This is a genomic window from Odoribacter sp. N54.MGS-14, assembly GCF_000980295.1.
Taxonomy (GTDB): domain Bacteria; phylum Bacteroidota; class Bacteroidia; order Bacteroidales; family Marinifilaceae; genus Odoribacter; species Odoribacter splanchnicus.
Map to the genome: position 1 here is coordinate 1 of NZ_LARL01000015.1, position 56,819 is coordinate 56,819.

General features: G+C 44.7%; 50 protein-coding genes, 1 tRNA gene and 2 rRNA genes. 40 read left to right on the forward strand and 13 right to left on the reverse strand.

The annotated features are described in order from the left end of the window. The 3 genes from WS42_RS04995 to rrf all read left to right on the forward strand — a co-directional run. Nucleotides 1–964, forward strand: a 23S ribosomal RNA gene (locus tag WS42_RS04995); the annotation flags it as partial. Nucleotides 965–1,009: 45 nt separating this feature from the next. Beyond that, nucleotides 1,010–1,086, forward strand: a tRNA-Met gene (locus tag WS42_RS05000). 60 nt (nt 1,087–1,146) lie between these two features. Next, nucleotides 1,147–1,257, forward strand: a 5S ribosomal RNA gene (gene rrf / locus WS42_RS05005). 89 nt (nt 1,258–1,346) lie between these two features. On the opposite strand, the gene tsaA is transcribed toward rrf, so the two are convergent. Genes tsaA through WS42_RS05030 form a run of 5 tightly spaced genes read right to left on the reverse strand, consistent with a single transcriptional unit; the run spans nt 1,347 to nt 7,240 of the window. After that, a complete protein-coding gene (tsaA, locus tag WS42_RS05010) occupies nt 1,347–2,204 on the reverse strand; it encodes a tRNA (N6-threonylcarbamoyladenosine(37)-N6)-methyltransferase TrmO (RefSeq protein ID WP_046450808.1) in 858 nt (285 codons plus the stop codon). 56 nt (nt 2,205–2,260) lie between these two features. Then, entirely contained in the window at nt 2,261–3,016 is a 756-nt protein-coding gene (locus WS42_RS05015) for an ABC transporter ATP-binding protein (RefSeq protein WP_013611519.1), read from the reverse strand. A gap of 11 nt (nt 3,017–3,027) precedes the next feature. Beyond that, nucleotides 3,028–4,092 (reverse strand): FecCD family ABC transporter permease, encoded by a 1,065-nt coding sequence (locus WS42_RS05020; protein WP_046450805.1) that lies wholly within the window; start codon nt 4,090–4,092, stop codon nt 3,028–3,030. Continuing rightward, a complete protein-coding gene (locus WS42_RS05025) occupies nt 4,085–5,176 on the reverse strand; it encodes an ABC transporter substrate-binding protein (RefSeq protein ID WP_046402993.1) in 1,092 nt (363 codons plus the stop codon). Before WS42_RS05025 ends, WS42_RS05020 begins: the two co-directional genes overlap by 8 nt. A gap of 12 nt (nt 5,177–5,188) precedes the next feature. Then, nucleotides 5,189–7,240: a TonB-dependent receptor plug domain-containing protein gene (locus WS42_RS05030; protein WP_229032453.1), complete on the reverse strand. Its 2,052-nt coding sequence runs from the start codon at nt 7,238–7,240 to the stop codon at nt 5,189–5,191. Between the two features lie 736 nt (nt 7,241–7,976). On the opposite strand from WS42_RS05030, the gene WS42_RS05035 reads away from it, so the two are divergent. The 10 genes from WS42_RS05035 to crcB all read left to right on the forward strand — a co-directional run bounded on the left by WS42_RS05035 (nt 7,977) and on the right by crcB (nt 16,352). After that, complete coding sequence (locus tag WS42_RS05035; RefSeq protein WP_013611515.1) at nt 7,977–8,279, forward strand: urease subunit gamma; 303 nt, start codon at nt 7,977–7,979, stop codon at nt 8,277–8,279. 7 nt (nt 8,280–8,286) lie between these two features. Continuing rightward, entirely contained in the window at nt 8,287–8,796 is a 510-nt protein-coding gene (locus WS42_RS15795; protein ID WP_013611514.1) for an urease subunit beta, read from the forward strand. 2 nt (nt 8,797–8,798) lie between these two features. After that, nucleotides 8,799–10,517, forward strand: coding sequence for an urease subunit alpha (locus tag WS42_RS05045; RefSeq protein ID WP_013611513.1), 1,719 nt, complete (start codon nt 8,799–8,801; stop codon nt 10,515–10,517). A gap of 86 nt (nt 10,518–10,603) precedes the next feature. Further along, a complete protein-coding gene (locus tag WS42_RS05050; protein ID WP_013611512.1) occupies nt 10,604–11,233 on the forward strand; it encodes an urease accessory protein UreE in 630 nt (209 codons plus the stop codon). Nucleotides 11,234–11,278: 45 nt separating this feature from the next. After that, complete coding sequence (locus tag WS42_RS05055) at nt 11,279–11,971, forward strand: urease accessory protein UreF (protein WP_041556483.1); 693 nt, start codon at nt 11,279–11,281, stop codon at nt 11,969–11,971. 22 nt (nt 11,972–11,993) lie between these two features. Further along, nucleotides 11,994–12,644 (forward strand): urease accessory protein UreG, encoded by a 651-nt coding sequence (gene ureG / locus WS42_RS05060; RefSeq protein WP_013611510.1) that lies wholly within the window; start codon nt 11,994–11,996, stop codon nt 12,642–12,644. Further along, complete coding sequence (locus WS42_RS05065) at nt 12,641–13,558, forward strand: urease accessory protein UreD (RefSeq protein WP_022159689.1); 918 nt, start codon at nt 12,641–12,643, stop codon at nt 13,556–13,558. Before ureG ends, WS42_RS05065 begins: the two co-directional genes overlap by 4 nt. An 18-nt stretch (nt 13,559–13,576) precedes the next feature. Next, on the forward strand, nt 13,577–14,551 hold the full coding sequence (gene yut, locus WS42_RS05070; protein WP_022159690.1) for an urea transporter: 975 nt from the start codon (nt 13,577–13,579) through the stop codon (nt 14,549–14,551). Between the two features lie 15 nt (nt 14,552–14,566). Further along, nucleotides 14,567–15,949 carry an MFS transporter gene (locus WS42_RS05075; protein ID WP_022159691.1) on the forward strand — a complete coding sequence of 461 codons (1,383 nt, stop codon included), beginning with the start codon at nt 14,567–14,569 and terminating at the stop codon, nt 15,947–15,949. A gap of 25 nt (nt 15,950–15,974) precedes the next feature. Then, on the forward strand, nt 15,975–16,352 hold the full coding sequence (crcB, locus tag WS42_RS05080) for a fluoride efflux transporter CrcB (protein WP_013611506.1): 378 nt from the start codon (nt 15,975–15,977) through the stop codon (nt 16,350–16,352). Nucleotides 16,353–16,476: 124 nt separating this feature from the next. On the opposite strand, the gene WS42_RS05085 is transcribed toward crcB, so the two are convergent. After that, entirely contained in the window at nt 16,477–16,980 is a 504-nt protein-coding gene (locus WS42_RS05085; RefSeq protein ID WP_022159692.1) for a flavin reductase family protein, read from the reverse strand. 136 nt (nt 16,981–17,116) lie between these two features. On the opposite strand from WS42_RS05085, the gene WS42_RS05090 reads away from it, so the two are divergent. Continuing rightward, the gene (locus WS42_RS05090) at nt 17,117–18,631 is read left to right on the forward strand and encodes a bifunctional metallophosphatase/5'-nucleotidase (RefSeq protein WP_022159693.1); all 1,515 of its coding nucleotides are present in this window, start codon (nt 17,117–17,119) and stop codon (nt 18,629–18,631) included. Here WS42_RS05090 and WS42_RS15345 read toward each other — a convergent pair. Next, nucleotides 18,621–19,013 (reverse strand): hypothetical protein, encoded by a 393-nt coding sequence (locus tag WS42_RS15345; protein WP_013611503.1) that lies wholly within the window; start codon nt 19,011–19,013, stop codon nt 18,621–18,623. The genes WS42_RS05090 and WS42_RS15345 overlap by 11 nt on opposite strands. A gap of 135 nt (nt 19,014–19,148) precedes the next feature. Between WS42_RS15345 and WS42_RS05100 the strand changes: the two genes are divergently transcribed. Beyond that, nucleotides 19,149–19,424 carry a GNAT family N-acetyltransferase gene (locus tag WS42_RS05100; RefSeq protein WP_013611502.1) on the forward strand — a complete coding sequence of 92 codons (276 nt, stop codon included), beginning with the start codon at nt 19,149–19,151 and terminating at the stop codon, nt 19,422–19,424. On the opposite strand, the gene WS42_RS05105 is transcribed toward WS42_RS05100, so the two are convergent. Next, nucleotides 19,421–19,810 (reverse strand): VOC family protein, encoded by a 390-nt coding sequence (locus WS42_RS05105; RefSeq protein WP_013611501.1) that lies wholly within the window; start codon nt 19,808–19,810, stop codon nt 19,421–19,423. The two genes, WS42_RS05100 and WS42_RS05105, sit on opposite strands and share 4 nt — an antisense overlap. Nucleotides 19,811–19,827: 17 nt before the next feature. Further along, complete coding sequence (gene araJ / locus WS42_RS05110; protein WP_046402997.1) at nt 19,828–20,985, reverse strand: MFS transporter AraJ; 1,158 nt, start codon at nt 20,983–20,985, stop codon at nt 19,828–19,830. 526 nt (nt 20,986–21,511) lie between these two features. Here araJ and WS42_RS05115 point away from each other — a divergent pair. The 16 genes from WS42_RS05115 (at nt 21,512) to WS42_RS05190 (ending at nt 41,660) form a co-directional block, all read left to right on the forward strand. Continuing rightward, entirely contained in the window at nt 21,512–21,760 is a 249-nt protein-coding gene (locus tag WS42_RS05115; RefSeq protein WP_022159695.1) for a hypothetical protein, read from the forward strand. A 50-nt stretch (nt 21,761–21,810) separates the two neighbouring features. After that, nucleotides 21,811–22,185: a DoxX family protein gene (locus WS42_RS05120; RefSeq protein WP_013611499.1), complete on the forward strand. Its 375-nt coding sequence runs from the start codon at nt 21,811–21,813 to the stop codon at nt 22,183–22,185. A 1-nt stretch (nt 22,186) separates the two neighbouring features. After that, nucleotides 22,187–24,991: an FAD-binding and (Fe-S)-binding domain-containing protein gene (locus WS42_RS05125; protein WP_046450806.1), complete on the forward strand. Its 2,805-nt coding sequence runs from the start codon at nt 22,187–22,189 to the stop codon at nt 24,989–24,991. Between the two features lie 177 nt (nt 24,992–25,168). Next, entirely contained in the window at nt 25,169–25,831 is a 663-nt protein-coding gene (ung, locus tag WS42_RS05130; protein ID WP_022159697.1) for a uracil-DNA glycosylase, read from the forward strand. Nucleotides 25,832–25,891: 60 nt separating this feature from the next. Next, a complete protein-coding gene (locus WS42_RS05135; RefSeq protein ID WP_046403001.1) occupies nt 25,892–26,680 on the forward strand; it encodes a M48 family metallopeptidase in 789 nt (262 codons plus the stop codon). Between the two features lie 260 nt (nt 26,681–26,940). Next, nucleotides 26,941–27,789 carry a TIGR01777 family oxidoreductase gene (locus WS42_RS05140; RefSeq protein WP_022159698.1) on the forward strand — a complete coding sequence of 283 codons (849 nt, stop codon included), beginning with the start codon at nt 26,941–26,943 and terminating at the stop codon, nt 27,787–27,789. Between the two features lie 76 nt (nt 27,790–27,865). After that, nucleotides 27,866–28,474 carry a flavodoxin family protein gene (locus tag WS42_RS05145; RefSeq protein ID WP_013611494.1) on the forward strand — a complete coding sequence of 203 codons (609 nt, stop codon included), beginning with the start codon at nt 27,866–27,868 and terminating at the stop codon, nt 28,472–28,474. Nucleotides 28,475–28,634: 160 nt separating this feature from the next. Continuing rightward, nucleotides 28,635–31,757: an ATP-binding protein gene (locus tag WS42_RS05150; RefSeq protein WP_022159699.1), complete on the forward strand. Its 3,123-nt coding sequence runs from the start codon at nt 28,635–28,637 to the stop codon at nt 31,755–31,757. 122 nt (nt 31,758–31,879) lie between these two features. Further along, on the forward strand, nt 31,880–34,705 hold the full coding sequence (locus WS42_RS05155) for a TonB-dependent receptor (RefSeq protein ID WP_041557225.1): 2,826 nt from the start codon (nt 31,880–31,882) through the stop codon (nt 34,703–34,705). Nucleotides 34,706–34,730: 25 nt separating this feature from the next. Then, nucleotides 34,731–36,242: a beta-helix domain-containing protein gene (locus WS42_RS05160; protein ID WP_013611492.1), complete on the forward strand. Its 1,512-nt coding sequence runs from the start codon at nt 34,731–34,733 to the stop codon at nt 36,240–36,242. A 404-nt stretch (nt 36,243–36,646) separates the two neighbouring features. After that, nucleotides 36,647–36,811, forward strand: coding sequence for a rubredoxin (rd, locus tag WS42_RS05165; protein ID WP_013611491.1), 165 nt, complete (start codon nt 36,647–36,649; stop codon nt 36,809–36,811). Between the two features lie 347 nt (nt 36,812–37,158). After that, nucleotides 37,159–38,172 carry a PstS family phosphate ABC transporter substrate-binding protein gene (locus WS42_RS05170; RefSeq protein ID WP_013611490.1) on the forward strand — a complete coding sequence of 338 codons (1,014 nt, stop codon included), beginning with the start codon at nt 37,159–37,161 and terminating at the stop codon, nt 38,170–38,172. After that, complete coding sequence (pstC, locus tag WS42_RS05175) at nt 38,172–39,098, forward strand: phosphate ABC transporter permease subunit PstC (protein ID WP_013611489.1); 927 nt, start codon at nt 38,172–38,174, stop codon at nt 39,096–39,098. The genes WS42_RS05170 and pstC overlap by 1 nt, the downstream gene beginning before the upstream one ends. A gap of 16 nt (nt 39,099–39,114) precedes the next feature. Beyond that, nucleotides 39,115–39,963 carry a PstA family ABC transporter permease gene (locus tag WS42_RS05180; protein WP_013611488.1) on the forward strand — a complete coding sequence of 283 codons (849 nt, stop codon included), beginning with the start codon at nt 39,115–39,117 and terminating at the stop codon, nt 39,961–39,963. Between the two features lie 90 nt (nt 39,964–40,053). Then, the gene (locus WS42_RS05185; RefSeq protein WP_113028748.1) at nt 40,054–40,884 is read left to right on the forward strand and encodes a phosphate ABC transporter ATP-binding protein; all 831 of its coding nucleotides are present in this window, start codon (nt 40,054–40,056) and stop codon (nt 40,882–40,884) included. A gap of 74 nt (nt 40,885–40,958) precedes the next feature. After that, a complete protein-coding gene (locus tag WS42_RS05190; protein ID WP_013611486.1) occupies nt 40,959–41,660 on the forward strand; it encodes a phosphoadenylyl-sulfate reductase in 702 nt (233 codons plus the stop codon). A 710-nt stretch (nt 41,661–42,370) separates the two neighbouring features. Here WS42_RS05190 and WS42_RS05195 read toward each other — a convergent pair. Continuing rightward, nucleotides 42,371–43,210: an alpha/beta hydrolase gene (locus WS42_RS05195; RefSeq protein WP_046403005.1), complete on the reverse strand. Its 840-nt coding sequence runs from the start codon at nt 43,208–43,210 to the stop codon at nt 42,371–42,373. 732 nt (nt 43,211–43,942) lie between these two features. On the opposite strand from WS42_RS05195, the gene WS42_RS15350 reads away from it, so the two are divergent. From WS42_RS15350 to WS42_RS05210, 4 genes are read left to right on the forward strand one after another with little or no spacing between them, the layout of a single operon-like run. Then, entirely contained in the window at nt 43,943–44,095 is a 153-nt protein-coding gene (locus WS42_RS15350; protein ID WP_013611484.1) for an NAD+ synthetase, read from the forward strand. Between the two features lie 57 nt (nt 44,096–44,152). Next, nucleotides 44,153–46,345, forward strand: coding sequence for a glutamine synthetase III family protein (locus WS42_RS05200; protein WP_182321376.1), 2,193 nt, complete (start codon nt 44,153–44,155; stop codon nt 46,343–46,345). Nucleotides 46,346–46,365: 20 nt separating this feature from the next. Next, nucleotides 46,366–48,243 (forward strand): amidophosphoribosyltransferase, encoded by a 1,878-nt coding sequence (locus WS42_RS05205; RefSeq protein ID WP_013611482.1) that lies wholly within the window; start codon nt 46,366–46,368, stop codon nt 48,241–48,243. Nucleotides 48,244–48,254: 11 nt separating this feature from the next. Then, a complete protein-coding gene (locus WS42_RS05210) occupies nt 48,255–49,139 on the forward strand; it encodes a bile acid:sodium symporter family protein (RefSeq protein WP_022159544.1) in 885 nt (294 codons plus the stop codon). Between the two features lie 10 nt (nt 49,140–49,149). On the opposite strand, the gene WS42_RS05215 is transcribed toward WS42_RS05210, so the two are convergent. Both WS42_RS05215 and fldA read right to left on the reverse strand, forming a co-directional pair. Beyond that, on the reverse strand, nt 49,150–50,358 hold the full coding sequence (locus WS42_RS05215; RefSeq protein ID WP_286728304.1) for a zinc-dependent metalloproteinase lipoprotein: 1,209 nt from the start codon (nt 50,356–50,358) through the stop codon (nt 49,150–49,152). A 179-nt stretch (nt 50,359–50,537) separates the two neighbouring features. Further along, complete coding sequence (fldA, locus tag WS42_RS05220) at nt 50,538–51,047, reverse strand: flavodoxin FldA (RefSeq protein WP_013611469.1); 510 nt, start codon at nt 51,045–51,047, stop codon at nt 50,538–50,540. 218 nt (nt 51,048–51,265) lie between these two features. Between fldA and WS42_RS05225 the strand changes: the two genes are divergently transcribed. Together WS42_RS05225 and WS42_RS05230 are read left to right on the forward strand one after the other, a co-directional pair. Next, nucleotides 51,266–51,973, forward strand: a complete 708-nt coding sequence (locus WS42_RS05225; protein ID WP_013611468.1) for a hemerythrin domain-containing protein — start codon at nt 51,266–51,268, stop codon at nt 51,971–51,973. Beyond that, nucleotides 51,960–52,580 carry a response regulator transcription factor gene (locus WS42_RS05230; protein WP_013611467.1) on the forward strand — a complete coding sequence of 207 codons (621 nt, stop codon included), beginning with the start codon at nt 51,960–51,962 and terminating at the stop codon, nt 52,578–52,580. The genes WS42_RS05225 and WS42_RS05230 overlap by 14 nt, the downstream gene beginning before the upstream one ends. 33 nt (nt 52,581–52,613) lie before the next feature. Here WS42_RS05230 and WS42_RS05235 read toward each other — a convergent pair whose 3' ends face one another. Then, nucleotides 52,614–53,045 (reverse strand): Hsp20/alpha crystallin family protein, encoded by a 432-nt coding sequence (locus WS42_RS05235; RefSeq protein ID WP_013611466.1) that lies wholly within the window; start codon nt 53,043–53,045, stop codon nt 52,614–52,616. 362 nt (nt 53,046–53,407) lie between these two features. On the opposite strand from WS42_RS05235, the gene WS42_RS05240 reads away from it, so the two are divergent. The 3 genes from WS42_RS05240 to WS42_RS05250 form a co-directional block, all read left to right on the forward strand. After that, nucleotides 53,408–54,667 carry a glycerophosphodiester phosphodiesterase family protein gene (locus WS42_RS05240; RefSeq protein ID WP_087381667.1) on the forward strand — a complete coding sequence of 420 codons (1,260 nt, stop codon included), beginning with the start codon at nt 53,408–53,410 and terminating at the stop codon, nt 54,665–54,667. A 199-nt stretch (nt 54,668–54,866) separates the two neighbouring features. Further along, nucleotides 54,867–55,379, forward strand: coding sequence for a ferritin-like domain-containing protein (locus WS42_RS05245; protein ID WP_013611464.1), 513 nt, complete (start codon nt 54,867–54,869; stop codon nt 55,377–55,379). A 456-nt stretch (nt 55,380–55,835) separates the two neighbouring features. After that, nucleotides 55,836–56,819, forward strand: a 984-nt coding sequence (locus tag WS42_RS05250; protein ID WP_286728306.1) for a DUF3575 domain-containing protein, incomplete at its 3' end; no start/stop codon positions are given.

The window sequence follows — 56,819 nt, forward strand, 5'->3', positions numbered from 1 at the left end:
GTAACTATAACGGTCCTAAGGTAGCGAAATTCCTTGTCGGGTAAGTTCCGACCTGCACGAATGGTGTAACGATCTGGGTACTGTCTCAACCATGAGCTCGGTGAAATTGTAGTTCCGGTGAAGATGCCGGATACCCGCAACGGGACGGAAAGACCCCGTGAACCTTTACTGCAGCTTTGCATTGATTTTGGGTAACAGATGTGTAGGATAGGTCGGAGGCTTTGATGCTGCGTCGTCAGGCGTAGAGTAGCCGTCGTTGAAATACGACCCTTTTGTTATCTGAGGTCTAATCCCGTTAGGGAGACATTGCATGGTGGGTAGTTTGACTGGGGTGGTCGCCTCCAAAAGTGTAACGGAGGCTTCTCAAGGTACCCTCAAGGCGTTTGGTAATCGTCTGCAGAGTGCAATGGCATAAGGGTGCTTGACTGTGAGACCGACACGTCGATCAGGTTGGAAACAAGAGCATAGTGATCCGGTGGTTCCGCATGGAAGGGCCATCGCTCAAAGGATAAAAGGTACTCCGGGGATAACAGGCTGATCGCTCCCAAGAGCTCATATCGACGGAGCGGTTTGGCACCTCGATGTCGGCTCGTCACATCCTGGGGCTGGAGAAGGTCCCAAGGGTTCGGCTGTTCGCCGATTAAAGTGGCACGCGAGCTGGGTTCAGAACGTCGTGAGACAGTTCGGTCCCTATCTGTTGTGGGCGCAGGATATTTGAGGAGCTCTGACTCTAGTACGAGAGGACCGGGTTGGACATACCTCTGGTGAATCAGTTGTGTCGCCAGATGCACTGCTGAGTAGCTATGTATGGATTGGATAAGCGCTGAAAGCATCTAAGCGCGAAGCCAGCTTCAAGATGAGATATCCTTACAGGGTCGTTCGAGATGAGAACGTTGATAGGTTGCAGGTGTATAGTCGGTGACGGCACAGCCGAGCAATACTAATTACCCGAATGTTTACTTTAAGCGGAGTATATTTTTCTTTATCTTTCCGGTGTAAATGTCAAAACGGCGAGGTAGCTCAGCTGGTTAGAGCGCATGATTCATAATCATGAGGTCGGCGGTTCAAGCCCGCCTCTCGCTACCAAACTAAAGATTACAGAGCAAGAGTGTTCGATGGTACGTAATCATAGAATTGAAAATATTAAAAGGTGTCTATAACCGGGGGGATCCACCTCTTTCCATTCCGAACAGAGAAGTTAAGCCCCTGAGTGCCGATGGTACTGCCTTATGGTGGGAGAGTAGGTTGGCGCCGAATTGTGAAAGCGAGTTACGAAAGTGACTCGCTTTTTTTTCGGACATCCAGGGGCGGGTCTTTAGCGATCAATCGCTTCCCTCCCCCGTGAACTATAGTGTTTCGATGGTGAACAGTTGGTGAGGATCGAGTTTAAGGGTGGCGAAACCTTTCGCGGAAGTTGACAAGTCGGCGGGGAGATGACGGTTCATATATTCCCGGTTGTTGGGATCGAAACTGACTTTCCAGCCTTTTCCGGCTTTATTTTTTAAGTAAAAACACATGTTTTCCGGATCGCCTTGCTGGTAACGGTGTGTACCCGGTGTGCAACCGGTGATAAACATCGCTCCGTCGATCGGACAATTTTGCATTTCTGCCGTTAAAGTATACGCTTGGGGATCTTCCTGCTGATTGTATAATTGTTGCATTACCTGAGTTGCCCCCAAAACTCCTAAAGCTAAGCCGGGACAGATATGTCCATGGAATTGTGCAGCTTTTAATAATAACTCATCGGTTTCATTCTGCATGATATTTCGGACAATGTCGATGCGGGGCGAATCTGCCTGAATGGTTTGGTGAACATGTTTTTGGTCGAAGACAGAGGTATCGCAATATTTAATATCGATCACCGGAGAACCGTCTAAAGCATCGGCTCCTTCGACATACAATTTGCCACCTTCCCGCCGAATCAGTTTTACGGTAGTTATTCCCAGGTGGTTCGGGCGTTTGGGGGAACGGGAAGCAAATACACCTTTCATTTCACCGGAACGGATGCGGGTGACCAGTTCGGTACGCTTTTCATGATGAAAAGAAAATACAAGATCGAGGTATTCAGCTTGTTCTATATCCTGTAAACCTTCCGAATATTCGGGAAGAATCTCGATTTCTGAAATTTCTTTTTTTATAAACTCAGGTGCTTGGCTGGTGGTACATGTATTATGTACGAAACCGATAGGTTCTAGAACAATCATAGTCACAATAGGTAAAAGATTCGTGGTAAAATGTAAAAAATTCATTATTTTTTATTTTATTGAGGTATTATACAGATACAATCGTTATGACGGAGGATATCGACCTGGATGTCGTAAAGGTTTTCTATATTTTCCGGAGTATAGACGGATTGCATACCGGAGGCGAAGATCCGGCCCTGTTTCAGCATAAGTGCCTTATTGCAAAAGCGGGCAGCCATATTGATATCGTGGATGGTAATAATAACCAGGATACCTTCTTGGGTCAGTTGCCGCAATAGTTTCATCACTTTCATCTGATGATTGATATCCAGGTTGGCGATAGGTTCGTCCAATAGCAGGATGGAGGGCTGTTGGGCTAAAGCTCTGGCAATGAATACTCTTTGTTGTTGTCCGCCACTCAGGGTGTTCAGATTACGCATAGCGACTTCATCCAGTTCGAGACGGGTGAGTAGCCGGCTGACCAATTCCATATCTTCCGGAGCCGGTCTGCTGTGAATATACGGCTTACGTCCCAATAGTACCGTATCGAACACATTGATCCCGCTGATCGAGTCTGTTGATTGGGGAATATAGGCGACTATCCTGGAGAGTTTCGACGCAGAAAGGGCTGAGAGGGAAATATTCCCGATTTCGATATGGCCTGTATTGATTTTCAATATCCGGCTGATACATTTCAGGAGAGTACTTTTCCCCGAGCCGTTTTGTCCGATGATCGCCAGCATATCACCTGCTCCTGCCTCGAAGGAGATATCCTGTAATGCCCGGAAGCCACTGTAACTGAACGATAGGTCTTTGACTTTAATTTGTATCATATCTTTAGATTTTACTGAGTTATCTTTTTTTTCCGGGTCAGGAGGAATAAAAACAAAGGAACCCCTAAAAATGAGGTCAGTATACCGACCGGTAGAATGATCGGGGAGAGGATCGTGCGGGCGACCGTGTCACACAGTAACAGAAACATTCCTCCGAAGATTGCAGAACCGGGAATTAAAAATTCTTCGTTATCTCCGATGCATTTCCTGACGATGTGGGGAACGACGAGTCCGACAAAGGCGATCACTCCGAAAAAAGACACAGCTACGGCAGTGATCAGCGAGGTGACGACCATCCCGGTCATCCGGGTATGTTGCGGATAGACACCCATACTCTGTGCATAATCGTCGCCTGAACAAAGCACCTTATAGTCCCAGCGTTTCAGATAGAAGTAGATCAGGGCCGGAATCAGTGCGACGATTAAAAAGAGTAATTTCGACCAGTCACTACGTCCCAGATCGCCGAAGTTCCAGAAAACGATCGAAGCCAACTGTACGTTGTTCGCTACGTATTGCATGACCGCAATGCCGGCACCGAACAGGGAGTTAATGATCACTCCCGAAAGGATGATCGTTTCGACCGAGGCCTGTTTGCCCCTGATGATGATCAGAATGATAGCCAATCCCAACAGACTGCCTAAGAAGGCTGAAAGGGTAATGACATATGGATTGGTGATCATAAAGAGGTCTGAAGACCGGGTAATGCCGGCTCCGGCTCCCAGAAATACAATCCCGAACGAGGCTCCGAAGGCTGCTGCATTGGATATCCCCAGCGTATAGGGGGAGGCCAGGGGATTGCGTAACAAAATTTGCATGATCGCTCCTGATAGCGATAGGATAATCCCGGTAATTACGGCTGCCAGCATACGTGGTAACCGGATATTTAACAAGATCTGCCGGTTCATTTCCGTGCCTTCGTTTTGTACGATCGCCCATAGCTCCTGCCAACCGATTCGGTGTGAACCGATGATCAGGGAGACGATACCGGTAACGGCCAATAATAAAACCATCGCAGAGATAAAGCGGCGGTTTCTGGCCCGGTACCTTTTATATTGTGTTAAAACTTCGTTACTCATGATTTTCTTTTCCGTCGAAAATATTTTGGTAGGGACCCCAATGTTGGATCAAAGAATCTGCAATCGGAGCTCCGACGAACATCGTCATAATTTCGTCGGTTTTGCCGCGCATCGTTATTTCCCCGAAGTGTTCCGGGAAAAGTACTTTACCGGCATACCAGGCATTGACTAGCATGACGTCGAAATTGGAATGATGGTTGTTATAGGGCCAAAGGGTATAAATTTGTTTGTTTTCATAGGCTTTAAGCAGGCGGTTGAGTCCCTGACGGGTTTTAAAATCTTCCTGTACCAATGGCCAACCGCCGACATCGATAAAGATCACATCGGGATTCCAGTCGATCAGTTGTTCCCAGTCGATATAGGTCCCTGTTATCGGGGATACGTAGGTCGAATCGAGTTCAGAAGCCACATTGTCGGCTTCCAGATAATCCAGGGCAGCATAATAAGGATCTGTAGAAGTGATACCCTTTTGTCCTTTATAGGAAATGCCGCCGACATAGACTTTGGCAGATTTATCTGTACCGGCAGTTCGGGCTTGAAGATCTGCAATCTGCTCATCGATAAAACCGATCAGCGAATCGACCTTGTCTTCGGTATGCAGGACCTGGCCGATCAGTTGAAGTGAATTGTAAAATGTCGGACGGTTTCTACCCAGATCACCGTATTCAATGGTAAATACGGGAATTCCCGTCTGTTTCTGCAGAGCATCCGCCTCTCCGGCAGTGGTCGAAGTCATAAATATCACATCCGGTCCGGCTGCCATAATGAGTTCTGGATCTCCCCCCATACCCGGACCGATGATCGGTAGCCTGGCCAGATCGGGATGGGCGAAAATATGAGTAAATTCATTGGGACGTGTTTCCTGTTCTTCCACTCCGCAAATCAACGGGGCTCCTCCCGCATAAGTAACCAACCGGATCGCGGAAGACCGGATACAGACCAGTTGACGGATCGTATCGGGCAGCGCCACTTCCCTTTGTAATGCATCGGTTAAAAGCCGGGTAGGACGCTTGTTTTTAACGTTCTGCCCCTTACACGAAAACAGGAGAAGACTGACAATAAATAAATAGTGCAACCATTTCATATATCGTGATTTTTATCGGTTGATGTTAACAGCCACTTTGATATTCATTAAACGACCGGCGGACATATAATCTTTGGTGTTCATGTGTCTGTTGTCGAACATATTGATGATTTCCCCACCGACATAAAGCCGGTGGTCGAAAAACCATTTGGATACCTGTGCATCCCAAATCGTAAAGCCATCGATGGCTGCCGAATTATCTTCGGTGGTATATTGTTTGGATTTATATCGTCCCCGGAACATGACATCTGCAATCCCGCCGGTCCACAGCACATATCCCTTTATCTGGTTTTTAGGAGCATAGGTCAGTATTTTATTATTCAGTTCCGGTTTTTCTTTAAAGTCTTTGACTTTCGGGTTATTATACGAATAGTTGAGGTTGATTTTCAAACCATTGAACGGGATATAATTCAGGTCGGCTTCAATGCCTTTTACATCGACTTTAGAAACATTCTGCCGTTGGAATATATCTCTTTTTCCCCACATTTTTTCTCCTGTAGTTACATAATACAGAAAGTCTTTTCCTTTAGCATAGTAGAGAGAAGGGGAGAAAGACAAGTTTTTGGTGAGCCGGAACGTACCGCCGATCTCATAATTATCGATCTGTTCCGGTCCCAATTCCGGATTGGCGATCTTAGGTCCTACCCACATCCATCCTGAACGGCAAAGGTCGTCCAGAATAGATGCCCGGAAACCTTGAGAATAAGAAATATAGGCAGATATGGCTCGGGTGGGGTTATAGCGCAGAGCTACCCGGGGGGAGAGATGTTCCCAACGGTTATTTTTTAGCTTTCCGTTGTAAGTGTTGAAATCGGAGACATTTTCTCCGTTAGCCTCGAACCATCCTTTATGAAAATAAGCATTGTCGTAACGTAAAGCAACCTGTAACCAGATTTTTTTGTTGAAAAGACTGAGTTCATCCTGGGCGAATACAGAGAGGATACGGATGGAGCCTTTGTTGAGCACTTCATCGGTCGAAGTGACGTAATGGTCTCCTCCGTCGATGCTTCCATTCTTAAATTCTCCGCCGAGTGCAAAAGCATTGTGACGTCCTTCGAGTCGCAGGTGCATGATCGCTCCCCAGTCGTCCCGGTGAGATTTTACATCGAAACGCTGATAATCTCCGCCTTTTATCCGTTCGTCCAATTTGAAATAATCCTGGCGTTGAAAATAAAGTGCTGCCTGGTAAGAAAATTTTCCTTTTTCCCCGTAAAAACGACTTTGGACCCGGTTGTGATTGAAATGGCGGTACTCGCCGTCGGGAGCTTGGATTTTTTCTCCTTCGCCCCGTTTGTCTCTGTACAGGTCATAGGCTAAATCGACATTGAATAGGGCTGTCGGATTGTAGAGGACCTTAGCATATAATCCCCCTTCTTTCATAAAGCGGGCGACACTATAGTCGGGTTCTGTGCGGAGGCTATCCGGGATGTTGTTGAAGCCGTCGCTTTTGTTGTAATAACCGGATAAAAAAATGGCGAACTTGTCGTTTATCCGGCTGGATAGGCCCAGATCGGTTTTCCAGGTATTCAGGCTCCCGTAGGAACCCGAGGTGTTGAGCGAGAAGGGCGAAACCGGTCTTTTGCTGATGATATTGATGACTCCGCCCATAGCGCTATTGCCGTATAAGGAAGATCCCGGACCTTTGAATACTTCGATACGCTGCACATTGTCTATATGAATACTATTCCAGTTTACCGAGCCTTCGTCCGAAGTATTGATGGGAATGCCGTCGAAGAGGACGAGCGTGCGGCCTTGTTCATCTCCGGCCAATCCCCGGATACTGACGTTGGTGTGCATATTGCTGATCCCGTCACTACGTGTTGTGTTCACTCCTGAGAGCATCGAAAGAATGTCGTCGACACTTTGGGCCGGACTGTTACGCAGGAGCAAAGGGGTGACGACATGGATACTGCCGGGGCTCTGACTGATCGGACGTTCGGTTCCCGAGCCCGTAACGACGACTTCTTCCAGGCGTAAAGTCGTATCTACTTTTGAAGTCTGGCCATAACTTATCGCTACCGTTGAGCTACAGCATAAGAGTATAATTAATTTTAGAGTTGTCATAAGAAAATACATTGAAATTTCAGAAAAATTGAAACGTGAGTGAATAACCGACCGGTTTTAGTATAAAAACGAGTGTCGGTTCTGTAATCGGTCACTGGCGGGAAGATGACGCTGATACTTCCCGGGTTTTGTATGAGAGGGGGATTGCGTTCGGAACCCCGTAATGATAACTTCTTCCAGGGAATAAGGGCGCTGGCAGATTGAGGGCCTGTAGCTTAAAAGTGATACCTGGTAATGACAGAAGTGATCCTGGTTTATAATTTTCTGAAATTTCTTTACTGAGAGACGATATGGCTTTCCTGCTGATAGTTTCTATCACGTCTCTCTTGGCAATGTTGCCATACAGGAAAGGATCGTGTTCGGATTTTAGGATTACGGGTTCCTTTAGGGGTAACCGGACAGCCCCTGATCTTTTTGAATTCATCGTGTTTTGTTTAGATTACTTAAACTCATACGCACCCGGGAAAGGTTTGGTTTTATTCCCCCGGAAATTAAAGTAATTTAATATTTATCGGATTATGAATGGATAGATGTGAATGTATATACATGAAAATGAATGCTATATGTATTTGCGACATATGCTCTCTAAGGTTAAGGTAGTCTAAATACCGGAATAACATTTCTCTTTTTGAAACAACTTTAAAATTCCAGCGTAGTTCTCGTGTTAAGGCCGGAAGGAAAAAAGATACTCCTTCTGTATTAAAAAATATTATTTAACATTTAAAAACGGAAAACTATGCATTTAACACCGAAAGAAATTGACAAGCTGATGTTATTGTCATTAGGTGCAATTGCCGCACGGCGTAAGGAAAAAGGGTTGAAGCTGAATTATCCGGAAGCTGTAGCCTACATCAGTTCGGCAGCTTTGGAAGGAGCTCGCGAAGGAAAAACCCTGGAACAGGTGATGACCGATTCCACAAAAGTATTGACCAAAAATGATGTGATGGAGGGAGTGGCCGACATGATCTCTTTGATTCAGGTAGAGGCGGTTTTTACCGATGGTAGCCGTCTGGTAAGTATTCATCAACCGATTAAATAGTAAGATTATGGCAGATATGAATAAGGCAGGTACTCCGAAACAAGCACCCATTGTACCGGGTTTTACTCCGAAACAACATGTGGGAGTCGGAGGGGAGATTTTGAGTGCAGAGCCGATCGAATACAACGAAGGTCGGTATACAGCAAAGATTGTTGTCCACAATACGGGTGATCGTCCGATTCAGGTCGGTTCGCATTTCCATTTCTTCGAAGTGAACCGGTATCTCGAATTCGACCGGGCAAAAGCTTTCGGTTGTCACCTGAATATTCCGGCAACAACAGCTATACGTTTTGAACCGGGTGATGAAAAAGAGGTTGAAGTCGTCGCTTATTCCGGTAAACAGTATGTTATGGGATTCAATGGGTTGGTACAAGGATTTACCGGAGATGAAGATGCTCCGACTTATTATCCGAAACGGATTCAGGCCATCGGGAATGCAAAAAATTTGGGTTTTAAAATCATAGATGAAGCCAGTGCAGAAGCTGACCTCCAGAAAAAGAATCAAAAAACAAAGTAATTATGGCAACAATATCAAGACAACAATATAACGACCTTTACGGCCCTACCGTAGGTGATAAAATCCGTTTAGGAGATACCGATCTGTATGTTGAAATTACAAAAGACCTTTGTGTATATGGCGATGAGGTAGTCTATGGAGGTGGTAAAACCTTACGGGATGGTATGGGTTTGGCGAATACTACGACTTCAGAAGGGGGTACGTTGGATTTAGTCATTACTAATGTAACGATTATCGACCCGATATTGGGGGTGATCAAAGCGGATGTCGGAGTAAAAGACGGTAAAATTGCCGGAATCGGTAAAGCCGGCAATCCGAATATCATGCGGGGAGTTACCCCTGAATTGGTAACAGGAGCTGCTACCGATGCCATTTCGGGAGAACATCTGATTCTGACAGCTGCAGCTATCGACGGTCACGTACACATGATCGCACCGCAGCAAGCCTACCATTGCCTGAGTAATGGAGTCACTACGCTTGTCGGTGGTGGTGTCGGACCGACCGACGGTACCAACGGTACGACTATTACTTCCGGTACCTGGAATATGAAACGGATGTTACAATCCATCGATGGCCTGCCTGTAAACTACGGTTTTCTGGGCAAAGGTAACTGTTCTGTTCGTCGTCCGTTGGTTGAACAAATGTTAGCCGGTGCTTGTGGTTTTAAAATTCATGAAGACTGGGGAAGTACTCCTGCTGCTATTCGGGCTACGATGGCTGTAGCGGATGAATTCGACGTTCAGGTGGCTATTCACACCGATACGTTGAACGAAGGCGGATATGTGGAAGATACGATCGCTGCTATCGATGGACGTACGATTCATACTTATCATACTGAAGGTGCCGGTGGCGGACACGCTCCCGACTTGTTGAAGGTGGCTTCTCTGGCAAATGTACTTCCGTCTTCTACCAATCCTACGCTGCCGTTCGGTATCAATTCCCAGGCTGAGTTGTTCGATATGATTATGGTATGTCACAACCTGAATCCGAAAATTCCGTCCGACGTTGCTTTTGCAGAAAGCCGGGTACGTCCCGAAACTCAGGCTGCTGAAAATATACTGCACGATCTGGGGGTTATCTCGATGATTTCTTCCGATTCTCAGGCTATGGGACGTGTAGGTGAAAACTTTTTACGTGCTTTCCAGATGGCAAGTTATATGAAACAGGTGAGGGGAAAGTTGGCAGAGGATTCTGCTGATAACGATAACTTCAGGGTATTACGCTATTTGGCAAAATTGACGATTAACCCGGCTTTGACTTATGGTTTCTCGGAAGTGTTAGGGTCTGTCGAGAAAGGCAAAATGGCCGACCTCGTATTGTGGGAACCGGCATTTTTCGGTACTAAACCTAAATTAGTCATCAAAGGGGGAATGATCAACTGGGCGAATATGGGTGACCCGAATGCTTCTTTGCCGACACCACAGCCTGTATACTACCGGCCGATGTACGGCAGCTTCGGTTCGGCTATGCCGAAGAGCTGTATTTCTTTTGTATCCCGGGCTTCTCATGATGCCGGTATTAAAGAGAAATACGGGTTGCAACGGATCGTTTATCCGGTACACGGTTGCCGTCAGATCGGTAAACCACATATGGTACTCAACGGAAATATGCCTAAGATCGATGTCAATCCCGAGACTTTTGAAGTGTTTATCGATGGCCGGCAGGCTTATGTTAAACCGGCACAGAAGTTCTCTTTGGCACAACTCTATTGGTTTAGTTGATCCGAAGGTTTATCGAACAATTTATTCACCGATGAGGAAGTGCCTTTGTAACCTTTCGATTGCACTTCCTCTATAAAATTCTTTTTATGAAAATATTTTCTGAAGTCATAGGAAATATGACAACTGACCCGCAATGGGCGGAGAAATTGAAAAACACAAAAATCGAATACCTGGAGCTGGATCAATGGACGGCTCAGAAAAGTCGCTTCATTGCTAAAGGTTCGGACGGACAGGAATATGCCGTCGCTTTGAAGCGTCACAGTCAGATCGAAAATGGGGATATACTCGAATATGACCCGGAGCGGAAAGTGGCCATCGTGATACGTATCGCATTGAAACCGGTATTGGTCGTCGAATTGAAAAAGATTGCAGCGAAAACACCTGAAGAGATTATTCGTCGTTGTGTCGAACTTGGGCATGCCGTTGGTAACCAACATTGGCCGGCTATCGTGAAGGGTACAAAATTATATATCCCTTTGACTGTAGACAAGAAGGTGATGACCAGTGTAATGGATACCCATCATTTTGAAGATATTACCTATGAATTTCAGACCGGGTTGGAAGTGATCCCTTTTCTGGCACCACATGAAATCAGGCAACTGTTCGGGGGAAGTTCGCAGGAGATCACCCATCATCACGATGCCGTACACGGGTACGATCATACACACGATCACGAACATTCCCACCGGCATGAATACGGGGAGGTACATTCATGATTACTATACAAACTACCGAAATCTTAACCCTGAAAATATAACATGATGATTGATGAGATTACCCGATTGATGCGTTTACTTGAATTTTCGGATTCTGCTTTTCCGGTGGGAACGTTTTCTTTTTCTAATGGGCTGGAAACGGCTGCATTCGAAGGGATCGTATACGATGCTCAAACGCTTGAACAATATACCCGTACGGCTCTCCGTCAGACCATTTACAGTGATGCTATAGCGGCCCTGATCGCTTTTCGGGCTGCTGCCGGCGGAAACTATAAGACGATTCTGGAGGCTGACCGGCAAATCATCCTTTGTAAAATGAATGCGGAAGCCCGGCTGATGTTGATCCGTATGGGGAAAAAAATGGCCGAAATTTGTACTCAGATTACCGATAGTCCCTGGATGAGCCGTTGGTTGGAAGATATTCGGGCAGAACGAACACCGGGAACCTATCCTGTAGCACAAGCGATTTATTTTCAGCAAAATGGTTCTACAGAGAAAGATCTGTTCGTGGCTATCGAGTATGGAGCGATCAATATGATTCTCAATGCGGCTTTACGGTGTGTCAAAGTTTCCCACTATGAGACCCAGGCTATCCTTTACCGGCTTTGTACGGAGGCGGCAGAAAATTATAAAATCGTGCGTGAACTGAACTTTGAAGATATGCAGGCTTTTGCCCCCGAAATGGACGTCATCGCTTCGCTGCATGAAAAAGGGAAGATGAGGATGTTTATGAATTAAAATCTAAAAAATTGAAATTATTATGAGCAATACATGCAGAATTGGCGTCGGCGGACCGGTTGGTTCCGGGAAAACAGCTTTGATCGAAGCCATTACTCCTTATTTTTTGAAATTGGGTTTACAGGTTTTGATTATTACCAACGATATCGTGACCACCGAAGATGCCAAACATGTCCGTAAAATGTTGAAAGGTTATCTGGCAGAAGAACGGATTATCGGTGTCGAGACCGGTGCTTGTCCCCATACGGCCGTACGGGAAGACCCTTCGATGAATATTGCCGCTGTCGAGGAAATGGAAACTAAATTTCCCGATAGCGACGTCGTATTGATCGAATCGGGAGGAGATAACCTGACTTTGACTTTCAGTCCTGCGCTGGTGGACTTTTTTATTTATGTGATCGATGTGGCTGCCGGTGATAAAATCCCGCGTAAAGACGGTCCCGGAATTTCCTATTCGGATATACTGGTCATTAATAAAACCGATCTGGCTCCTTATGTACATGCCGATCTGGAAGTAATGCGCCGTGATTCTGAATTGATGCGTCCGGGAAAGCCTTTTGTGTTCACCAATTGTATGACCGGTGAAGGTATTAAAGAGTTGGTTACTCTGATCCGGGATATGGCCTTGTTCGACCGTGTTTCGGAAAAAGAGGTTGAAGAGATGAAAGTATGAACGATTATACGACATGTAGAGAATTGAAGCCTTATCTCGAACCGACGAAGGCGATGCGTTTAGGTGCACCGGGAAAATTCGGTTCGCTGGATCTGGTATTCGAGTTGGATAAAGACAAGAAGTCGATTATGCGGCATTGGGACAGGCGGGCTCCGCTCATTGTACAGCAAGAATTGTACTTTGACGAGGGGATGCCTGAAATGCCCTGTGTTTATATTCTGTCGTCAGGAGGGCCGAATGTGGATGGGGACCGCTATGAAAACCGTTTTACCGTCCGTAAGGATGCTTATGCCTGTATATCTACCGGTGCAGCAACGAAAATTGCCGAGATGGTATATAATTTTTCAGGACTGAAACAGTGCTTTGTATTGGAAGAGAATGCCTATCTTGAATATATGCCCGAAGCGACTATCCCTTGCCGTCACAGTCGTTATATTACTGATACGGATATCGAAATCGATCCGACTGCGACTTTATTCTATTCGGAGATCTATATGGGAGGAAGGAAATATTACGGAGAAGGGGAATTGTTCGAATACGACTTGCTGTCGGTTTGTACACGGGCCCACCGACCCGACGGTACGCTTCTGTTCCGTGAGAAATTGGTTGCCGAGCCTTTCCTGAATCCTGTACGGGCTATCGGAACGATGCATGATTATGATGTTTTTGCCAATGTCGTTGTATTGACTCCTCCTCAGGAAACTTCCCGGATTTATGAGCAGACAAAAGCTTATATCGACCGTCAGGAAGATATTGCAGTCGGAATAAGTCATCTGCCGAATGACTGTGGGTTGATATTCAAAGTGTTGGGGAAAGAAACCTCTCCGGTGAAGAAAGTTGTCCGGCAATTTTGTTCAACTGTACGAATGCAAGTCAAGGGTAAACCTTTACCTGAAGAGTTTGCCTGGAGATAAAAATGAAAAACAAAAATTATGGAAACACAAGCAGCAACTTTGCCAAGAGTATTTTCTTTTGGTTTTTGGAAAATCCTGTGTAAAGGAACAGGACAGGTGATGTTCCAGGATAATGCCTGGACCGGATTATTCTTTTTAGCCGGGATTTTCTACGGCTCTTATGTAACGGGTAATCCGGCAGTGGCTTGGGGGGCTTTGGCCGGTGTATTTATGTCCACGATTACCGGATATCTCCTGAGGTATCCCGCAGAGAAAGGAACTGCCGGACTTTGGGGATTCAACGGGGTTTTGGTCGGATGTGCCTTACCGACATTTTTAGGGAATGTACCCTTAATGTGGTTGGCCATTGTTATCTTTTCCTCTATGACAACCTGGGTGATGGTCGGATTGAACCATTTATTGGCTCCTTATAAAGTGAGTTCGTTTACTTTTCCTTTTGTGTTGACCACCTGGTTCGTACTGATGGCTGCGCGGATTATGCACGGACTGCCCGATTCCGGATTAGGTGCTCCCGAATTGCCCGGTAATTTTTCTTCGGCATTCGATACCGGTTTTAAAGACTTGGTGATCTATTGGCTGACTGGAATCGGGCAGGTTTTTCTGATCAAATCCTGGGTGACCGGATTGTTGTTTTTGATCGGATTGGCGATCAGCAACTATTGGGCTGCCATTTGGGCTGCTATCGGATCTGCCCTGGCATTGGCCGTTGCCATTTTGTATCAATGTAACGGTGGGGATATCGCCAACGGTTTGTTCAGCTTTAGTCCGGTGCTTACTGCTATAGCGTTGGGAATGACTTTTTATCAGGTCAATTGGCGGACCGCCATCTGGACTTTGCTGGGAATCTTCGCTACCGTATTTATTCAGGCCGGTATGGATACTTTCTTTTCTCCGTTGGGGATTCCGACATTGACCGGTCCGTTTTGTGTGGCAACCTGGTTGTTCCTGTGGCCGCATCTGAATCTGGATAAAAAGATATTACAACAAGGATAGAGAAATTTCAGATTTATGGTAGAGAGTCAAAAATTACCGGAATATAACATGGATACGATGCCTTTACGTAGAGGGCATATCCTTATTTTAATGATTGCCTCTGCCGGACAGTTTTTTGGTGGGGCATTGGCTATTTTGGTGGGTGTTATCGCTCCCTTGATCGCCATGACCCATCATCCTGGATTATCTCCCTGGTTGCAGGGGTTTATCTTTGCTTGCGGATTGATCGGTATAATGCTGGGGTCTTTGTTTTTCGGGCGGTTCAGTGATAAATACGGGTATCTTTTCTTTTTCCGGCTTTGTCCGCTGGTCATTGCCGGGGCTTCGCTGGGTGTTTATTTCAGTCATTCTCTGGTGGTATTGACGGTCTGTTTGCTACTGATCGGTTTTGCGATAGGCGGGGCGTATGCTTTAGATCCTTCGTATGTTTCAGAGATTATGCCTAAAAAATGGAAGCGGACCATGTTGGGAATTTCCAAGGCTACTTCTGGTTTAGGAAATATCGGGATGATCCTGGTGGCTTGGTATGTATTGAAAGAATCTTCCGATCCGGAGATTTGGAATCATTTGTTTTTATTTCTGACATTTTTTGCTGTCGTCACTTTTCTGGCTCGTCTCTGGTTTGTGGAGAGCCCTGAATGGCTGGCTCTTCATGGGAAAGTAGAGGAAGCTGAAAAGAATGTCAAACATTTTCTGGGGCAGGATGTGTACATCGGTGAGTTGGCCAGTAAAAAAGATAAGACAACCCGGCCCCAATCTTCCCGCCGGGATATTTTTGCCCGGGGAAATATAAAACGGATTGTTCTCAGCGGTATTCCGTGGGGATGTGAAGGCATGGGAGTATACGGTATCGGTATATTTACTCCTGTGTTGTTACTGACCTTAGGATTGATTCCCGAAAGCGGCAAAGCTTTCCCCAGGGTGGTCGAATCTTTGCGTTTTACGTTTTATATCAACTTCTTCGTTATGTTGGGGTTTATCATCGGATTGACTATCGTCCGAAAACTGAACCTGCTCCATGCCCAGACCTTCGGTTTCTTTCTTTGTGCTCTCGGATTATTCGTCACCCTTTTAGGGTATATCTATCAGGCACCGTTGGGAGTGACCTTAGGCGGATTCTTATTATTTGAACTGGCTTTAAATGCCGGGCCGCATCTTTCCACCTTCGAATTACCGAGCCGGATTTATACTTTACAGGAGCGGGCGAGTGGAGAGGGGATTGCCTCTGCATTAGGTAAATTGGGGGCTATTATCGCTACCTTTATTATCCCTCCGTTACTGCAACTCGGGGGAGGTAAACTGGTTTTAATCGTAGCGATTGCTGTGCTCGTATTGGGAGGAGTGATTACCCTGCTTGTCGGACCTTTGGTATTGAAGCATTTACCGGAGAAAGTTTAATTGTTAAATTATAAAATTTGAAACTATGTTTAAAGCGATGTTGATTGCCGGGGCAGGAGGATTTATCGGTACTTGCCTGCGTTATTTGGTAGGTAAATTAGCTCATTATGTTTTTTCTTCTCCTTTTCCATGGGGAACTTTTGCAGTGAATATTATCGGTAGTTTTGTCATCGGAATATTCTTCGGTATGGCTGAAAAAGCTCACCTGATTTCTGCCAATATGAATGTATTTCTGATCACCGGTTTCTGTGGTGGTTTCACTACGTTTTCGTCCTTTGCCGACGACATGTTTTTACTGATGCAGAATAAACATTGGGGGTATTTTTCGGCTTATCTGGTATTGAGTATTGTATTGGGAATTGTTTTAGTATGGTTAGGACGTAGTGTCGTAAAACCGGCTTGAATCAGTTTGAAGTTTATAAAATTCGTAATGTTTGTAAAGTATCGGATCTTATCGGTATGTGACGATTGGGCGAAACCGAAGCTTTATAAACTTTACGAATCCTGCTGTGGCTATATTGAACCGCTTATTTCTCCCATACTTTCAGGATTTCCACGACATACACTTTATGGAAATTTCCCTGTGCTCCATACCATTTGTCTGGCAGACTTTTATCGATAAAATGCTCGGGAGATAACAATTGGCCGTATAGTTTACGGCATTCGAGGGTCAGACGGGCTTGTTCGAAGGTCACGTTACCATCCGGGGTCGTTAGGGGAAGCAGTCCGCTCTCTTTGATTTTGTCTGTATCACGCCCGGATTTACTTCCACAAATGTTGTATATAGAACGGTTACCACTACCCAGGAAAGAAAGTGTCAGCATGTCGTTCTTTTCTATAAATTCGTAAGTGTAACGCTCGGGCCGGATAAAGATAAAAGCAACTGCTTTGTTCCAGAGAAAACCGATACCACCCCAACTGGCTGTCATCGTATTGAATTTTTCTTTTGAACCGGAAGTCACCAACATCCATTCTTTACCGATCGCTTCAAAAAAATTTTCAGTCAGATCTTTTATTGCTAGTTCTTGCATCATTTATTGTTTTTGTGTTCACGTGGGTAAAGTTATTAAATTGTGAATAGAATATCAAAGAAATATTCGATAGATTATTCTATCTTTGGCTGCCGAACAAGGTTGGTGTGACGAATGACCGATTAAAGTAAAAATAATGAGAGCGCTGAAGATATGGGGGATGACTATGGTGGTAGTCATTGCCGTTTTAGGACTGTATATTTATCAAAATAACCGGGAGTATCAAATCATACTCTTGAATACCAATGATAGTCACGGTAGCATTTTGCCTGTGGATAGTGTGGGGGGAATGGCTGAGCGGGCTACTTTTATCCGGATGGTGAGAGAGAAGAATCCTTATGTGCTCCTGGTCGATGCCGGGGATATCAATACCGGGCAAGCTATTTCGAATAGGGCGGATGCAAAGCCCGATATCTTGGCTTACAATTACATGGGATATGATGCTGTTACTGTAGGGAATCATGAATTCGATAAACCCCTGAACGTTTTGTTGAAGCAGATGCAATGGGCCGAATTTCCTTTTGTGACGTCTAATATCCAACGGAATGGAACTCCGTTGGGAGTAGAATATCTGATCAAAGAAATAGGAGGAGTGAAAATAGGAATCTTTGGATTGACTACGAAGAATACAGAAAATGTCAGTATCCATGCCGGGGAAGTGACTTTCGAAAATGAGGTGATGGCGGCGCGGAAAGTGGTTAAGTTATTGAAAAAACAACAGGTAAACCTGATTATCGGTCTGGTTCATCTCGGATTTACCGAGTCGGCACCCGGTTTTATCACTTCTTACCGATTGGCACAGGAAGTAGACGGTATCGATATTTTGGTCGACGGACATTCACATTCTTTTATCGAGCGGCCGGAGCATATCCATAAGACGACGATCGTTACGGCTAATCAGAGTGGAAGATACGTCGGTGAAGGTATTATAAGAATGAAAAAAGGACGTTTTGTAGGATTTTATTGGAAACCGGTATTGATAAAAGGATTTCAGCCGGATTCTGTTTTGAGCCTGCAATTGCGGCCTTATGTCGAAGCGGCGGAGAAGGATTTGGCAACCGTCGTAGGGGAGGCTACCGAAGAATTTTCCCTTTTTCAGGATGGAGAGAATCTGGCCCGTTATGGCGAGACGGCTTTGGGAGATCTGGTAGCCGATGCTTTAAAATGGAAGGCCGGGAAGTTGAATCTGAAGGTCGATTTTGCTTTGACTAATTCCGGTGGTATCCGGGAAAGCCTGCCTGCCGGTAAAATAACCAAAGGAGATGTTTTGGCCGTATTACCTTTTGATAACGTCCTCGAGGTGGTAGCCTTATCCGGTAGTGAAGTCCGGCGATTGTTCGATCATATCGCCTCTATCCCTTTGGGCAACGGAGCTTTTGCTCAGGTGTCCCGTGAGGTACGGGTGGTTTACGATTCCGGGCGGGTGAGAACATTGACGATAGCCGGCCGGCCTATTGAAGACGATAAAATGTATTATATGGCTACCTGTGATTATGTTGCGGCCGGGAAAGATGGCTATGAGGCTGGATTGGAAAATATTACAGGGAGGGAAAATACCTCCCGCTCTCTATCGGATGTGCTGATCGAATATATTCAGACGAAGGGAAAAATAATCCCCCGGGTGGATGGTCGGATCAAATTTACCGATTAGAAGAATCAGGTTCTTGGGCAGAACCGGGATTTTGTCCCGCTTTCAATATATGGTTCATGAAATGTCCGTATTCTTCTTCCGTGATTTCCAGTTCTAAGAGGATTTTTTTCTTTTTTACCGGATGAGGAGAAGATTTTTTTTCTTTTTCCATGCGGATAAGTTTGTTATTTTCTGCCAGGCAATCGGAAAAATATTGAAAGAAATCCGTGTTTAATGCCATGGAAATATCGTAAAGTAATGACGTATCTATGATTTTTCGTTTAAAAATGTTGTATGCGATGGTTCTGTCTTTTTGAATTTGCTGAGCGAAATAAGCTACAGACCACCCTGTCTTTTTAAACACAAGCCGTATTCTCTCCCCAATATCGATTCCTGGATTCATAGTCTCGTTTTATCCTTTTTTCTTTGTTATACGGAAAACTTTCATTTCTGTTGCCGGCGTTTCTTGACGGAATATCGTGTAACAGTAAAGGGTAGAAAACGTATCATCAGTGTGACTTATTTAAAAAGAGAAGCTATGGAATATAATGTGAAGCATGATGAGAAGCGCCATCGTTTCGAATACGACCGAAACGGCTTGATGGCTTTTGTAGAGTACGACCTGGAGGATGGAGTGATGGATATATTTCATACCCTTGTTCCGATACCGATGGAAGGTATGGGAGTTGGATCGGCTTTGATGAAGTACGCACTGGATTATGCCCGGGATCACCATTATAGTGTGATCCCGAACTGTGCTTTTGCTCAAGCCTTTTTATTGAGGCATACGAATTATCGGGATTTGATCAGTTAAGCACTGATTTCGATCCGGTTGTTGTCCGGGTCCAGAATCACACTTTCGTAAAAACCGTCTCCGGTTGTGCGGGGTTCTCCGATGACCTTGTACCCTGCCTGCCGGAGACGCTCTGTCAGTCGATCGACCTGATCTTTACTCCCCGTTGAAAAGGCAAGATGGGCAAAACCGATGAATTCCCGGTCTTCACTATTCCGTACCTGGTCTACATCTGTCCGGGACATGATTTCCAATGTACATCCTCCTTCGAAATGAAGCATGTAAGATTCAAAACCTTTTTTCGGATTTATATACTTTGCATGGGACTTCCCTTGAAAATAGGTGGTATAGAAACTCCTCAATACTTCTAATTGTTTGGTCCAGATTCCGATGTGTGTAATTTTCATGGTGTGTTGAAATTATTTTATACATGTTGCCGGGCAGTTTCATATTTTCTGGAGAAAAGGACCAGTAGTATAAAACCGACGAGGGCAAAGAAGGTTCCGAGCAATGCCGGATAGCGGTAACTTAAACCGGCTTGTAACGGTAATCCTCCGCAATATGCTCCGATAGCGTTTCCAAGATTAAAAGCGACCTGTACGCTGGCTGCCCCTAACATTTCTCCTCCGGGGGAGAAACGGATGAGTAAAACTTGCTGAGGACTCGAAAGGGCGAATAGTCCGGCAGTACAGAGGCACATTAAAATGACCGACAACCAGGAGATAGAAGCGAGGAAATAGATCAGTAACAGTAAAATGGAGAGACTGCCCTGCGTGAAAGCTGCTACCCGTCCCGGGGTGAAACGGTCGGAAAGCCGGCCGCTGACCAGGTTGCCGACGACCATTCCGAAGCCGGCCAATACCATCAATAGCGTGATACTCTCAGGACGAAAGCCGGACACGTGAGTCAGTAAGGGGTTGATGTAGCTATACCAGCAAAATACACCTCCGTTACCGAGCATGGTCGCTCCTAAGATTAACCAGGGAGCCGGTGATTTCAAAAAACGGAACTGTCCCTTGAAACCGGTATCGGGTAGTTTTTCTACCTGAGGCACCCAGCGCCAGATATAGTAGAGGATAAGCACTCCCCAAACGCCTACCAATAAAAAAGTCATCCTCCAGGAAATCGCAGCACTCAGCGAAGTACCCAGGGGTACACCGAATAAATTAGCCACCGTCATACCGGCTATCATGATCGATACGGCTTCCGATCCTTTTCCTTTGTCGGCGAGTTTTTCAGCAACGATAGAACCGACACCGAAATAAGCACCGTGGGGTAAACCTGAGATAAATCTCCCCAACATCAAAATCCAATAGTTGGGCGCAGAAGCTGCAATGATATTTCCCAGCATAATCATACTCACCAATACCAATAGAATATTTTTCAACGGATATTTGCGGGCGATGATCAGAAGCGGAGCGCCTACACATACCCCGATCGCATAAGCCGATATCAGATGCCCTGCAGTAGCGATACTGATATTTAAAGCTTTGGCAACATCGGGCAAAATGCCCATCATGACAAATTCGGCAATCCCTAATCCTAATGTGCCGAAAGCTAAAGCGATAAGACTCTTTTTCATTGTAATCAAATTTTCGGAGTGCAAAAATAATACGTTTCTTTACAGAAGAATTTGATCTATATCAAAAAATAAAGTTGCATCTAAGTGTTTGGTATACTCCGGATGGTGGATAGAAGTATGGTTTTTAGTTACAGGGAAAGCAAGGGGTTCTGAAGTTTGCCGGGGTGGTTGTGATTAGGGAAGGGGATTGGTTTAGACGCTTTTAAAACGTACCAATAACCTTGATTTGTCGGGGTAGGGGATTATAATATGATATACGCAGTCCCTGTGATTTTATACAAAACCTAAAATTAAAAAAATCGGAAGTGATAAAATAGATCCTTCTTTTCTTGATATTGCGACTTATTTTATAGTTTGGTAGGGTGGAATTGGATTATTAAATCTGGTCCTCAGGGGGGATTTAAATAAGTGAAAGACATCTTCGGTTTAGGAATATAATTTCATCACACGATAGGTGAATATGTTTTTTGTAAATGTGAATTCTAATCGGCAAAGGGATGGAAAATAATCATGTTAAACCGATTTATTGACGATCTGCGATAGTTGTGAGTGGGAGAAGATGGCTTTCTTTCCGGAAGAGGCGGCTGGAGCTGATTTGGTTATTTCTTGGTCGGCCGATTGCCGACTCACCGCTGATGGAGTTCTGGTTCACTTGAATGTGAAGGATAGTCAGGTAACTTTGAGAGGTATCTGCGTTAACGGAGGTAAAATTGTCTGTCCGAAAATTGAAATCGAAGTAGATGGATTTGGAGTATTTTTTTACGATGGGCTGTAACAAATCGGGAGGAGAATGGGTTTAATCGGTAAATAGTAAATATGATATCGATGAAACCTGTTTTAAGTTTTGGCCGGATTATGTTAGGTTTGGCCTATGTTGTTTATGGGTATTTGCATTTTGCACATACTGCTGCAGATGCGGCTATGGTACCTCAGGGCGTAGGACGTCCGGTGGTATGGGTGATTTTGATCGGAATCTGTTGGTGGGCGGTAGCACTGAGTTTTTTTACCAATATTCTGACGCGTTTGAGCGGAGTACTGGCATCGGTCTTGCTGTTTTTTGTTCTGTTTTTTGCAATTTTGCCTGATTTCCATGGGGTTAGTTCTTGGCTTTCGATGGCTTCGGTGTTGGGGCTGATCGGCGGGTCGTTACAGGTAGCTGCTTATGGGGAAATGTGGTATAGGCGTAAAAATCGGGGATGATATGAACAGACAACTTTTACATCGCTTGGGTGGAATATTCGATACCCACCAGATTCTCGCTTCCGATCTTTACCGGGAGATTTATTCCCGGGACGGTTCTTACTTCGATATCAAACCGGAAGTCATCGTTCGGCCCGATACCCCGCAGCAGGTACAACAGTTGCTGGCTATCGCTTCGGAAGCCGGGGTGAACGTCACTTTCCGTACCGGAGGGACTTCGTTGTCGGGACAGAGTGTTAATGAAGGGATTATCTGTGAATTGCGTACGGCCTGGAAGAAAAGCGAGGTACGTGATCATGGACGGAAAATCTGGTTTGAGCCGGGGTTGACCGCTCATCAGATCAATACGATATTGAAAAAATACCAGACAAGAATCGGGCCGGATCCTGCTTCGGCTATAGCGGCTATGATGGGGGGAATACTTTCGAACAACAGTAGTGGGATGCAGACCGGAACGCGTTATAATTCCTACCATACCTTAAGTGCTATCGAGTTTATGTTGGCTAACGGCCATCGCTACAATAGTAGTGTTGCTGCTGATCGGCAACGCTTTGAGCAGGAGGAAGAATGGTTATGTCAGGGGTTGTTGCGGATACGGGAACAAATCCTGAAGAACGATGAAATCCGTAACCGGATTATCGAAAAATATAAGATCAAGAATGTAACCGGGTACAGCATGAATGCTTTCGTCGATTTCGAACACCCGATGGATATTTTCGCTCATCTGCTGATCGGTGGGGAGGGTACTTTGGGATTTATCGTTTCGGCGGAGTTGAACACCTTGCCGCTGATGCCTGTGTATAGTTCGGCGATGCTTTATTTCAAGGATGCTACGCAAGCGGCGGCTTCTGCAGCTCTCCTCGGAGAAAGTGGAGCGGTATCGGTAGAGATGATGGATTATGCTGCCCTCAGCAGCCTGGGAAACCGTCCGGAATTACCCCGGGGGACGACAGCTATGCTGATCGATTATGGTGCACAGTCGCCGGAAGAAATGCAGGATATGGTAAAACGTCTACAGCCCCGGCTGAAGAAATTGGATGGTATGGTCGATATGGAAGAGTTCACCCATACGGTGAGCGAGCGGGAAAAGCTGTGGGAGGTCCGTAACGGCATTTTTCCTTGTGTTGCAGGGGCTCGTATTCCGGGTAATGCCGTGGTACTCGAAGATGTGGCTGCTCCGGTTGGAAAACTGGCTGATCTGGTTGGAGGATTACAGCAGTTATTCCGAAAACATGGTTATGAAGGTTCTATTTTCGGACATGCCCGCGATGGAAATGTACATCCCTTGGTGACTTCGGGGATGGAGACTGTAACCGAGGTCAATAACTTTTCCCGCTTTATGGAAGGAATGGTCACACTGGTACTTTCGCTCGACGGTTCGCTAAAAGGTGAACACGGTACCGGGCGTGCTGTCGCCCCTTTTGTCGAGCGGGAGTGGGGAACTGAAATTTACGCTATGATGCAGGAACTGAAAAGACTGGCAGATCCGAAGGGTATACTGAATAAAGGAGTGATCCTGAATGAAGATCCGGATGCCCATTTACATTCGATCAAGAAGATGACACTTTTTGCCGGGGAGTTGAACTATAAAAAGGCCGATACATGTATCGAATGTGGGTTTTGTGAGCATGTTTGTCCTTCTCGTTATGTTACGCTAACACCTCGCCAGCGATTGCAGGCCCGACGAATTATTGAACGGACCGGTAGCAGGGAGCTGGAAAAAGAATATGACTATATCGGCGAACAGACCTGTGCGGCGGATGGGATGTGTCAGGTGCCTTGTCCTATGGGGATCAGCACGGCTGTGGTCACCGATGCTATCCGGGCTAAAAAGGCAACTCCCGCAGAGTCGGATATCCTGTACTACGGAGCAGAACATTTCGGAGCGGTGGAAACCGACCTGCGTGCTATGTTGAAGGTGGCTGTAGGTACGGAACGGGTTATTTCACCTTATCCTCTGCTTTGGGCTACCGATTTTTTACACAGGATATCGCATCAGGTGCCTCATTGGTCGTCTCATTTTCCGATGCCCCGAAAATTACATTACCGGGAAGAAGCGAATCCCGATTTTGTTTATTTCCCGGCTTGTGTCACCCGTATTTTCGGTGCTTCGGGTTTGCATAAAGACGATTTGATCACAGTAGTACTGCGGTTGGCCGGTAAAGCCGGGATTCGGGTAAGTCTGCCAGAAGAGGCGCATGGGTTGTGTTGTTCACAGATTTGGGAACATAAGGGAAATCCTGCGGGACAGCGGTTGACCGCCAACCGTACGATAGAAAGTTTTTATAAATGGTCGGGCGGAGGACGGATTCCGATATTCTGTGATACCACTTCGTGTACACATACACTGTTGTTTGAAACCGGTGGGGACATACTTACCCCCGAAAACCGGGAGAAATACAAGCAATTGAAAATCATGGATATCACACAATGGCTCAAAGAAGTTGTTTTACCCCGAATCAAAGTTATTCGCCCGAAAAATCGGATTTTACTTCATCCGACCTGTTCCTGTCAGATCATGGGACTTACTCCGGTGTTGCTCGATATTGCCCGTAAATGTGCCCGGGAAGTTATATTACCTGACAATTGGGGATGTTGCGGGGCTTCCGGTGACCGCGGTTTCATTTTTCCGGAGTTGTCTGATTCGGCAACCCGGGATGAACGGGATGAAATTGGCCATGAATCGTTCGACGGTTGTTATTCTTTGGCACGGACCTGTGAGATTGCGATGCAGGACCATATCGAACAACCGTATGAGTCGATCGTTTATCTGGTGGATGAGACAATTCAGGACCAGGGAACGTAGGTATGAGGTCCTGGTGTAAATATGCATGGAGCATTTTTTTCTTTGTAAAGGTGATCTTTCAACCGAATCAGGGAATGCAGATCCGATTCCCTGTATTCATTTTTTTATTTGTGGTTATTATGTTATTTTTGCAAAAATAAATGAAATATGTAGTGGTGTCTGTGATTTCAAATTACTATGAAAGTACAAATAGAAGAAAGCTGGCGGAGACAATTACAGGAAGAGTTCGATAAACCCTATTTTGAGCATTTAGTGGGATTTGTGAAAGAGGAATATGCGCGTTATACGGTTTTCCCTCCGGGAAGTCGGATTTTTCATGCTTACAATACTTGTCCTTTTGAAAAGGTAAAGGTAGTCATTCTGGGGCAGGATCCCTATCACGAGCCGGGGCAGTATTACGGACTTTGCTTTTCGGTGATGGACGGAGTTCCTTTCCCGCCTTCGTTGGTAAATATTTTCAAAGAGATACAGAACGATCTGGGGAAGCCTATTCCCCGTTCGGGACGTTTGGAGCGCTGGGCGGATCAGGGAGTATTATTGATCAATGCCATTCTGACCGTACGGGCACATCAGGCCGGTTCGCATCAGGGAAAAGGCTGGGAAGAGTTTACGGATGCCGTGATCCGGCGACTGAATGATGAACGGGAGCATATCGTGTTTATGTTGTGGGGGGCGTATGCTCAGAAAAAAGGGGCTTTTATCGACCGTACTCGGCATTGTGTACTGACGGCTCCCCATCCTTCCCCGCTGTCTGCAGACCGGGGCTTTTTCGGATGCAAGCATTTCAGTAAAGCCAATGCCTATTTCCGGAGTAAAGGATTGGCAGAAATCGAGTGGTGATTCTGATTATAAGAACTATTTTATATTTTTGTGCGGTTTAATATGAAAAATAGGAAGGAAATGAAAAAATGGATGTTAGTGGTTCTGGTGTTGGCCGGAAGTGTGAGCTGGGGACAGGCTCAGATAAAAATCGGAAACCGTACGATCAATACGAAGAAAGTGTTGAATGCGGCTTCGGAAGTGGCTTCTGCCATTACCTTGTCGGATGAGGATGTAGCTGCTTTGTGCCGTGAGTCGGTGAAATGGATGGATGAGCAAAATCCGGTTTCAGACCCCGGATCGGCTTATTCTAAACGTTTGGATTCGCTGATGAAAAAAGTAGGGGAGGTAGAAGGTTTGAAATTGAACTATAAGGTATATGAGGTGGTGGATATCAATGCGTTTGCTTGCGGAGACGGGAGTATTCGGGTATTTTCGGCCTTGATGGACCTGATGGATGACGACGAACTGATGGCAGTTATCGGTCATGAAATCGGTCATGTCGTACATACCGACAGCAAGGATGCCATGAAAAATGCCTATTTGGCTGCTGCTGCAAAGAGCGCGGCAGGAGCTGCAGGAGGAGTATTGGAAAAATTGACCGATTCACAACTGGGGGAGATTGCCCAAGCCTTGTCGAATGCTCAATTTTCACAAAAACAAGAAACTGAAGCCGATGAATATGGGTTTGAATTTTGTATCAAACATGGTTTCGATCCTTATGGGATGGCTAATGCACTGGAGAAGTTGAATAATTTGTCCGAGGGACAAAAGGCATCTAAATTTCAGCAGATGTTTTCTAGTCATCCCGATAGTGCCAAACGGGCGTCCCGGATGAAAGAGAAAGCGGATGCTTATCTGAATAAATAGAATCCCTGACTAACGGCGGGGCCGGGGCTGGTGTGGCGTGAGAAATGATTGAGTTTGATGAAGTGCCCGAAGATCTTTTGTTGTTGTTCCGGGAGATACCGTTACGAACTGTGATGGTTTGCGTGTTTCAAGGTTGGTCATATGGATAAAATATAAAAAATATTTTCGTCTGTTTATTTCTTTTGAGGTTGTAGTTGCGGAATAACGATTGTTCAAAAACTTTACTGAGTTATTTCCGTTCAACTCAGAAAAACAAGCAGATGAAAATTGCAATTAGTGGAGCGACCGGTTTTATCGGTACACATTTAACCCGTTATTTATCGGGACAGGGGCATGAAGTGACAGGACTTGGACGGAAATGGTTCGGTCGGGGAAATGCCGATCATTTGGCAAAGTTGATGGAAGGAATGGATGTCGTTATTAATTTGGCAGGAGCCCCTGTCAATCATCGTTGGACGACGGCATATAAACAGGAATTGTACGATAGCCGGATCATTCCTACACGTATGCTGGTCGATGCGATTAACCGGACTGTCCGGGTTCGGCTTTTTATTTCGGCTTCGGCGGTAGGATATTACCCTTCCCGGGGCTGTTACGATGAATATAGTCATGTGAAAAGCGATGGTTTTTTGGCCGGATTGTGTAGGGCTTGGGAAGCAGAGGCTGGACTGATCCGGAAGTCGGCCAGATTGATCATTACGCGTTTTGGGGTGGTATTATCCCCTGAGGGTGGGGCTTTTCTGCAACTTATCCGTCCTTTGCAGAGTAGATTGGCAACGGTGATCGGGTCCGGGAATCAACCTTTTACCTGGATTGCTCTAACTGATTTGATCGGGGCAATGGGATTTGTGATCGACCAGCCCGGATGGAGTGGGGTTTTTAATTTTGTGACGCCGGAGCAGACGACTAACGCTGCTTTTACCGCTGCTTTGGCCCGACGGTATCATGCCCGATTAACCGTAAAACTCCCGACTGTTTTTTTTCGATTGTTTTATGGGGAGGGGGCTGTTTTGCTGACCGAGGGCCAATGTGTGAAACCTACCCGTTTGCTGGAAAAGGAATTTCAGTTTCAGGCACCTACTGTAGAGGCTTTTTTTAAGCGTATATAGAGTAAATATCTCGGTTGAAATGGGAGAGACCGATGATTCTTTTTTAATTTTGTTGCAGGTATAAAAATGAATAGCCATGAAAGTCGTCTTAATAAATGGAAGTCCTCACCGGAAAGGGAATACGTTTATCGCCCTTTCGGAAGTAGCGGGGGCACTTGAAAAAGAAGGTGTACAAACGGAGATAATCCAACTTGGGATAAAAGCGGTGCAAGGGTGTATTGCTTGTAATAAGTGTGCAGAGTTGGGACATTGTGTATTTCAGGACACCCTTTATAATCAGGTCAGAGAAGCATTGCAGGAAGCAGATGGTATCGTCGTTGGTTCGCCGGTATATTATGCCGGTCCGAACGGGGCGCTCTGTGCATTGCTCGACCGGGTGTTTTATTCCTGTTCGGAATTGTTGGCTTACAAAGCCGGAGCTTCGGTGGCTGTTTGTCGCCGGGGTGGGGCGAGTGCCACTTTCGACCGGTTGAACAAATATTTTACTATCCTGAATATGCCGGTAGTTTCTTCGCAATACTGGAATAGCGTTCATGGGATGCGGCCCGGAGAAGCAACAGAGGATGCCGAAGGACTTCAGACTATGCGTATGCTGGGCCGGAATATGGCTTGGTTGCTGAAAGGAGTGAAACGGGAAGAACGGCCGGAACCGGAACTTCGGGTCATGACTAATTTTATACGATGAAAATTTTAAATCCTCGGGTAACTTGAAAGACGAGCATTTAAGTCCTTGTTTTTTAAAGTATCCGGACTTTTATATTGGGGTATTTTCTTGCCTGTATGGTTATTTCTCCTTACTTTTACGCATCCTGATATATAAAATAGGGTGAAAATTTAAAATTTTTATGAAAAATATTTACAGGACGGCATGTTGGATTGCCTGCCTTTTGTGTTGTGTGCATACCTTGTGTGGTAAAAATGTTGAGGGAGATGTTAACTATGTCTTGATAATCAATACTTATACGGAGTCGACTCCTTGGAGTAACAGCATGATTTATCCGATTGTCAGTATGGCTTCACAAGATGAAAAATTGGGGGTATATACCGAGCATATGAATATGTTGATGATGGATGGTGAAGAGGAATTGGCTGCATTTGAGAAAAATATTTTTAAGGATTTTGAGACCCGTCCTCCGAAACTGATTGTATTATTGGGGACAGCCAGTTTTATTCTGTGTGAGGATTTGGATCGTCAGTGGCCGGATATCCCGATCATATTGTGTGGAGAGCGGGATTATGCCGGAAATAAGGATATGGTGTTGAAAAAACAACCGCTGACTCCGGAAGAGCGTATGCCCTTGACCGCTTGGCAGGGTAAATATAATATGACCTCTATGCCGATCCAGGTCTATTTCGAAGAAAACCTGGATTTGATGAAACGGTTGATTCCCGGTATGAAGGAAGTATTGTATATCGGTGATGAAACTTATATTTGTCAGCAGAATGATTATGATCTGAAACATTTGATGGAGTCCGGATATCCTGAATTGAAATACCGTTTTCTATGTTCCAGGGATATCGGTATCGATAGTCTTTTCACTATTTTAAATCAGATAGATGTCCGGACAACGGGTATTTTATTTTCATCCTGGTTTCAAAAAAGAGTTTATGCCGGCAATACCGTGTTGTATGCTAACAGCCATCGGATTATAGCCACTTCTTCGGTGCCGTTGTTTTCTTTTAAGAATGTCGGAATCGAAGAGGAAGGAGGAATTATCGGAGGTTTTATTTATAATAAAACAGATTATGTCGCTCATCTTTGCGAAACGATCAGGGAGATTATCGGTGGGCGTCAGGCACGTGATATCCCTTTTTACTATGGCCCGAAAGGGACGCCTGTGTTTAATTATCAATCGTTGTTGCAGCGTAACCTCGATCCTGAGTTGTGTCCGCCGGGAACTGTTTTTTACAATATGCCGCCTACCTTTTGGGAGAAATATAAGTATATACTGATCGGGATCGGTTTTCTTTTAGTGGGGGTATTGCTAATTTTCCAATATCATCGTTTGCGGGTACTGGAAAAGATAAAAATGATACAACGCAGAGAATTGCAGGCCAATGAGAGGTACTTGGATCTGATCGATAATATGCCGATCCTTTATATGCATGAAGAGCTGATTAAGGATGCAGAAGGAAAGGTTGTCGATACGAGATATTTAGATATAAATCGTTATTTTGAAAATAATTTTTTCAAACGGGAAGAGATTATCGGGAAACTGGGGAGTGAGGTCTTTCCGGAGTCGATGCCGGAATTTCTGCATTTTGTGAATATAGCTCTTTGGGAGAAACGGTCGGTGACTTTCCCCTATTACTATAAAAAAATCGATATTTTTTACGACGTCGTAGTAAATGTCACAGAAGACGGCCATGGGGTAGATATATTCTGCGTGGATAGTACGGAGCTTCATCATGCCCAGAAACAGTTGGGCTTGACCAACCAAAAGCTTTCCATGGCATTGGATGTTGCGAATATTGTGCCCTGGAAGTGGGATTTACAGGCTCATACGATTCTCTGTGATGTCAACCGGCCAATCGAATTAAGCAGGGAGGAGACGGAGGTGGATGAAGAGCAACTTTTTGTGCCGGACTGGCAATATTTTTCAAAAATCCATAAGGAAGATCTGGAGAAAGTGAAGAAAGCTTATGCCGACCTGATCGAAGGGCGTATTGCAAAAGTGAAAGAGGAATACCGGGTGATCGACAAAGTGAATGACCATTACCGGATAGATTGGGTTGAAGCTCAGGCGGCAGTCGAAACCCGTGATGAATATGGGAAGCCTCTGACTTTGGTTGGCTCTTCGCTGATCATTACCGAGCGGAAAAGAATAGAAGCCGAATTATTGTCGGCTAAGGAACGGGCAGAGGAATCGAACCGTTTGAAATCGACCTTCCTGGCCAATATGAGTCATGAGATCCGGACTCCATTGAATGCCATTGTCGGTTTTTCAGGAATTTTGGCTTCTGCTGAAGAGGGACAGGAAAAACAAGAGTATGTGAGTATCATCGAGAACAACAATGCTTTGTTGTTGCAACTGATCAGTGATATTTTGGACCTATCAAAGATCGAAGCAGGAACGATGGAGTTTGTTTATTCTGATTTTGAGCTGAATAAAGTGATGGACGAACTGGAAAATTCCCTGCGTTTAAAATTAGATCCGGCCAAAGAAGTGCAACTTTGTTTCGAACCCGGCTTACAGGAATGTTATGTCCATTTGGAACGAAACCGCTTGTCCCAACTGATCATCAATCTGGTGACCAATGCCATTAAGTTTACAGAAGAGGGAAGTATCCGCTTCGGCTATCAACTGTGGGAGAGTGGGCAGTTGTATTTTTACGTCAGGGATACCGGTTGTGGGATACCCCGGGATAAGCAGGATGCTGTTTTCGGACGTTTTGTCAAGCTGAACAGCTTTGCTCAGGGGACAGGCCTCGGGCTTTCGATTTGCCAAATGTTGGTAGAGCATATGGGGGGAGAAATCGGCTTACAGTCAGAAACCGGTGAAGGGGCGACATTTTGGTTTACCCTGCCTTTTATTGCTCCGGCAGAAAAATTTCAGGCGGAAAAAAAGATCGAGCCTATGCGGATCGAACAAAAGACCCTGACTATTTTGGTGGCTGAGGATAACGGGAGTAATTTTAAACTGATCGAATCGATATTGGGAAAGGATTACCATCTTTTGCATGCTTGGAACGGGAAGGAAGCTATTGAGTTATACCGGGAATACGAACCGCAGTTGATTTTGATGGATATCAATATGCCGGTGATGGACGGTTATGAAGCCACCCGTGAGATCCGGAAGTTCTCTTTGCAAGTGCCGATTATTGCGGTGACTGCTTTTGCTTATGCATCGGATGAACAGAAGGCTATGGAAAACGGTTTTAATGCCTATATGTCTAAGCCTATAAATGCCGGTCAGCTACGGACGAAGATTACTTCGATACTACAACGGCATGTCGTTTTTATGTGACCAATCGGAAAAATCCTGTTTTTCTATTCATTTTTACTTAACAGCTTCGTTACAAGTCTGTAACATCCTCTTTTCATCTTTGCAATGGAATTTAAGATATAATATTGCAAATGATGAATTGGATGTCAAGTGTGTTTTTTAAGGTCTGTTTGTTTGGTTTTATCGGGTTGGCCTGTCCCACAGCATTGTTGAAAGCTGAAGGGATTATAAAAGGGACAGTATTGGATAAAAACAGTGGGGAACCGGTGATCGGTGCTGCTGTTATGCTCGAGCAGACGCTGAAAGGGGCTGCTACCGATCTGGATGGTAGCTTTTCGATTTCCGGGATACCGGCAGGGAAATATAACCTACATGTTTCTTGTCTGTCTTATACTACTTTGAAGGTGGAAGGGGTTGAAATAACGGACGATCGTACCGTGGAACTGAAGATCGTGCTGGAAGCTGCTACCGAAGCATTGGAGGAAGTGACTGTGCGGGCTGTCCGTAAGATGAACAGCGAGGTGGCCATGGTGAATGCTGTTAAGGCTTCGCCTGTAGTGATGAGTGCGGTTTCCAGTCAGCTGATCACCAAAAGCCAGGATCGGGATGCTTCGGAGGTTGTAAAACGTATTCCGGGAATATCGATTATCGACGATAAGTTCGTTATTGCCCGGGGATTATCCCAGCGATACAATAATGTATGGATCAATAATAGTGCTGTTCCTAGTTCGGAGGCGGATTCGAGGGCTTTTTCTTTCGATATCGTTCCTAGTGCCCAGATCGAGAATATTATGATCATGAAGTCGCCTTCTCCGGAGATTCCGGCCGATTTTACCGGAGGTTTTATCAAAATCAGTACGAAAGATACTCCTGAAAAAAATCAATATATGCTGAGTTATGGGGTTAGTGTGAATGATCGGACTCATTTCAGGAATTTCAAATACAATAAGGGAAGTGCAACCGATTGGCTTGGATTTGACAATGGGATGCGAATGGTAAAAGGGGGGATAAAAGGAGTGTTCGATAATGAAGATGCGGCTTCGGTGGAAGAGATGACAAAACAGGGGTTTAACAATGATTGGAAAGTGAGGCATAAAAAGCCCTTTCCCGACCAGCGTTTCTCTTTCATGTTCGGCCAGGTGTTCAAGGGAGGAGAAGACAGGAAACTGGCTTTAACCGGAGCCTTGAATTATAGCAATACCGGTAAAAGTTATATCGGCATGGAAAACTCCCGTTTCGGTGTGTATAACAAAGTAAAGGATGAGCCGATTTATCAGTATAAATATACCGATAACCAATATACCCGGAACGCCAGGTTGGGGGCGATGCTGAATCTGGCCTTTACGGGGAGTAAAAGCCGTTTTTATTTCCGGAATATTTTTAACCAATTGGGAAGTAACCGATATACCGAACGTCGTGGTTGGCAGAATATCAGCTCTTTATATATTCAGGAAAAAGCAGAATATATTTATGGCAGCCGAAGTACCTATTGTGGGCAATTTTCGGGAGTCCACGATTTGCCGGCAGGGACACTGGATTGGAATCTGGGTTATTCGTATGCAAATAAAAACCAGCCGGACAGGCGGATTATCGAGCGTCAGCAAAACGATATCGTAGGGGATGTGAACTATGGAAAAATGAGGATCGACCAAAACGATATCTATAGGGATTTCCTGCGTTTGGATGAACACATTGTATCTTTCGGTGCGAATTACAATTATCTTTTCAATGAAAGCGGAGGATTTACGCCGACCCTGAAAGCGGGGGTATATGGAGAGTATTGTAAGAGAGATTATAAAAACCGGGCCTATTATTACCGGTTTTATGAAGATCATATGCCTGCAGGATTCGCTTATGAGCCGGTGGTGGAAAATATTTTGCAGGCAGAAAATTTCGGAGCTGACAAGCTTTATCTCTATGATGATACGGATAATAAAAATAGTTATAAAGGGAATAATCTGTTGTATGCGGCTTATCTGGCTTTGAATATCCCCTGGCAGCGTTTTAATGTTTATGCAGGGGTACGGCTGGAAAACAGGAATATGACACTGACCAATTATATCAGTTCGAATGCCTGGATTTCTAAAGACACTGACTTTGACAATACCGATTTTTTCCCTTCTGTGAATGTCAGTTATAATCTGACAGATAAACAATTGATCCGTTTTGCTTACGGTAAGTCGGTGAACCGGCAGGAATTTCGGGAAGTTTCGTCGTCTGTGTACGAAGATTTCGAATTGTTCAGTGATGTAAAAGGAAATCCGGATTTGAAACCGGCCTATATTCATAATCTGGATTTACGTTACGAATGGTATCCGGCTAGTGGCGAATCGGTATCTGTAGCTTTGTTTTACAAGCATTTCCGGCATCCGATCGAATGGACTTTCCGGGATGGTGGCGGAAGTTATACCTATACTTTTGAAAATGCCGATAAAGCCCGGAATTATGGTGTGGAGGTAGATATTCGTAAAGATTTGGAATTTATCGGTTTGCGGAATTTTATGTTGAACCTGAATGGGTCGTGGATAAAGAGTAAAGTTTCTTTCGATAGTGAGAATAGCCTGGAGCATGACCGGCCGATGCAGGGCCAATCGCCTTACCTGGTGAATGCAGGGTTGTTTTACCAGACGGAAAAAGCAGGCGTGATGGCCGGAGTGCTTTATAACCGGATAGGAAAAAGGATTGTCGGAATCGGGCGGTCGGATATGAGTGTGGGAGGATCTATCAATAACGATATCCCGGATATGTACGAAATGCCTCATGATGCACTCGATATTGTATTGAGCAAAAAGTTCGGAAAACAAGTAGAGGTGAAACTAAATGCGAAGGACGTCATCGGGCAGGATGCTGTGTTTAAACAATTTCCCAGGTTTGAAGACGCGAATGGACAGATCGTGGAAAGGGAACAAACCACAAAGCGTTTTGCACCGGGGAGATCCTTTACCTTAAGTGTGAGTATTCATTTGTAATCTATAAAAGTTAATTTTAATCGTTATGAAAACAATTTTGAAGAAATGGCAGATGCTTTTAATGCTTGTCTTAACCCTTGGAATTACTGCTTGTAGTGATGATAACGGCGGTAATGGGGATAACGGCGATGATGATGGAGATAATCTGAGTGATATTCTGTTTGAAAACGGTACTCAGCTGGGCAATGGGGCGGATGAGATGGAGATAAACGGAAACTATAAGTTGCCCAAGGGAGTATATGTGATGAAAGGGTGGTTGTATATTACCGATGGTTCGTCGCTCGAAATAGAAGCAGGTACGGTCATAAAAGGGGATAAAGCCACCAAAGCAGCGATTATTGCCGAGCCTGGAGGTAAACTGATTGCCAGGGGTAGACAGGATGCTCCTATTGTGTTTACTTCCAACGAACCTGTCGGTTCGCGTAAACCCGGAGATTGGGGAGGTATTATCCTGTGCGGAAAAGCGGTGAATAATCAGGGAAAAATGACTATTGAAGGAGGATTGCGTACCGAGCACGGAGGAAATGACAATGCGGATAATTCAGGAGTATTGAGTTATGTGCGGGTCGAATTTGCAGGTAATCCTTTTGATACGGACCAGGAAATCAACGGGGTGACTTTCGGAAGTGTCGGATCGGGGACGCAGGTCGACCATGTACAGGTGTCTTATTCGAACGATGATTCCTTCGAATGGTTCGGCGGATCGGTAAATTGTAAATATCTGGTGGCCTATCACGGATGGGATGATGATTTCGATACCGATAACGGTTTTTCAGGGAAAGTGCAGTTTTGTCTGGGAGTACGGAATCCGGGTATTGCCGATCAGTCTATTTCCAATGGTTTCGAGAGTGATAATAATGGAAATGGAACGACTCAGGAACCTTTTACAAAAACAGTTTTCAGTAATGTGACTTTTGTCGGACCGGTCGGGCAGGATCCTGCTTTTCAAAATACCACAGAGTATATCAAAGGAAATGGCCTGAACCCCAATAACGGTTCACGGTTAGGGCAATTCCAGGCTGCGATACAAATTCGCCGCAACTCTCATCTGAGTTGTTTTAATTCGGTCGCTATGGGGTATCCGGTCGGACTTTTGATCGAGAACGATAAAGGTTCTCAGACTCAGGAGGCAGCTAAAAACGAGGTTTTTAAACTGAATCATATCGTTTTTGCAGGAATGGGAATTTTAGGAAGTGATAAAAATAAGAGCCTGCAAGGAGGTTTGTGTACGGACGGTACGAATATCGATGCTACACAGACGGCATTTTCTGAGACTTATTTTAATACAGCTACGGGGAATGTCGCTTATCCGGCTATTGCCGATCTGAAGTTGAGCCAACCCAATAGTATGGCAGCTTCTCCGAATTACGGCCCTCTGACTGGAAGTCCGTTACTGGGAGCTGCCGATTTTACCGATGTTTTGCTGAGCAGTGGTTTTGACAAAGTGTCTTATATCGGTGCTTTTGCCAGTGACAAGGAGGCGGACAATTGGATGAGCGGTTGGACGAATTTTGATCCGCAACATACCTCTTATTAATGAATTGTTAAAATTGCAGGCGAATTTACTCCCGTAGATTTACAATTTGTAAATGATGTGAATAAGTAGTAATATTTCGGCGAAATTGAAAAAAGGATGCTTTTGCGGCATCCTTTTTGTTTTAACATTTAACAGTAACGTCATGAGTTTGTCACGAACTTGTCATATTGCAAGCTTACTTTTGTGGCGTTAAGATTTAGAAGACATTTTTTTTTCATAAGTTTGTATTAGGTTAGTTAGTAGTGAAAAGTTTCCCGCCGTGAGGCTCGAAACTTTTTCGTTTTTTGTGTTTTTCTTCAATTGAAATTTGCATATTTGTATGATGTTAGACGACAAAATATATCTTTTTAACCGATAGATCGTATAATATAGGAAATATAGTTTTATCACTAAATCATAGAACCATGAAAAAGTACATTTGCACTGTATGTGATTACGTTTATGATCCGGTACAAGGTGATCCGGATGCTGGTATCGAACCGGGAACAGCTTTCGAAGATTTGCCTGATGATTGGGTCTGTCCGTTGTGTGGGGTCGGTAAAGATGAATTCGAACCCTATGAAGAATAATTTTGGATTGTAAATAAATAGTGTTTACTTTGTGGCTTGAAATAGTTTTTATTTCATGTTATTTCAAATTTAGTAACCTGGTTGTTTGGCGGTTAAAGTCATAAAGATACAAGAGGTCGGCAATCCCTCATTGAATGTGTTAGAAATAATACATGGATATAGCTCCCCGAAAGGGAGCTATTTTTGTGTGAAATAAGTAAAAAAGCTTATTAAAATAGCGTTGGATAGGTATTGTTATTTAACAGAATATGAATAGCTTTGCATAGCTTTTCGATAAATATGCCAAGTAAATGAATAATAGTGGTTTGGCATATAAATTGTTGAAGATTTGGTATTTTAAATAAAATATGATGCGGAATATACGTGTAGTTTTTGCAGTTTTGTCTTTATCTGTTGTATTGGTTGCCGGAGTTGCAGATGAATTACAGGCACAGGAGAAAAGACAGGGATGGATTAAACGATTGAGATACAGGCGGGAATTACGTCGGGAGTTGCAAGGTGAGATTCAATTATCCGGAGCTTTTGCTCTTTATCCTATGGCTGTGAAATGGGCGGAAGAGTTTCGTAAGATCCATCCTAAAGTGAGGATCGATATTTCTGCCGGTGGGGCTGGTAAAGGAATTACCGATGCTTTGGCTAAGGTGGTAGACCTTGGAATGGTCTCCCGGGATATTTATCCGCAGGAACTGGAAAAAGGGGCTTTCCCGATAGCGGTGGTGAAGGATGCCGTCGTACCTACTATTAATTCGAATAATCCTTTGATCGATCAGATATTAGCGACCGGTTTAAAGCAACAGGTGGCTCAGGATCTGTGGATTCATACCACAGCCCGGACCTGGGGCGATGTGCTGGGGACGGGCAGTACGATACCGGTACATGTGTATACCCGCTCGGATGCTTGCGGTGCTGCAGAAACTTTTGCTGCCTGGTTAGGAGCCAAACAAGAGGATCTGGAAGGAACCGCTGTATTCGGAGATCCCGGAGTCACTTCTGTGGTGCAACGTGACAAAGTAGGGATCGGATTTAATAATATTGCCTATGCTTACGATATCAATTCTAAAAAGCCTTATCGGCATATCGCAGTGATTCCCTTGGATTTGAACGGCAATGGAAAGATCGATCCGGAAGAAGATTTTTATGCCACTAGTACAGAATTGAATGCTGCTATTGCAGAAGGGAAATATCCCAGCCCACCGGCCCGGAACCTGTTTTTGGTTTCGAATGGAAAACCGATGAAACCGGAAGTGCTTGCTTTTCTCGAATTTATTTTGACAGATGGGCAGCAATATGCTCCTGAAGTGGGATATATCGGGCTTTCATCCGATATATTGGAAGAAGAATTATTCAAATTGCAGGAATAATGATGGAGGAAGAAGATAAGATTGTACAAAAAACTTCCAGGATCCGCCTGATCAAAGATAAGATGGCCGGATCAATGATGTTGACTTTTACGTTAGTGTCTGTGTTGTTGGTCGTGCTGATCGGTATTGGTCTGGTGCTGAAATCTTTGCCTATTTTACACGACAAATCCCTGTGGGAGTTACTTAGTGGAGCGAAATGGAAACCGATGCGCGGGGATTTCGGTTTCCTGCCGTTTATTATGGGTACCCTTTGGGTGACGGCTATCGCTATCCTTTGGACTTTACCGGTTTCGTTATTTACCGCTATTTTCCTGACGGAAAATTCTAAGAGTTGGGTGAAAAGGGTGGTGTTTCCGGCTCTCGATATTTTGGCCGGTCTGCCTTCGGTCGTCTATGGAGTGTGGGGTATTTTAGTCGTAGTCCCCTGGATTTCCGATCGGTTGGCTCCACACTTTGTGGAATATTCTACAGGTTATTCCACACTGGCTGCCGGTATTGTATTGGGGATCATGATCCTGCCTTTGCTGATCAGTTTGTTTGTGGAATTATTTTCTTCTGTTCCTAAGGAATACCGGGAAGCTTCCTTATCCTTGGGAGCAACCCGTTGGCAGACGACGAAATATGTATTGCTGAAGAAGACTTTCCCGGGGATAGTAGCTTCGGTGACCCTGGCTATTTCGAGGGCTATGGGGGAGACGATCGCCGTGTTGATGGTGTGTGGAAATATTGTACAACTTCCCGACTCGTTATTCGACGGTTGTTATCCGTTGCCGGCATTGATCGCCAATAACTACGGGGAAATGTTGTCATTGCCGCTTTATGAATCGGCATTGATGTTTGCCGCTTTGATTTTGTTTGTGGTCGTATTTGTCTTTAATATCGCTTCCCGCCTGATCCTTAGAAAGCTGGAACGGAATTTGGTATGATCGAAAAACCGATGTCATGAAATTGAAATTTATTGAAGAGAAGGCTATGAAAGTGGTGATGTTGGTGACAACATTACTGGTATTTTTGTTTGTAGGCAGTATTTTATATACCATCGTCAAAAACGGCTGGGGAGCCATGAATTGGGAAATGATTTCCTCTTTGCCGGGAGGCGGGTTTTACATCGGCAAAGAAGGAGGGTTGCTGAATGCTATCGTCGGTTCGTTGTATATTGTGGGAGCTTCTACGGTATTGGGTCTGGCGGTGAGTATTCCTGTCGTGTTTTATCTGAATGTATATCTGAAAAAAAATTCGAAACGGGGTTCGTTCGCCCGACTGGCGTATGATGTGCTTTTCGGAATCCCTTCGATCGTATACGGGGCTTTTGCTTTTACCATCATGATCTATTTGGGGTTGAAGACCTCTTTGGCCGGTGGTATTATTGTCATAACGCTATTGATCATTCCGATTTTTATCCGTTCGATGGATGAGATTGCCCGGGAATTGCCGCAGGATATGCTGAATGCTTCTTATTCCCTGGGAGCTACGCGTTACGAAACGATCAAAGTGGTTGTCCGGCAGATCGCTCCGGGTATCGCTACAGCTACTTTGTTGTCTATCGGCCGGGCGATCGGAGATGCTGCTGCGGTGTTGTTCACTGCCGGGTATACGGATAATATCCCGACTTCCCTGGGACAGCCGGCAGCCACTTTGCCTCTGGCCGTATTTTTTCAGCTGAGCAGCCCTATACCCGCAGTTCAGGAAAGGGCGTATGCCGCCGCTTTGATATTGACTATTATTGTTTTGATATTGAGTATTCTGGGACGGATTATTACGAACCGTTTCTCCAGGAATAAAATTCAGTAATCATCGTGATTAAACTAATTGAGTAACTTAGTAATCTGGTAGCTATATATGAATATTCCGTTTTTAGGTAAGAAAAGCAAATGGTATAATATGTCCGATTTGAATGAAACAGAATTGAAAAAAGGTTTTTTTCGTCCGAATCAGAAATTTTGTACCGATGATTCCAAGAGATCGAACATTGTCGTAGACCATTTGAATGTCACTATCCAGCACAATCATATCCTGAAAGAGGTGTCGGCAGTTATTCCGGATCGGAAGATTACCTGTATTATCGGTCCTTCGGGTTGTGGAAAGTCGACTTTACTGAAGAGCTTGAACCGTCTGCTGGATACGAATGAAGAGGTTCATATTTCAGGTAGTGTGTTGGTAGACGGAGAAGAATTGTATGCTCCGGGAGTAGAGATTACACATATACGGCGTAAGATGGGGTTGTTGTCGCAACGTCCCTGTCCGTTACCGATGTCTGTTTATGATAATATCGCTTACGGTTGCCGGATTCATGGTATACGTAACCGGAAGAAGCTGAATATGATCGTACGCCATTACCTGCAGGCCGTGGGATTATGGGAAGAGGTGAAAGATCGTTTGCATACTCCGGCAGGTCGGATGTCTATCGGACAGCAACAACGCCTCTGTCTGGCCCGGGGATTGGCTGTCGAACCCCAGTTTATCCTGGCAGATGAAGCGACTTCGGCTTTGGATCCTATATCGAGTAAAACCATCGAGGATCTGTTTTTAAAACTTAAAGAGGAATATGCTATCGTATTGGTGACGCATACGTTGCGTCAGGCCTTACGAATTGCCGATTATGTGATCTTTATGTATATGGGAGAGATCATCGAGGCCGGACCGGCAGAACAAATCTTTAAAAATCCACAAAAGGAGTTGACACAGAAATATTTGGCCGGGGTATTTAGTTAGAAAAAGTAAAAAGTGGGAAAAAGCTATAAGCTAAGGGCTTGGAGCTGGGAAGGAAAGTAAAAATCGATTGGGATATGATGAAAGAGGATGTAATACGGTTGAATGAGCAGCTGAAAGGCAAGAAGGCGGAAGAGGTATTGGATTATTTTTTGGAAAAATACCAGGGACATATTGCTCTGGCGTCGAGTCTGGGGATTGAAGACCAGGTGTTGACTGCTATGATTTGCGGGATCGATGCGACTACCCGTATTTTTACTTTGGACACCGGGCGGTTGTTTCCTGAAACATATAGTCTGATCGGGCGGACAAATATGACATATGGAATCCGGATTCAGGTATTTTTCCCGGACTATCACGAAGTGGAAAAAATGGTGGCGGAACATGGGGTGAATTTGTTTTACGATAGCATTGAATACAGGAGGTTATGTTGTCATATCCGTAAACTGGAACCTCTGAAACGTGCTTTCCAGGGAATGAAAGTGTGGATTTGCGGATTGCGGCACGAACAATCGGTTACCCGTACAGGAAATCAGTTGGTAGAGTGGGACGGGATGAACGGATTGATAAAAGTGAATCCTTTGATCGATTGGACAGAAACCGAGGTATGGGAGTATATCCGTGAGCACGGCGTACCTTATAATAAATTGCATGATCAGGGATTTCCGAGTATCGGTTGTCAGCCCTGTACCCGGGCTGTTAAGCCCGGCGAAGATATCCGGGCCGGACGTTGGTGGTGGGAGTCGCCTGAACACAAAGAATGTGGATTACATAAATGACCGGATTTCTCGTTGCCTTGATGGTCGGAAAATTTTCTACCGGACCTAATAATGAAAGGTGCTTATATACATGTTTACCCTAAATGTAGGTTTATTTTGTTATTTATTCGTCTTCGGTGATCGTGTTTGGGGACCCGGTCGCTTCTGTCGGTCGTCTAACTTTTTCTTTCACTGACCGGCGGAACTCCTCACTTCGTTCGTCAGACACCACCGGTCGGGCGTTCAGAAAAAGCAAGACGACACTCGCCAGAGCTCCAATGATCCCCAAACACGAACACCTCCGACTTACGTTATCACTGAATTGCAGACCGGTCTTGATTTAAGAAAGATCATTCTCCCTGGAAATAAGCCGGATAGTCCGTTTTTCCTATTTTCGTAAATTTCCGCTTGTATTTCCTTTACCGGTTAGCTCTGCCGTTAGATGGAGGGTTTTATGGCGGAAGACCATTGGAGCGGGAACGAGGAGCCGGTTAGGTTTTCCGAACGCCCGACCGGTGGTGTCTGACGAACGAAGTGAGGAGTTCCGCCGGTCAGTGAAGGAAAGCCTTAGCGGATCGTTCCAGGCGAACCGGTCTGACGGGATAAAACCCGGAATCGGAATAGAAAGAAAAAAAATAAACCTACATTTATAAGTTGTAAATATGTATATCACTACCTGATAGAAATGCTTAGCGGGCTTGAAATGCCTTTTATCTATCGAAGATTTTCGGTCAATTAGGGTGGAAATATTTATAAAAAAACAGCAGTTGATAATCTATTGCATTATTCCAATATTCGTGTGTATGTCCGCCCGGACGGGTGAGGAAATCGTGGGGAATATTGTAATACCGGAGTTTTTCATGTAATTTCTGATTTACGGTATAGAAGAAGTCGTAATATCCGCAATCGATAATGATGGCTAAAGGTCCCGACTTGCTGTTGTAGGGCAATTGGTTGATTACGGTATATTCGTTCCAACGCTGGGGATTCTCTGAATAGGGGCCTAACAATTGCTTCATTTCCCAATTTTCGGGGAAAGGCCGGATATCGACACCTCCACTTATCGAGCCACAGGCTCCGTAAGTATCCGGGTGACGGAAAGCCAGCCATAAAGCACCGTGCCCGCCCATACTGAAACCGGTGATAGCTCTTCCTTTGCGGTTATTATAAGTGCGGTATTGGGAATCGATATAGTTGATCAGCTCTTTGCTCACATAAGTTTCATAGCGGTAGGAAGGATTGATGGGGCTATCCCAATACCAACTGTTCAGGCCGTCGGGACATACGATGATCATATCGAAATTAGAAGCCATTTGAGCCAGATCGGGTTTTGTATAGGTGGCCCACGTATCGTAACATCCTCCATAACCGTGGAGCAGATAGGCTACCGGGTATTTTTTCTGTGTATTTTGGGTATAGCTGGCAGGCAGGATAATGATATTTTTAATTTGTTTTTTCATGGACGTACTGTAAACCGAGATCGTGTCTATTTTCTGGGCTTGAGTTGGGAGGTATGTCCCGATCAGAAATAAGGATAGGAACAATAATTGTATCAGTCTTATTTTTTTCATAAGGGTATACTTATTGGTTTGTTACCGGATATTAACAATATAAAACTTGCTGCAAATACTCTGTAAAGATATTTATTTCTTGTATATTTTCCTGCATATTTTTTTGTTTTTCTTTGATTTTGTCCCTGCGGATATGTAACAAATACGTCATTATTTTTCAATAGTTTCGTCATAAATTTGCATTTTGTATATGGATTTCTTGTAAAGGTTCATCTTCCTCGACTGTTACGGGCAACATTTGACGTAAACTCTGGTAGGTATAAAATACCGGATACAAAGAATGTTTTGGAGATTAAAATCTAAAGTGATCCTACTGATTATTTTGGAAACTATCGATTTTATAGTAAAATCTATTTTTATTGTAGGTGTGTGTAAAATTGGGGGGTATGTATTGAATTATTTGTGTTTTATTTTGATATATGTGTATTTTTTTTGGGGGTATGTGGAAAAATAATTCAAATTTTATTTGATTATTGTTCTAAATATGTATTTTTGTCTTGGTTTTAATGAAAATAAGAAATGGGTTTGGAAAAATACTTTTTGTAGCGTATATATCCCCTTGTTTTTTTAGATTGAATATTGAAAACAGATGTTTTTATTGAAACAATATCGGCAAATCGTCTCTTTTTTCCCGGAATGTCAGATTGTGGGAACGGCTAAAGACACTTTTCAATTTCCTTCTGCCGGGAAAAGACTTCCGGCACTTATCGTTTGATTTAAAATTTCAGGCTTATGAAGATTACACTATCACAGTTGAACGTTATGGTCGGAGATATTCTCTCGAATAAAAGTAAGAACATAGACTATATTGACGAGGCTGCGGATAGTGGTGCAGATCCGGCGTTACCCGGCGAAATGGTCCTGTCTGCTGTGGGAAGGGTGTAAGATGCCGTTGGCCGATGATGTATACAGAGATAAAGAACCACCTAAACAATAAATATTATGTCAACACTTAGATTTAAAATGGTTGAAGAGGCGATCGGAAGAAAAGCCGTAGAAGTAAAAGCACCTGCCGAACGTCCGGCAGAGTATTTCGGAAAATATGTTTTTGATCGGGACAAAATGCGGAAATATTTGCCGAAAGCTTGTTTCGAAACGTTGATGAATACGATGAAGAACGGGAGCCCGTTGGATCGGGAAACAGCCGATTGTGTGGCTGCCGGAATGAAACAGTGGGCTCAGGATATGGGAGCTACTCATTATACGCATTGGTTTCAACCCTTGACGGGAGGAACTGCGGAGAAACACGATGCTTTTATCGAGGCCGATCACGAAGGAGGAGTGTTGGAAGAGTTCACAGGAAAGTTGCTGATACAACAAGAACCGGATGCTTCCAGTTTTCCGAGCGGTGGTCTTCGCAATACATTTGAAGCCCGGGGATATAGTGCCTGGGATCCTAGTTCTCCGGCCTTTATTGTCGATACGACCCTTTGTATACCGACTATCTTTATTGCTTATACGGGGGAGGCCCTGGATTTCAAGGCCCCTCTTTTGAGGGCACTCGAGGCAGTAAACCGTGCGGCTGTGGATATTTGCCGGTATTTCGACCCGAAGGTGGAAAAAGTGTTCTCTTATCTGGGATGGGAGCAGGAATATTTTTTGGTAGACGAAAGCCTGTGGGCGGCCCGTCCTGATCTGGTACTTACCGGCCGGACGATGATGGGACATGAAAGTGCTAAAAATCAACAGCTGGATGATCATTATTTCGGTTCTATACCGACTCGGGTGATTGCTTTTATGAAGGATCTGGAATACGAATGTCAGCAATTGGGAATCCCGGTAAAAACCCGCCACAATGAGGTGGCTCCGAACCAGTTCGAACTTGCTCCGGTTTTCGAAGAGACCAATCTGGCTAATGACCACAATCAGTTGTTGATGTCTACCATGAAAGTGGTGGCGAGGCGTCATTGTTTCCGGGTACTTTTGCACGAAAAACCTTTCAAGGGGATCAACGGTTCGGGCAAACACAACAACTGGTCTTTGGGTACCGATACGGGAGTGAATCTGTTATCTCCGGGACGTTCTGCTGCAGAGAATCTGCAATTTATCACCTTTCTGGTGAATATCCTGATGGCGGTCTATCGACGGAATGGCTTATTGAAAGCCTCTGTGATGAGTGCAGGCAATGCCCATCGTTTAGGAGCTAACGAAGCTCCTCCTGCTATTTTGTCGGTATTCCTGGGGACTCAGTTGTCGGCTATTCTGGATAAAATCGAATTCAGCCAATCGGATGAAGCGATTCAGTTGGATAAAAAGACCGGGTTCAGGATGGACGGGATTACGCATATCCCTGAACTATTCAGGGATACGACCGATCGTAACCGGACATCACCGTTTGCATTTACCGGCAACCGGTTCGAATTCCGTGCCGTCGGTTCCTCGGATAATTGTGCCGATGCCATGATCACTTTGAATACGGCAGTGGCTTATCAGTTAAAAGAGTTTAAAGCTGATATTGATAAACTCATCGCTGAAGGACATACGAAAGAAAATGCTATCTTTACGGTGTTAAAACGGTATACGGTGGCATGCAAGCCGATTCGGTTCGAGGGGAATGGATATAGTGATGAATGGAAGGCTGAAGCTACCCGGCGTGGGTTGGATTGTGAGACCAGCGTTCCCCTGATCTTCGACCGTCTGTTAGCCCAGGAGAACATCCGGATGTTCGGAGAAACCGGTGTATTGAACGAAGTGGAACTGCATGCCCGGGCTGAAGTGAAATGGGAGACATATACCAAAAAGGTACAGATCGAAGCCCGTATATTGGGAGATTTGGCTATGAATCATATCTTACCGGTGGCTTCGCGTTACCAGAGTATGTTGCTGGATAAGGTAAGCAAGTTTATGGCGATTTTCCCGAAAGAGAAAGCCAGGGTTTTGGCCGAACAAGACTTAGAATTGATAGAGAAGATAGCCCGGCATATGACCTGTATTCAGACCCAGGTGGAGGCAATGGTGGAAACCCGGAAAGTGATCAATAAGATGGGGGATATACGGGAAAAAGCGATTGCTTATCACGACCGGATAGCCCCGACCTTCGATGAGATCCGGGCTCATATCGATAAATTGGAATTGATTGTCGATAATGAAATGTGGACGTTGCCGAAATATCGGGAACTTTTGTTTTTGAGATAACGAACAGGAATGGAAATGTTATGAGTGACGCAATTAAACATGAATGTGGGATTGCCATGGTGAGGTTGTTGAAACCTTTGGAATACTACCGGAAAAAATACGGAGATGTTTTTTGGGGGATGAATAAGCTTTACCTGCTGATGGAAAAACAGCACAACCGTGGACAGGAAGGAGCCGGAATGGCTTCGGTAAAGTTGAATGCCCGTCCGGGCGAAGAATATATCTTCCGGGAGAGGGCGGAAGGAACGGGGGCTATTCAGGATATTTTTTCTGCTGTCCACCGGGCGATTACCGAATGCCGGAGGATAGAACCGGAGGTGCCCGACGAGGAGTTGCCTTTTATCGGCGAGATGTACATGGGGCATTTGCGTTACAGTACAACGGGGCGTTCGGGGATTTCATACCTGCATCCTTTTTTGCGTCGTAATAATTGGCGGAGCCGGAATCTTTCGTTGGCCGGAAATTTCAACCTGACCAATGTGGACGAAATATTGCAGTATATCGTGGAACGGGGACAACATCCCCGGCATAATGCGGATACTTTTATTATACTGGAGCAATTAGGGTATTTACTGGATTATGAGGTGGAACACCTCTACCGGAGATTCAAGGCCGAGGGCCTGGCCGGTCAGGCGATGAACGATGCGATCGAAGAGAATATCGATATCGAACATATTTTGCAGGAAGCTTCGGCACGCTGGGACGGAGGATATGTCATTACCGGTTTGTTGGGAAGCGGGGATCTTTTCGCTTTCCGGGATCCTCATGGAATCCGGCCTGCTTTTTATTATGCCAGCGATGAGGTGATCGTCGTTGCTTCCGAGCGTCCGGTTATTCAGACGGTTTTCGATTTGCCGGTAACAGAGGTGAAAGAATTGATGCCCGGACAGAGTATCGTTGTGAAACGGAACGGTAATATGAAAGTAAGTACGATCCATCCGGCCGTTGAGGTAACTCCCTGTTCTTTTGAACGGATTTATTTCTCCCGGGGAAGTGATTGCGATATTTATAACGAACGGAAGGAACTGGGGCGTCTGCTGACCGAAAATATTTTGAAAAGTGTCGGATATGATGTGGATCACACTATCTTTTCTTTTATCCCTAATACGGCAGAAATCGCTTATTATGGGATGATGCAGGGCTTGGAAGCCTGGTTGGACCGGCAGAAGAGTGAAGAGATCTGTGCCCGGAACGGACAACTGAGCAGCGCGCAGATCCGGGAAATCCTGTCGCGGCAGATCCGGACCGAGAAGTTGGCCATCAAGGATATCAAACTGAGGACTTTTATCGCTGAAGGAAATAGCCGGAATGATTTAGCCGCCCACGTGTACGACACCACTTATGGGACAGTACGGGAAGGGGTGGATTCGATCGTCGTTATCGACGATAGTATTGTCCGGGGTACTACCTTGAGGCAAAGTATAATCAAAATCCTTTGCCGGCAGAAACCCAAAAAGATTGTGATTGTCTCCTCTTCGCCTCAAATCCGTTATCCGGATTGTTATGGCATCGATATGTCGAAGATGGGAGAGTTTATCGCTTTTCATGCTGCTATCGCTTTGCTGAAAGAGAGGAGATTAGAACGGGTGATCGATGAGGTGTATACCAAAAGTAAGGCTCAGATAGCATTACCCAAAGAAAAGGTCGTGAATTATGTCAAAGAAATTTATGCTCCTTTTACAGACGAAGAGATTTCTGCTAAGATTGCCGAAATGATCACCCCTGAGAATTGCCCTTCGGAAATAGCTGTGGTATATCAGACGATAGATCATTTACACCAGGCTTGTCCGAATCATTCCGGGGATTGGTATTTTTCGGGTGATTATCCCACTCCGGGCGGAAACCGTCTGGTGAACGGGGCTTTTGTGGAATGGTATGAGAAAAGGTTTAATTCCTAAATCCGTTTGTCGTGTTACAAAAGATAAAGACCTGGATGCTTCCGCTGGCCATGTTGTCGGGAGCATTTTTTTATGAATTCTTTCAACAGTTGGCTTTTTTAACGCCCTACCTGATTTTCAGTATGTTGTTTATTACATATTGTAAATTGTCTTTTCGCGATTTGAAGTTCAGTGGTTTGCATCTGTGGTTGCTGGCTGTTCAGGTTGTCGGGTGTTTGGTGGTTTACGGTGGATTGGTGTGGTTCGATCCGGTCGTGGCACAGGGAGGTCTGATTTGTGTTTTGGCGCCGACTGCAACGGCTGCTGCAGTGATCACGGGAATGCTCGGAGGAAGTGTCGCCTGTCTGGCGGCATATACTTTGATGAGTAGTTTAGTGGTAGCTGTCGTATCTCCCTTGATCTTTACTCTGTTGGGAGAACATAGCGATATGACCTTCTGGAATTCCGTACTTTTCATTTGCCGGCAAGTCATGCCTGTCCTGATATTACCTTTTGCATTGGCCCTGTTTTTGGAGAAAGCTTTGCCGTCTCTCCACCGGCAGTTGAAAAAACTGCAAATTCTTTCCTTTTATCTTTGGGCGTTGGGATTGACTATTGTAACCGGGAAAACGGTTTATTTTATCGTGTATCAGGAGAATGCCGATATTACGGAAGAGTGGTGGATGGCCGCATTAGCATTGGTGATTTGTGTCCTGCAGTTTATCCTGGGCAGGCGTATCGGACGGCGGTATGGCGATCCTGTTTCGGGAGGGCAGGGACTCGGACAGAAAAATACCATCCTGGCTATCTGGATGGCACAGGTATATCTGAACCCTCTTTCCTCCATCGCCCCTGCTTCGTATGTGCTGTGGCAAAATATGATCAATAGCTGGCAGTTGTGGAAAAAAGGAAAATAAGAACAGAAGGCTACTCTATTGCTCTGGCTGCAGGAACGATATCTTCCCGCGCCACTTTCGTCGTAATGATGTTTTTCGGTCCGGGGATCAGGGGACTATTTTCCAATACATGGCGTACCCGGCTGTATTGATTGGCGGTAAACCGGTTTTGGTAGGAATGGAAATAGTCCATGATATTGGTAGATATAAAACTTTCTCCTTCACATCCGTTTCTTGTGAATACTTCCTGTGTGTAAGGTTTGGAAAGTGTATTCAGCCATTCGGTATAGGTATTACGGTCATAATTGGGGGTATCCTCACAATAATCCGTTTCGTTGCACCCTTGCTCGGAGAATACGTGGAATAACCCCAGATAGTGTCCCAGCTCATGAGCTAAAGTCACATAAATGTTATCCTCGGTGATATAGGTATTGTTGATAGAAATACAATGGGTATAGGAAGGCATGTTCGAGAAATAGTGGTTATTCGCAGTCAGGCCCGGAAGAGTGTTTTCACGGGGGGTGTATGGGAGGTGGGAGATTCCTGCCGTGGTCTTTTCTTTAAAGGTATATACAAATACATTGATGTATTTATTCAGGTCCCAAACGAATGAATTGAACGAAGTATTGCTTTGAGCCATGAAATCCTCACAGCTCATGACTGCTGCCGGGGTTTTCAGGATGCGTTCGATGCCGGGTTCGGCCAGGGGATTACCGGCAGGATCTTCGGTAGCCGCCACCAATTTCAGGTTCATAGGAATACTATTGGTACCTGTATTGTATAAACGGTTACATTCGTCGATCATTTTGGTGAAGAATTCTCCGGAAGCATTTTGCAAACTGTCGGTTTCATCCGCATAGAATAAATGAAAAATAACGGGCAGTTCATAATAATAGTTATTGCCGCTTGTATCCTGATATACATGTACTTCAGCCTCTTTCTGGTCGCAGGTAAAAGTAAAACGGGTATCTCTTTCGGCTTTGGTGTCGTTGGTATCTACCTGAATTAATATTTCGGCCGTTTTACTGCCTTCCATTTTATCGGTTGTACACCAGGTATCCCCTCCTGTAATTTTCCATTCACAGTTACTGTTGACCGTTAATTTCCATACACCGCCGTTACCGGAAAACCGGAGGGTGTTTTCGGAAATTTTCAATACCTGAGGTGAAGGGTGATCGGTCACACAGGCGAACATTACGATCGTTGTGAAAATCAGAAATATAAGTCGTTGTATTTTCATCGGAATCTTTTTTATTGAATGCAAATGTATAAAAAAGACTTTATATACTTGACACTTTAAGTTGTTTTAAAGATTGTTTTCACACAGCCTGTAAAAATAGATTTTGGTGTACGGAATTGGAACATATACGATCGGTGACTTCGGAAAGCGACCGATCGTAGCCTCATGGCAGGCTGACTTCAGGATAAAACCGTTACTTTTAAGCGGTCTGTCCATTTTTTTATTCTGGTATCGGTTCGGTCCGATTCATTATTATCGTCGATCGGGAGCCCGACAAATTTACCGTCGATAACTCCACCGGAACCATCGAAACGATATTCAGAGGGGTCTACTTCTCCCGTAAAAGTACAACCGGTGTGTTGAAGCTCGTGATAGATGACACCCAAAGCATCACAAAAACTGGAACTAAAACTGACCGAATCTCCGCATCCGAACAAGGCGACGGTTTTGTTTTTCAGATCCATATCTTTGAGTTTGAAAAGGAAATCATTCCAGTCGTCCTGCATTTCCCCGACTCCCCAGGTCGAACAACCTAATAACAATACTTCGTAGGGTTGTACGGCATGGGGCGTTGTATCGGCGACATTGTGTACATCTTCTTTCCCGATCCCCAATTGAATAGCGATTTTATTCGCTACAGATTCGGTATCACCGTTGGTGGAACCGTAAAAAATACCTGTTTTTTTCATAAAAATAGTGATTTAAAGTTATTATAAGTCAACTGTTTATCTATTCTGTGCAGATCACTGTTCTGTTTACGGAGCGGAAGAGAAATGGGGTGGCTTATTATGTCGAAAAAATTTTAATTGTGGTTAAACTAATGGGCTGATTATTGAAAAATACCTAAAAATAGGGATTGGTTGGAATCGGATAAAATGTTTATTTTGCGTGATTAAATTTATTTAGAATGAATAAGCGTTTAAAATATTCCGGTACAGATAAGATGAGTGATCTGATTTGTGAGAATTATAACCTGTTACTGGTGATGAGCCGGTTCGGGTTATCCTTGGGATTCGGTGACCAGACTGTACAGCAGGTATGTGAACGTCAGGGGGTGCATACGGGTACTTTTCTGGCTGTCGTGAATTTTATGGATGGAGAATGTTGTGTGTCCGAAGAGTTTCATGACCAGATATCGGTTGAAGCCCTGATGGAATATTTGAAGCAGGCTCATTCTTATTTTCTGGATTATAATCTGCCGGTGATCCGGCGGAGGTTAATAGATGCCATCGATTGTTCGCAGGATGACGTTGCTTTTCTGATTTTGAAATTTTACGATGAATATGTCAACGAGGTGCGGGCACATATGGGATATGAGAATGAGGTGGTTTTTAAATATGTGAATGCACTATTGCAGGGTGAGGATACCGGGCGATATAATATCGGTGTTTTTGTTGCACGTCATAACCAGATCGAGACTAAACTGACCGAACTCAAGAATATTATTGTCAAATATTATCCTTCCAGGGCGAATAATAATCTGTTGAATACCGTATTGTTCGATATTTATTCTTGTGAAAAAGATTTGTGTTCACATTGCCGGGTAGAAGATTATATGTTTGTTCCTCTGATTGCAGAATTGGAAAAGAAAGTACAGGAAAATGCAGGAAGATGAAGTTTTAAAGATTGCTATAGCCGAGACATCGATGATCGTCCGTAGTGGATTGGCATTGGTCTTGAAGCGGATTCAGGGATTGAAAATTCTTCCGATAGAGTTAGTCTCCGAAGAATCGCTGGATGAATGTGTACGATTTCATAAACCTGAAATTCTGATCGTAAATCCGTCGTTTACCGGATATTTCGATGTGCGTAAATTTAAAGAAACACCTCAGAATGCGGGTGTGAAATGTATTGCTTTGATGTGTTCGGTGGCCGATCAGGGTGTGTTGCGGAATTACGATGAGTCTCTGACGATATATGACGATGCGGATACGATCAGGGAAAAATTGAATCGCCTGTTGAATGTTCCCGGGGAAGAGACAGAAGAAGAATTAGCCGGACAGGAAGTGTTGAGTAGCCGGGAAAAAGAAATTATTACTTGTGTCGTCAAAGGGATGACTAATAAAGAAATTGCAGATGCCTTGTATTTGTCGGCCCATACGGTGATTACCCACCGACGGAATATAGCCCGTAAATTACAGATTCATAGTCCGGCAGGCCTGACTATTTATGCGATTGTAAATAAATTGGTGGAGTTGCAGGATATCAAAGAATATTTGTAATAAAAAATCCCGGAAACAATCCGGGATTTTTTATTATTTGATTTCAATCGTTCGTCCGTTTTTTTCTTCCGGAATTACCGTTTGTTTCGGGATATCGATGGTCAATACACCGTGTTCCATCCTGGCCTGAATCTTCTCTTTTACCACATCATCGGGCAAGATCATCGCTTGCTGGAAGCGGGTATATGAAAATTCACGTCTCAGATAGCGTCCCTCTTCTTTTTTATCTTCTTTCTGTTCGTGTTTCTTTTCCATACTGACCACCAACTGGTTGTTGTTTTCGATTTTGATGGTAAAATCCTCACGGGTCATACCCGGTGCAGCAACTTCGATTTCGTAATTTGTTTCGGTTTCCCGAATATTGATTGCCGGTGCAGTAGCATTGGTTTTTTCCATCCACGTGTTATCGAAGAAATCATTGAAGATATCCGGTAACCAAGTCTGTGTTCTTCTTACAGGTACCATAATTTAATCCTCCTATTATTTAAGTTTAACATATTCATTGGGTAGAACCGGTATTTTAAACCGTGTTCGTTTTAGGAGATTGCAATCGGTATGCCGCAATTCGTGGGGAAATACGTATTTTTTTTGTAGATTATGTGTAATTTATTGATAATAAATAAGAAAGAAGAAAGAGATGCTTTGTGTGTTAAATTACTTGTAATGAGTGTGTTATGTTGTTTTGGCAGAATAAAGGAAAAATTGTCATAAAATCTGTTTGGAGGTCTGCCAAATCTTCATGGTTTTGTAACAAACCCGTGGGCTTTTAATGAGGGGATATCAGCTTTATTCTTTATTTTTGCCTTATTAATAAAAGAATAATACCGATGAAAATGCTCTTACCCGTATTGTTGATGCTGGCGACCGGGAAAACGATATTGCCCGGAGAGGTAAAAGTAAAGACTTTACCTCCTGAATCCCGTGAAGTTTTGGATTATTTACCCCGGAATATTGTTATAGCCCATCGGGGTACGACGTATTGGGCTCCGGAGGAAACCGAAGCCGCCATGCGTTGGGCCCGTAATATCGGAGCCGATTACCTGGAACTGGATTTACAACGAACGAAAGATGGGGTATTGATTGCTCTGCACGATGTCAATCTGAGGCGTACGACGAATGTTGAAACCGTATTTCCGGATCGGGCCGACTCGCCTGTTTCGGAGTTTACCCTGGAAGAGCTGAGACAACTGGATGCCGGTTCGTGGTTTAACAAAGCGAATCCGGATCGGGCCAGAAAAGCATTCGAAGGCTTAGACATACTGACCTTGGAAGATGTCGTGCGTATAGCCGAGGGCTATCGCATAGTCAGAGACCGGGCAGGAAAAAGAGTGTACGATATCGACGGGCAGGGGAGAAAGCACACCCGTTACGAAAAAGATCCTGACGATAACGGTAATCGTCCCGGTATTTATCCCGAAACCAAAGAACCTCATTTGTTTCCGGGTATGGAAAAAGATTTGGTGATAGAATTACAAAGACTGGGTTGGTATCATCCGGATGCCGGACAAATGAAACAAATTCCGGTAACCGCGGGCAAAGTAGCTATTGCAAATTCGTCGGCCCGGGTGATTTTGCAGACTTTCTCGGACGAGAGCCTGGTAAAACTGAAAGAAGCTTTCCCACGACGGATTCCTACCTGCTTTTTATTGTGGTTAGGGAATGACGTTTCTGACTTAAAACAAAATACCCCCGAGCAATATGCTGCCAAAATCAATTTCGGTATAGAAAACGGGGCTGTGATTATGGGGCCTAGTATTGCAGGGGCACCTAATCATTATGATGAACTTTTGTCTCCCGGAAACGGTGAATTGATTTACCGTTCGGGTATGGCCATTCATCCCTATAGTTTCGATACGGTGGAGCAGATGGAGGAATATACCGGATTGAAAGCCGGACAGCCGGCACAAAACCGGGCCGATGGAATGTTTACCAATAAGTCGGATATGACTATCCGGTTTTATCAGGAAACGTTGCCCGCAAAATATCTGAAGTCGAATGCAACCTCAGGCCTGCCGGATCATTTACAGCAAAAAAAGAAGCTGGAAAAGGCTGAAAAAGTATTGGAACAATTAGGGTATTACAACTGACCGGATTTAGGGAGGGTAGATTCGTTGCCCTCCTGCATAGCTGTAATGCGGGGATATGATTTCTATACCTGCCTCATTATAACGATCCTGAATATTTTGATGAAGGTTTCCGAATAGATCTCCCGGTCTATCGGACGACAAACAACTTCTTTGGCCGTAGTACGTATAAAAAGAACAAAATGAACTAAACACTAAAATTATGGCTAAAGAGAGTGTAAAAATCCTGCAAGGAAAATTGGATGTGGAAAGCTTGATTTCACAGTTAAACGCAGCATTGGCTGAAGAATGGTTGGCATACTATCAGTATTGGATCGGTGCTTTGGTTGTCGAAGGTGCTATGCGTCCGAATGTACAGAGTGAGTTTGAAGAACACGCCAATGAAGAACGCAAGCATGCCGAAATGATTGCTAAACGTATCATCGAACTGGAAGGCGTTCCTGTTTTGGATCCCCAAAAGTGGTCGGAACTGGCAAGATGCAAATACGATACTCCGCAAGACTTTGATTCTGTTTGTCTGCTGAATGACAATGTGGCTTCCGAGCGTTGTGCCATATTGAGGTATCAGGAAATTGCCGACTTTACAAATGGTAAAGATTTTACGACCTGTGATATGGCGAAAAAAATTCTGGCCGAGGAGGAAGAGCATGAACAGGATCTTCAGGACTATCTGACCGATATTGCCCGGATGAAAAAATCAATCCTTGGTAAATAGTTTATTGTAATCATGGGGACGGGGCAATTGTGCGAAACTTTCGCACAATTGCCCCGTCCCCATGATTATTCGGTCTTTTCTGTCAATGTCAATATAATTTTTAAGAATCCAAAAAGAAAATCCATCTCGGATCTCTCCTCTCATTCCGAGAAGTTTTGACCTGTTAATGCATTTGCATAATGCCAGTATATTAATTGTTTTTTAGAGGTAAGAATATGCTGGTTAAATCTTCGTTTTTTCTGCTATCCGGATTAAATCACGGTTTAAAACGGAGTACGATGGAAATAACAAACAAATAAAGAACTGGGTAGGAAAATTTTAGCCGATATTTTTGCCTTTATTGTCCGCATTTGTTATATTTGCAGGCATAAACGAACGATTTAATCAACATTTTTGTCTGCCGTTAGCGGTTTGAACGGGTTTTTCGATGCCGCATCCGGTGGAAAGAAACAAGAAATGAGAACAACTATTCATCCGATGAAATTGAAGTACAGACTGCTATTTCTGCCTATCCTGTTGTTTGCTTGCGGTGTGGCATCGGGGCAGGAGGCCGGTATGTCTGTGGCACCATTCGTCCGGGGAGATACGGCAGTCTTCCGGTTTGCTCCGGAAAAACGTATGTTCTGGGCTGATTACAAGGGAAATGCAATCGCTATCGATTCGCTTGCCCGTTCCATCCGGCAACACAAACTTTCGATCGAATCGGGCGATATGAAAGTACGTGTACTGGGATTTTGTTCCTCTTACGGTTCCTGCGCAGAGAACCTTGCGGCTGCGAAGAATCGGAGCAATCAGGTCAAATCCTATTTCATTGTCCATGAAGGATTGAAGGAGGATCATTTTCGGACGACCAACTCCACGCGCCAATGGCACGGGATGACTGATGTCATTGGGATAGCCTATTTGTTCCGGAATTCGGAAACGATCCCGGCTTCCGGAACATTACCGGAAAGTGGCTTTACATCGGCCGATTCGGTGTCGGCATCGCAGGTTCTGAAACCCTTTGTCGAACCCGACACGCTTATTGCGGAGAGGTCTGCGAAACCGGCATCCGAATCCACGCGGCCGATTGCCAAGGCTTTGGAAAGCGCTCTGGGTGATCCCGTTCAACCCTGTTACCAGTGGGTTATCAAGACGAATGTAGCCTATCTGGCTGCTACGGTAGCCAATCTCGGTGTGGAATTTGCTTTCGGTAAGCATTACTCGGTCGATCTGCCAATGATCTATAGTCCCTATACCGTGTCACGGACGTTCCGGCTACGCTTTCTGGCCGTTCAGCCCGAATTCCGCTATTGGTTCGGCACTCCGATGAAAGGACACTTTTTCGGGGCACACCTTAATATCGGAGCGTTCAATATCTCCGTGGATAAGCATACGCGCTACCAGTCTCCGGACGGTTTCTACGGTGCAGGCGTAAGCTATGGCTATGTCCTGCCATTC

What these genes read in the sequence shown, in the direction of transcription:
- tsaA (WP_046450808.1), bottom strand. Translation starts at nt 2,204, where the DNA reads ATGATTGTTCTAGAACCTATCGGTTTCGTACATAATACATGTACCACC.
- WS42_RS05015 (WP_013611519.1), bottom strand. Translation starts at nt 3,016, where the DNA reads ATGATACAAATTAAAGTCAAAGACCTATCGTTCAGTTACAGTGGCTTC.
- WS42_RS05020 (WP_046450805.1), bottom strand. Translation starts at nt 4,092, where the DNA reads ATGAGTAACGAAGTTTTAACACAATATAAAAGGTACCGGGCCAGAAAC.
- WS42_RS05025 (WP_046402993.1), bottom strand. Translation starts at nt 5,176, where the DNA reads ATGAAATGGTTGCACTATTTATTTATTGTCAGTCTTCTCCTGTTTTCG.
- WS42_RS05030 (WP_229032453.1), bottom strand. Translation starts at nt 7,240, where the DNA reads ATGACAACTCTAAAATTAATTATACTCTTATGCTGTAGCTCAACGGTA.
- WS42_RS05035 (WP_013611515.1), top strand. Translation starts at nt 7,977, where the DNA reads ATGCATTTAACACCGAAAGAAATTGACAAGCTGATGTTATTGTCATTA.
- WS42_RS15795 (WP_013611514.1), top strand. Translation starts at nt 8,287, where the DNA reads ATGGCAGATATGAATAAGGCAGGTACTCCGAAACAAGCACCCATTGTA.
- WS42_RS05045 (WP_013611513.1), top strand. Translation starts at nt 8,799, where the DNA reads ATGGCAACAATATCAAGACAACAATATAACGACCTTTACGGCCCTACC.
- WS42_RS05050 (WP_013611512.1), top strand. Translation starts at nt 10,604, where the DNA reads ATGAAAATATTTTCTGAAGTCATAGGAAATATGACAACTGACCCGCAA.
- WS42_RS05055 (WP_041556483.1), top strand. Translation starts at nt 11,279, where the DNA reads ATGATTGATGAGATTACCCGATTGATGCGTTTACTTGAATTTTCGGAT.
- ureG (WP_013611510.1), top strand. Translation starts at nt 11,994, where the DNA reads ATGAGCAATACATGCAGAATTGGCGTCGGCGGACCGGTTGGTTCCGGG.
- WS42_RS05065 (WP_022159689.1), top strand. Translation starts at nt 12,641, where the DNA reads ATGAACGATTATACGACATGTAGAGAATTGAAGCCTTATCTCGAACCG.
- yut (WP_022159690.1), top strand. Translation starts at nt 13,577, where the DNA reads ATGGAAACACAAGCAGCAACTTTGCCAAGAGTATTTTCTTTTGGTTTT.
- WS42_RS05075 (WP_022159691.1), top strand. Translation starts at nt 14,567, where the DNA reads ATGGTAGAGAGTCAAAAATTACCGGAATATAACATGGATACGATGCCT.
- crcB (WP_013611506.1), top strand. Translation starts at nt 15,975, where the DNA reads ATGTTTAAAGCGATGTTGATTGCCGGGGCAGGAGGATTTATCGGTACT.
- WS42_RS05085 (WP_022159692.1), bottom strand. Translation starts at nt 16,980, where the DNA reads ATGCAAGAACTAGCAATAAAAGATCTGACTGAAAATTTTTTTGAAGCG.
- WS42_RS05090 (WP_022159693.1), top strand. Translation starts at nt 17,117, where the DNA reads ATGAGAGCGCTGAAGATATGGGGGATGACTATGGTGGTAGTCATTGCC.
- WS42_RS15345 (WP_013611503.1), bottom strand. Translation starts at nt 19,013, where the DNA reads ATGAATCCAGGAATCGATATTGGGGAGAGAATACGGCTTGTGTTTAAA.
- WS42_RS05100 (WP_013611502.1), top strand. Translation starts at nt 19,149, where the DNA reads ATGGAATATAATGTGAAGCATGATGAGAAGCGCCATCGTTTCGAATAC.
- WS42_RS05105 (WP_013611501.1), bottom strand. Translation starts at nt 19,810, where the DNA reads ATGAAAATTACACACATCGGAATCTGGACCAAACAATTAGAAGTATTG.
- araJ (WP_046402997.1), bottom strand. Translation starts at nt 20,985, where the DNA reads ATGAAAAAGAGTCTTATCGCTTTAGCTTTCGGCACATTAGGATTAGGG.
- WS42_RS05120 (WP_013611499.1), top strand. Translation starts at nt 21,811, where the DNA reads ATGAAACCTGTTTTAAGTTTTGGCCGGATTATGTTAGGTTTGGCCTAT.
- WS42_RS05125 (WP_046450806.1), top strand. Translation starts at nt 22,187, where the DNA reads ATGAACAGACAACTTTTACATCGCTTGGGTGGAATATTCGATACCCAC.
- ung (WP_022159697.1), top strand. Translation starts at nt 25,169, where the DNA reads ATGAAAGTACAAATAGAAGAAAGCTGGCGGAGACAATTACAGGAAGAG.
- WS42_RS05135 (WP_046403001.1), top strand. Translation starts at nt 25,892, where the DNA reads ATGAAAAAATGGATGTTAGTGGTTCTGGTGTTGGCCGGAAGTGTGAGC.
- WS42_RS05140 (WP_022159698.1), top strand. Translation starts at nt 26,941, where the DNA reads ATGAAAATTGCAATTAGTGGAGCGACCGGTTTTATCGGTACACATTTA.
- WS42_RS05145 (WP_013611494.1), top strand. Translation starts at nt 27,866, where the DNA reads ATGAAAGTCGTCTTAATAAATGGAAGTCCTCACCGGAAAGGGAATACG.
- WS42_RS05150 (WP_022159699.1), top strand. Translation starts at nt 28,635, where the DNA reads ATGAAAAATATTTACAGGACGGCATGTTGGATTGCCTGCCTTTTGTGT.
- WS42_RS05155 (WP_041557225.1), top strand. Translation starts at nt 31,880, where the DNA reads ATGTCAAGTGTGTTTTTTAAGGTCTGTTTGTTTGGTTTTATCGGGTTG.
- WS42_RS05160 (WP_013611492.1), top strand. Translation starts at nt 34,731, where the DNA reads ATGAAAACAATTTTGAAGAAATGGCAGATGCTTTTAATGCTTGTCTTA.
- rd (WP_013611491.1), top strand. Translation starts at nt 36,647, where the DNA reads ATGAAAAAGTACATTTGCACTGTATGTGATTACGTTTATGATCCGGTA.
- WS42_RS05170 (WP_013611490.1), top strand. Translation starts at nt 37,159, where the DNA reads ATGATGCGGAATATACGTGTAGTTTTTGCAGTTTTGTCTTTATCTGTT.
- pstC (WP_013611489.1), top strand. Translation starts at nt 38,172, where the DNA reads ATGATGGAGGAAGAAGATAAGATTGTACAAAAAACTTCCAGGATCCGC.
- WS42_RS05180 (WP_013611488.1), top strand. Translation starts at nt 39,115, where the DNA reads ATGAAATTGAAATTTATTGAAGAGAAGGCTATGAAAGTGGTGATGTTG.
- WS42_RS05185 (WP_113028748.1), top strand. Translation starts at nt 40,054, where the DNA reads ATGTCCGATTTGAATGAAACAGAATTGAAAAAAGGTTTTTTTCGTCCG.
- WS42_RS05190 (WP_013611486.1), top strand. Translation starts at nt 40,959, where the DNA reads ATGATGAAAGAGGATGTAATACGGTTGAATGAGCAGCTGAAAGGCAAG.
- WS42_RS05195 (WP_046403005.1), bottom strand. Translation starts at nt 43,210, where the DNA reads ATGAAAAAAATAAGACTGATACAATTATTGTTCCTATCCTTATTTCTG.
- WS42_RS15350 (WP_013611484.1), top strand. Translation starts at nt 43,943, where the DNA reads ATGAAGATTACACTATCACAGTTGAACGTTATGGTCGGAGATATTCTC.
- WS42_RS05200 (WP_182321376.1), top strand. Translation starts at nt 44,153, where the DNA reads ATGTCAACACTTAGATTTAAAATGGTTGAAGAGGCGATCGGAAGAAAA.
- WS42_RS05205 (WP_013611482.1), top strand. Translation starts at nt 46,366, where the DNA reads ATGAGTGACGCAATTAAACATGAATGTGGGATTGCCATGGTGAGGTTG.
- WS42_RS05215 (WP_286728304.1), bottom strand. Translation starts at nt 50,358, where the DNA reads ATGAAAATACAACGACTTATATTTCTGATTTTCACAACGATCGTAATG.
- fldA (WP_013611469.1), bottom strand. Translation starts at nt 51,047, where the DNA reads ATGAAAAAAACAGGTATTTTTTACGGTTCCACCAACGGTGATACCGAA.
- WS42_RS05225 (WP_013611468.1), top strand. Translation starts at nt 51,266, where the DNA reads ATGAATAAGCGTTTAAAATATTCCGGTACAGATAAGATGAGTGATCTG.
- WS42_RS05230 (WP_013611467.1), top strand. Translation starts at nt 51,960, where the DNA reads ATGCAGGAAGATGAAGTTTTAAAGATTGCTATAGCCGAGACATCGATG.
- WS42_RS05235 (WP_013611466.1), bottom strand. Translation starts at nt 53,045, where the DNA reads ATGGTACCTGTAAGAAGAACACAGACTTGGTTACCGGATATCTTCAAT.
- WS42_RS05240 (WP_087381667.1), top strand. Translation starts at nt 53,408, where the DNA reads ATGAAAATGCTCTTACCCGTATTGTTGATGCTGGCGACCGGGAAAACG.
- WS42_RS05245 (WP_013611464.1), top strand. Translation starts at nt 54,867, where the DNA reads ATGGCTAAAGAGAGTGTAAAAATCCTGCAAGGAAAATTGGATGTGGAA.